This is a genomic window from Lysobacter cavernae (assembly GCF_042648505.1).
Taxonomy (GTDB): Bacteria; Pseudomonadota; Gammaproteobacteria; order Xanthomonadales; family Xanthomonadaceae; genus Lysobacter_L; species Lysobacter_L cavernae.
Genome location: NZ_JBHRXK010000008.1, coordinates 57672 through 114447, shown reverse-complemented (window position 1 = coordinate 114447; position 56776 = coordinate 57672). Strand labels below are relative to the sequence as shown.

The following is a 56776-nucleotide window of genomic DNA, read 5'->3' as shown; positions in this document are numbered from 1 at the left end:
CGCCTCCAGCGACCCGACCTCGCCCTGGGCGATCGCCGACGGCTGGCGTCTCGGCCACGGCAGCCGCCGCAGTCTTGCTTTCGTGCAGGGCGAGCAGCGCCACGAACTGCACGCCCAGGGCAGTGCCGGCGACTACCGCATCGACGGCCTCGGCCAGCCCCATGTGATCGCCGGCGCCCGGCTGGCCGGTACCGACCTGAGCCTGCGCATTGACGGACGTGGCCGCCGCTTTACGTTGTCAGGAGATGAGCGGCGGGTGGTGGTGCACGATGGCGAGCGCCGGCTGCGCCTGCAGGCGGTCCCGATGTATCGTCACGAACTAGGCTCGACCGCCAGCGCCGGCCACCAGGTCGTCGCGCCGATGCCCGGGCGCGTGGTGCTGGTACGGGCCACCGCCGGGGACGCGGTCGAGGCAGGACAGGAGCTGATGGTGATCGAGGCCATGAAAATGGAATTGAGCCTGAAGGCGCCGCGCGCCGGCACCGTGGCCGAAGTCCGCGCGGTCACCGGCGATTTCGTCGAGGCCGATGCCGTGCTGGTGGCGCTGGCGTCATGAGCCTGCGCCCCGCCGCCACAATCTCGATCGCGGCCGCACTCGTAGTGGCGCTGGCCGGCTGCGTCGCGTTCGAGCAGCCGCCGAGCGCGCAGCTCGGCTGCGACACGAAGCTGGCCGGTCACTGGCTGCCCGAGGGCGAGAACAACGGCGTCGAAGTCAAGCTGGACCAACAGTGCCGCGCCCACTTCCCGCCACGCGACAACGGCCGCCTGCCCGCCTACGACACCACCGTGCGCAGCTTCACGCTGGACGGCCACGACTACCTGGTGCTTACCGCGCACGACGTCGAACAGATCCTCGGCCTGGCCACCAGCGACTTCGCCGCCACCGCACCGGCGGGCAGCGTGTTCGTGCTGCGCTACCGGATCGACGGCGACCGGCTGCAGGCGCTGCAGGTCGATGCGGACTTCGTGGCGAAGGCGATCGCCAGCCGCCGCATCCGCGGGCGCGAGGCCAGCAAGACCCTGTTGGTGATCGAAGGTGACGCGCCGGCAATGACCGCCCTGCTGCGCGCGCAACCGGCGCTGTTCGACACGGCCGATACCGACAAGGCGATGCGCCTGCGACGCAGCGGGGCCACGCCATGAAGCCGTCCGTGCGCATCGTCGAAGTCGGCCCGCGCGACGGGCTGCAGAACGAAAAGGCGACGATCGCCACCGCCGACAAGATCGCGCTGATCGACCGACTGTCGGCAACCGGCCTGCGCAGCATCGAGGCGACCAGCTTCGTCAGCCCGAAGTGGGTGCCGCAGCTGGCCGACGCCGCCGAGGTGTTCACCGGTATCCACAAGCAGCCGGGCGTGCGTTACCCGGTGCTGGTGCCGAACGAGCAGGGCTACGTGCGCGCGCGCGCGGTCGGGGTCGAGGAGATCGCAGTGTTCACCGCCGCCTCGGAAGCCTTCAACCGCAAGAACATCAACGCCTCGGTCGACGAATCGCTGCAGCGCTTCGCGCCGGTGCTCGAGCGCGCCCGCGCCGACGGCGTGGCGGTGCGTGGCTATGTCTCGACCGTGCTCGGCTGCCCCTACCAGGGCGAGGTGCCGCTGGCCGACGTGGTGCGCGTGGCCAAGGCGCTGCACGACATGGGCTGCTACGAGGTCTCGCTGGGCGACACGATAGGAATAGGCACCCCCGGCAAGGCGCGGGCGATGCTGGTCGCGGTCGCCGACGAAGTACCGATCGGCGCGCTGGCCGTGCACTTCCACGACACCTACGGCCAGGCGCTGGCCAACATCCTCGCCTGCCTGGAAGAAGGCGTGGCGGTGGTCGATGCGGCAGTGTCCGGCACCGGCGGCTGCCCGTACGCGAAGGGCGCCAGTGGCAACGTCGCCACCGAGGACGTGGTGTACATGCTGCACGGGCTCGGCATCGACACCGGCGTCGACCTGTCACGCCTGGCCGAGACCGGCCGCTGGCTCGCCGCCCTGCTCGGTCGCGAGACCGGCAGCCGGGTCGGCAAGGCGCTGGCGGCGTCATGAGCTGCCACCCCAAGAGGACGCTCCCATGAAGCGCAAGCCGCCGGCCTCCGCCCCGTCCACGCCACCCGCTGCGGTGGATGCGGCGGCGACGCTGGCGGCGCTCGAACAGGCCGCGCTCGACACCGCCCTGCCTGCAGCCACACGTGACCTGCTGCGCTGCGCACACGACCTGCTGCGGCACAGCCACGACGCCGCCGAGTCCGATCGCCTGCGCTATCGCGCCCTGTTCGACGCCCTGCCCGATCCGGTCAGCATCATCGCCTGGGACGACAGCACGGTGCTCGACCTCAACCAGGCCGGTACGACCGCGTACCGGCGTCCGCGCGAGGAGATCGTCGGGCAGTCGATCGAAATCCTGAACCCGGACCTGCCCCGGGACCACATGATCCCGGTACACGAGACCCTCGGCCGCGGCCAGAGCTACCTGGTCGAAGTCACCAACATGCGCGGCGACGGCACGCGCTTCCCGGTCGAAGTGCACACCGCCCCGATCAATTACGAGGGCCGCAAGGCCATGGTCGCGGTCGCCCGCGACCTCAGCAGCCGCCACGCCGCCGAGCTGCGCTACCGCGAACTGATGGAAGCCATCGACCGCGGCGTCATCGTGCAGGACGCCGAGCTGCGCACGGTCTACGCCAATGTCGCTGCGATGGAGATATTGGCCATCAGCCCGGGGCAATCGATCGCCGAGGCGTTGAACCCGGAACAGTGGATGGTGGTCGATGAGCACGGCCGCCTGCTGCCGCCCGAGCAGTACCCGTCGCACCGCGCGCTGCGCAGCGGGCGCATGTGCGGCAACACCGTGCTCGGCCTGTACCACCGCACCCGCCAGCAGCTGACCTGGCTGTCGGTGACGGCGATGCCGCAGTTTCCGCCCGGCGGCGACAAGCCGACCCAGGTGCTGTCGCTGTTTTCCGACATCACTTCGCTCAAGCGCGACAGCAGCCTGTTCGACCGCGCCCAGGCGCTCGCGCACATCGGCGGCTGGGAATGGGAGGTCGGCCCCGACCGGCTTTACCTGACTCACGAGGCGCAACACGTCCTCGGCCATCGCCCGCCGCCGGAGACCATCGACGGCCTGCTCGCCTGCCTGCGTGCCGGTGACCGCGAACGCCTGCGCACCGCGATCGAACAGGCGGTCTCGTTCAGCCGCAGATTCGATCTGGAACTGCAGGGACAGCGCGCCGACGGTCGCAGCCTGTGGCTGCGCGTGATCGGCGAGGCCGAGGCCAGCGACCCGCTCAACTCGCGCATCACCGGCGCCCTGCAGGACATCACCGAGCGCAAGCACGACGAGGAGATGCTGCGCGTGCAAGCCCGCAGCGACCCGCTCACCGGCCTGCTCAACCGCGACGCGGTGCTGGCGGAACTGGAAAGCCGGCTCGACGACCCGCTGCGCGCCGCACTGGCGGTGCTGTACATCGATCTCGACCGTTTCAAGGTGGTCAATGACGTGCTCGGCCATGCCGCCGGCGACCGCCTGCTGGCCTCGGCGGCACGGCGCATCCAGCGCGCGGTCGGCAGCGAGGCGCAGATCGCCCGCTTCGGCGGCGACGAGTTCCTGGTGATCTGCGACACCGGCAGCGATCCGTCGCGACCGGAGCGGCTGGCCGACGCGATCCTGGAGATCTTCGGCGACAGCTTCCGCCTCGACGGCGAGGAATTCAGCATCACCGCCAGCATCGGCATCGCCCAGGCCCCGCTCGACGGCGTGCGCTCGCAGCAGCTGATCCAGAGCGCCGACGTGGCGATGTACGACAGCAAACGCCGCGGCCGCAACGGCTGGCAGGCATTCACGCCGGAACTGGCCGAGCAGCAGTTGCATCGCCTGCAGCTCGAGACGCACCTGCGCCGCGCGGTCAACAACGACGAGTTCCACCTGGTCTACCAGCCGCAGGTCGAGATGGCGACCGGCGCGGTGGTTGCGGTCGAGGCGCTGATCCGCTGGCGCAACCACTCGCTCGGCGAGATGCGTCCGGACCGTTTCATCGACCACGCCGAGACCACCGGCGACATCGTCGGCATCGGCGGCTGGGTGCTGCAGGAGGCCTGCCGGCAGCTGCACCGCTGGCGCGAGCGTGGCCTGCAGGTGCAGCGCGTCGCAGTCAACGTGTCCTACCGCCAGTTCCTCGGCGAAGACCTGGCCAGCAGCGTCAACGCGGCACTGAGCGAGTTCGGCCTGCCCGGCAGCGCGCTCGAACTGGAATTCACCGAGCGCGTGCTGATCGAGGACGTGCCCGACACGCTGCGCACCTTCGCCGCGCTGCGCGACATGGGCGTGATCCTGACCATCGACGATTTCGGCGAAGGCTACAGCGCCCTCAACTACCTGCGCCGGCTGCCGATCCACGGCCTCAAGCTGAGCCAGTTGTTCGTGCAGGGCGTGCCCGACAACCAGTCCGACGTCGCCGTCTGCCAGGCCGTCACCGGCATCGCCCGCAGCCTCGGCCTGGGCCTGGTCGCCGAGGGTGTGGAGACCGAGCAGCAACGCGCGTTCCTGCTGCAGCTCGGCGTGACCGTCGGCCAAGGCTTCCTGTTCGCGCCGGGTCTGCTGCCCGACGAGCTGCAGCAGTACTACCGCTCGCCGCTGGTCGCCACCGGCTGAGCCGCTGCACGGAAGCTGCCCCCGGGGCAAGGCCGTCGCGGCTCCGGTAAAATCGCGTCCTTTCCGCGTTCGGGACCTCCCATGCAACTCGATACTGTCCGCGCCATCGTCACCGGCGGCGTCTCCGGCCTCGGCCTCGCGGTCGCCCAGCACCTGGTCGCCCAGGGCGGCAAGGTCGCCCTGTTCGACGTCAACGACGACAAGGGCGCCGCCGCGGTCGCCGAACTCGGCGCGGCCCATGCGCATTACTTCAAGACCGACGTCACCGACGAGGCCGGCGTGGCCACCAACGTCGCCGCCGCCCAGCAGTTCCTCGGCGGGCTGAACGTCGCGATCAACTGCGCCGGCATCCTCGGCGCCGGCCGCGTGCTCGGCAAGGACGGCGCGATGCCGCTGGCGCAGTTCCAGTCCACGGTGATGGTCAACCTGGTCGGCAGCTTCAACGTCGCCAAGGCCGCCGCCGCGTTGATGCAGCACAACGAGGCCGGCGTCGACGGCGAGCGCGGCGTGATCGTCAACACCGCCTCGGTAGCCGCGTACGAGGGCCAGATCGGCCAAGCCGCGTACTCGGCCAGCAAGGGCGGCGTGGTCGGCATGACCCTGCCGATGGCACGCGAGCTGGCGCGCTTCGGCATCCGCGTGATGACAGTGGCGCCGGGCATCTTCTGGACGCCGATGGTCGACGGCATGCCCGAATCGGTGCAGCAGTCGCTGAGCGCCTCGATCCCGTTCCCGTCGCGCCTGGGCCAACCGCAGGAGTTCGCCGACCTGGTCGCCTACATCCTGGGCAACACCTACCTCAACGGCGAAACCATCCGCCTCGATGGCGCCACGCGCCTCGCCCCGAAATAACCACAACCCGGTAGGAGCGGCTGCAGCCGCGAGCTCTGCCTTGGACAACATCGAAAAGGCTCGCGGCTGAAGCCGCTCCTACGAATAACCATGCACTGGAACCCGTATGAAAGCCTACGACGTCAAGAAAGGTAACGTGATCGAGCACAACAACACCGTCTACCAGGTGCGCGACATCGAACGCAGCTCGCCGCAGGGCCGCGGCGGCAACGTCAAGTTCCGCTTCACCATGTATTCGGTGCCCGGCGGCATCAAGTTCGACCTCAGCCTGGGCGGTGATGACGAGCTCAAGGAAGTCGAGCTGAGCCGTCGCCAGGCGACGTTCTCGTACAAGGACGGCGACGCGTTCGTGTTCCTCGACGACGAGGACTACACGCCGTACATGCTCGATGCCGACGTGGTCGGCGACGATGCCGGTTACATCGTCCCGGACCTGAGCGGCTGCTACGTGCAGATCATCGACGACGCGCCGGTGGCGCTGCAGTTGCCGCAAAGCGTGGCGATCGAGGTCATCGAGACGCCGCCGGAACTGAAGGGCGGCACCGCCACCAAGCGTCCGAAGCCGGCCAAGCTGTCGACCGGCATCGAGATCATGGTGCCGGAGTACATCGGCAATGGCGAGCGCGTGCTGGTCAACACCACCACCGGCGAATTCGCCGGCCGCGCAGACTGAGTCGGCGTACGTTGTCGGGCCCTCTCTCCTGAGGGGAGAGGGCTACTGGACGGCGGCGGGAATTTCTCGACCAAGCCGCCCTGCTCAGGGCAGGCTCAACCCGCCTTCGGCCTGATGCAGTGTGCGCAAGCGCTGCCCCAGCAGTGCGGAATTAACCTGGATGCCATCGAGGGTGACGCGCTGGTCGCTATCGAGCAGACGCTTCGCTTCGTCCCACAGCGCGGTTTTCGCTTGCTGCAGTTGCACCTGACGCAACCGGCTGCGCACCGCCAATTGCTGCCGCTCCTGCTGCTGCGGCAGGCCATAGCCGGGGCCATCGAGCAGTTCCGCCGGCCGACCGAGATAACCGCTGTCGCGCAGCAGCCGTTGCACGGCTTCGCCGGTCTTGCGCGCGTCCGCCGGCAACTCCTGCGCGGACCGCCCCAGATAGCGCCGTTTCAGCGCGTCCTGCACCTGCAACTGCTGCCGACGCAGTGCCGCCTGCTCCAGCAGCAGCAAGGCCGCGCTGGCGCGCAGGTCGGCGCGTTCCAGCCAGGGCCGACGGGCGGCGGGCGGCAGCGCCATCCAGTCCTCGACCCGCTGTTGCGGCAGATCGAGCCGCGCACGCGCCACCGCGAACATCCCCTGGAAGCGCTCGCGCAGCGAGTCGAAACGGTAACCGACCCGCAGCGCCTCGGCCGGATCGTCCAGCACCGTGGTGTCGGCGACATCGGCCTGCGCCAGCCGACGCAGCAGCCCGGTCGGGGTGATGCTGCCCAATGACGCGCCAGCCAGCCGTGGCACGCCATCGTGCAGCAGCTTGAACGTCTCCACCGCGCAGTTGTTGCTCAGGAAGTAATAGCGGCCGTCGTAACTCCAGTGCAGCTGCGCGGCGCGCTGCAGCAACCCGGCGATCTCCGCCTCGCTCAGGCGCAGCGGCAACGACTGCAAGCCGCGCAGCTCGACCTTGGTGTATTCCTCCACCACCTGCATCAGCGGCAGCACGAACAGCCGCGAGGGGTAGCGCCCGGTCAGCCCGCGCCAGCTCGACAGCTGCACGTCATCGACAAAGGCGCGGAACGACAGCACCCGATGATGCGCCAGATCGAGCCGGCAGTCCGGTCCGCGCGACCGCCCCGGCGCGCACACCACCAGCCGCAGCATGCTGTGGCCCCAGCGGCTCATCGGCTGCTCGTTGCCTTCGGCCAGCAGGTAATCCACCTGATAGACACGCGCCGGGTCGAGCACGGTCAACGCGTCACCCTCGCCCCCGGCATCGACGTAGACCAGGTCGTCCGTGCATGCAGCGGGCGGCAATGGCGCTCCGCCCAAGCGCGCGGCGAAATAACGCTGCAGCGCGGGCCGGCGGCAGGTGTATTCCGGGTCGAGCAGGAAATACTCCAGGTTGACCGCGACGAACTCCTCCGGATCGGTCAACTCGTAACGGTCCGGGCTGCGGTCGACGAAGCGGTTGTCGCGCTGGCGACCCGCCACGCTGGTGGCCAGCCGCGTCGCCCGCACCTGCCAACCGGCCAGGTCGAGCAGGCGCGGGTCACGCGACAACGGCCCCTCGGGGGCGGCGCGGTCGTAGAAGTGGGCCAACTCGTGCAGCACCGTGGCCAACAACTGCTCGCGTGCACTGCGTGGATCATCGCGGTCGACAGGGCGATCGTCCGTCAGTGCCGGCAGCAGGCGCCGGTTGAGCAGCAGTTCGTCATGACCGGCATGGCCGTGCACCGACTCGGTCAGGGTGTCGCTCCAGCGCACCGCGATATCGCCGGTCAACGCGGCCGCGAACGCAGGCGGCAACCGGGCCTGCGCCTGATCGAGCAATTGACGCGAGCCCTGGATCTCGGCCGGAGTCAGGCCACGTTCGTCGAGCCGCCACCGCAGCGCGGCGTGGGCCTGGCCGACGCACAGCACCAGGCCGAACACGGCCCAGCGCCAACGCCGGCCGCAGCCGAGGCTCACAACGCCAGGATGGCCTGCGCGAGCTCCAGATCGCTGGCCTGGCGTGCCTGCGGCGCGCGCTCGCGCAGATGACGCAGGGCTGCTTCCAGTTGCGCACCGCGGATCGTGCCATTGCTGGCGACGAAACTGGCGGCGTCGTCACGCGCGGCCAACACGACTTTGTCGTTGCCGGAGGTCGAGTTGGAACTGGCGCTGGAAGCAGAGCTGCCACCGGCAGAGGTGGCGCCGAAACTGGAGGCCCATGCCGCCGGGGCGACAGCGAGGAGCAAGACAAGGCTGAGCGGCAGACGGAAACGCTTCATTCGTGGTTCCTTGGTGGGAGGACGGCGTCCGGCGATCATGGCCACAAGACGCACGGCACGGCGCGGAAAATACCGCAGCCAGCCGCGCATGGATCACCTCACGGGTCGAACAGCTTGCCGGGGTTCAGGATGCCGTTGGGGTCGAGCACGTGCTTGATTCCGCGCATCAGCACCACCTCCTCGGCGCTGCGCGTGCCGATCAGGTACGGTTTCTTGACCAGGCCGATGCCGTGCTCGGCCGAGATGCTGCCGTCGTGCCGGGCTAACGCGTCGGCCAGCAGCTTGGTGACCTGTTCGCAATGGCCGACGAATTCGCCGTCGGCCATGGCCTCGGGCTTGAGCACGTTGATGTGCAGGTTGCCGTCGCCGATGTGGCCGAACCAGACCACGTCGAACTGCGGGTACTCGCGCGACAGCAGCGCCTGGGTTTCGGCGAGGAACGCCGGCATCGCCGAGATCCGCACCGAGACATCATTCTTGTAAGGCTTGTAGCCGGCCAGGCTTTCGGTGATGCCCTCGCGCAGACGCCACAGTTGCGCCGCCTGGGCGTCGCTCTGGCTGATCACGCCGTCGCTGACCAGGCCGTTCTCCAGACAATGCTCGAACGCGGCCATGGCCGCGGCCTCCTGCTTCTCGTCGCCGATGGCGAACTCGGTGACGACGTAGAACGGATGCAGCTCGTCAAACGGCTTCTGTGCGCCATGGGCGAGGACGTGGTGCAGCGCGCGGTCGGTGAAGAACTCGAACGCCTCCAGTACCAAGCGCTCGCGGAACGCGGCAAACACCTGCATCAGCGTCTCGAACGACGGCAGCGCCAGCAGCATTACGTTGGTCGGCGGCGGCGGGTCGGTCAGCCGCAGCGTCGCCTCGACGACGATACCGAGCGTGCCTTCCGAGCCGATCAGCAGCTGGCGCAGGTCGTAGCCGCTGGAGTTCTTGATCAGGCCGCGGTTGAGCTGCAGCACCTCGCCGGCGCCGGTGACCACGGTCAGCCCGGCGATCCATTCGCGGGTGTTGCCGTAGCGGATCACGCGGATGCCGCCGGCGTTGGTGGCGATGTTGCCGCCGATCGAGCAGGAGCCGCGCGCGGCGAAGTCGACCGGGTACGCCAGTCCGTGCTCACGTGCGGCGTTGTGCACGGCCTCCAACGGGATACCGGCCTGCACGGTCAGCGTGCGGTCGACCTCATCGAAGGCCAGCACGCGGTTCATGCGCTCCAGGCTCAACACCAGTTCGCCGTTGGCCGCCACTGCGCCGCCGGACAGGCCGGTGCGCCCTCCCGATGGAACCACCGCCACACCCTCCTCGTTGGCCCAGCACACGATGGCCTGCACCTCCTCGACGCTGGCTGGCAATGCGATCGCCAATGGCGTCGGTGTCCAGCGACGGGTCCAGTCGCGGCCGTAATGCTCCAGGTCGGCCGGTTCGATGGTCAGGCGCAGCGCAGGCGCACGGGCAAGCAGGCGATCGAGGCGTGGGTCGGTCATCGGGAGGGCCACTGGTGAGGCCCTAGCCTGCCAGTCCGGTGCCCGTAGCGTCCAGTGATGCAGCGCAGCAAATCGCCCCGATTTCTGACATAGTCCAAAGCCCTCTCCCAGCCGACTTGCCCGTGAGCGCGCAGACCTCGTACCCGAAGCCCGACATCCGCGTCCTGCTGCTGGAGGGCGTCAGCCCGACCGCCGTCGAGAGCTTCCGCAACGCCGGGTATTCGCAGGTGCAGTTGTACGACAAGTCATTGCCGCCGGAAAAGCTGCGCGAGGAGATCGCTGCTGCGCACATCGTCGGCATCCGCTCGCGCACCCAGCTCGACGCCGACGTGCTGTCGCACGCGCGCCGGCTGATCGCGGTCGGCTGCTTCTGCATCGGCACCAACCAGGTCGACCTCGATGCCGCCGAGCTGGCCGGCATCCCGGTCTTCAACGCGCCCTACTCCAACACCCGCAGCGTCGCCGAGCTGGTCGTGGCCGAGGCGATCATGCTGATGCGCGGCATTCCGCAGAAAAACGCGCAATGCCACCGCGGCGGCTGGTCGAAGTCGGCCGCCGGCAGCCACGAGGTCCGCGGCAAGACGCTCGGCATCGTCGGCTACGGCCACATTGGCACCCAGGTCGGCGTGATCGCCGAATCGCTGGGCATGCAGGTGATCTTCCACGACATCGAAACCAAGCTATCGCTCGGCAACGCGCGCACCGCCGGCGGGCTGGACGACCTGCTCGCACGCAGCGACGTGGTCACCCTGCACGTGCCGGAAACCACCGCCACGCAGGGCATGTTCGGCGCGGCGCAGATCGCGCGCATGAAGCGCGGCGCGCACCTGATCAACGCCTCGCGCGGCACCGTGGTCGACATCGACGCGTTGGCGGCAGCCTTGAAATCCGGCCAAATCGGCGGCGCCGCGGTCGACGTGTTCCCGGTCGAACCGCAGGGCAATGCCGATCCGTTCGTGTCGCCGCTGGTCGGCCTCGACAACGTGATCCTGACCCCGCACATCGGCGGCAGCACGCTGGAGGCGCAGGACAACATCGGCCTGGAAGTGGCGGCCAAGCTGATCCGTTACAGCGACAACGGCTCGACCCTGTCGGCGGTGAACTTCCCCGAAGTGACCCTGCCCGAGCACACCGGCAGCCTGCGTCTGCTGCACATCCACCGCAACATGCCGGGCGTGCTGTCGCAGGTCAACGACGTGTTCTCGCGGCTGGGCGTCAACATCGACGGCCAGTTCCTGCGCACGCATCCCAAGGTTGGTTACGTGGTGATCGACGTCACCGCGACGCACGAGCAGGCGACGCAGGTGCGCGATGAGCTCGCGCGTATCCCGGGCACTCTGCGCACGCGCATCCTGTATTGACCGGAAGGCTCCTCACGCCGTCATCCGGGCGATGGCCGCAGGCTCGGCACACCGCCAGCCCCGATGAGGGCCGCAGGCCGCCCTGTCCACGCCATAAGGAGATCGCCGTGAACACGAAGACTGTCCAGGGAATTCTGTCCGTTGCACTGCTGCTGTCGCTTGGCCCGATGGCCCATGCGCAATACACCGGGCCCAATGCAAAGCCGGTGGTGACCACGGCGGCCGCTGCGGCCAAGGCAGCCGATGACACGCCGGTGGTGCTGGAAGGCACGCTGGAACGGCAACTGACGTCCGATACCTACGAGTTCCGCGACGCGTCCGGCACGGTCAAGGCGGAGATCGACGAGGAGGACTTCCCGCAGAAAATCGGGGCCACCACCCGGGTGCGTCTGCACGGTGAAGTCGACCGCGACTGGAAATCGGTCGAAATCGACGTCAAGCGGATCGAGATTCCCTGACCGTCCCGCCGGGCGGTGCAGTGCCGTCGCCCGGCTCAGCCGATGGCGCGCGAGTGCAGCCACTTGCGCGCCATGCGCTGCATCGACGCGTCGCTGGCGGGGTCGGCCAGGACGTCCGCGATGGGCCGCCACGCGAGATCAAGTGACTCCTCGCTGACCACGTAGTCCTCGCGCACCCCGGCCCGGACCACGTAGCGCACATCGTAATGCCAATGGCCGGGCACCTCGCCGCGCGCGGGAATCCAGTGCCGGTCGAGGTCGAACATCTCCGGTTCGACCGTCAATCCGTCCAGGCCCGACTCTTCTTCGGCCTCGCGCAACGCGACCCGGGCCAGGTCGCGATCGCCGTCGGCGTGGCCGCCCAGCTGCAGCCAGCGATCGAGCTTGCGGTGATGGGTCAGCAGCACACGCGTGCCGTCGCGGTCGACCAGCCAGGCCGAGGCGGTGAAATGGCCGGCCAGGCGCGCGCGTACGAACGGGTCCTCGCGGTCGCCGAGCAATTCCAGGAACGGTGACGCCTGTTCGGCCTCGTCGCCCCAGCGCCGCGCATAGGCGACGAAGCTTGAACGCAGTTCACTGATTGGGTCCAAGGGGCCGGCTGTCATGGTGTTGGCGCACTGCGGCTAATCAGGTGGACGGCGATTATGCGTGTCCAAACCGTGACTTTGTCGTGCTTGCCGCTGCTTTCCCGCGTGGGTTATGGTGGCCCGCCCCCCACGGCCATACGCTTCACCTGCCGCCTGAATGGGCGGTGATCATTTCATCCCCAGGGGAATTCGATGTTCAAAAACCTGTTCGTCACCAAGCCGGTGGAGCCCGCCGGGCACGTCGATGCCGGTGAGCCCGTCGAGGGCAGCCTCCAGGGTGAAGCCACCCTCAAGCGCACACTGACCGCGACCCAATTGGTGATGCTGGGCATCGGCGCGGTCATCGGCGCCGGCATCTTCGTCCTCTCCGGCCACGCCGCCGCGGAACACGCCGGCCCGGCCATCGTCCTGAGCTTCATCATCGCCGGCTTCGCCTGCGCCCTGGCAGGCCTGTGCTACGCCGAGTTCGCGGCGATGCTGCCGGTCTCGGGCAGCGCCTACTCCTATTCCTACGCGACCCTGGGCGAGTTCGTCGCCTGGTTCATCGGCTGGAATCTGGTGCTCGAGTACATGTTCGCCGCCTCGACCGTCGCGGTCGGCTGGTCGGGCTACCTCAACAGCTTCCTCGAACACTTCGGCATGGCCCTGCCGGCCTCGCTGGCAGCGGCGCCGCTGAACGTCGTCGACGGCAGCTTCGTCTACACCGGCGGCCTGATCAACCTGCCGGCGGTGTTCATCGTCGCCGCGCTCAGCGGCCTGTGCTACGTCGGCATCACCCAGTCGGCGATCGTCAACTCGATCATCGTCGCCATCAAGGTGGTCGTGATCGTGCTGTTCGTCGCCTTCGCCACGAGCTATATCAACCCGGACAACTGGGTGCCGTTCATTCCCGAGAACGAAGGCCCGGGCAAGTACGGCGCCTCCGGCATCGTCCGCGCCGCCGCCGTGGTGTTCTTCGCCTACATCGGCTTCGATGCGGTCTCCACCGCCGCCGGCGAAGCCAAGAACCCGCAGCGCGACATGCCGATCGGCATCCTCGGCTCGCTGGTGATCTGCACGATCATCTACATCATCGTCGCACTGGTGCTGACCGGCCTGCTGCCGTACCACATGCTGAGCACGCCCAAGCCGGTCGCCACCGCGCTGGAAGCCTATCCGGCGCTGGGCTGGCTGAAGATGCTGGTCGAGATCGGCGCCATCGCCGGCCTGAGCTCGGTGATCCTGGTGATGCTGATGGGCCAGCCGCGCATCTTCTACTCGATGGCGAAGGACGGCCTGCTGCCGCAGTTGTTCGCCAAGGTCCATCCGAAGTTCCAGACGCCGTACGTCGGCACCATCATCGTCGGCGTGTTCGCCTGCCTGCTGGCCGGCTTCCTGCCGATCGGCCTGCTCGGCGAACTGGTGTCGATGGGCACGCTGCTGGCCTTCGCCACCGTCTGCATCGGCGTGCTGGTGCTGCGTCGCAGCCGCCCGGATCTGGCGCGTCCGTTCCGCGTGCCGGCGGTGTGGATCATCTGCCCGCTCGGCGCCGCCGCCTGCCTGTACCTGTTCTGGCAGCCGTTCTCCGAGCACTGGCGCCTGATGACCGGCTGGACCGCGATCGGCATGCTGATCTACTTCATGTACGGCTATCGCAACAGCAAGGTCCGCAAGGCATTGCGCTGATCGCTGATCCACACGGCAAGGCCGGCGGCATCCCCGCCGGCCTTGTTTGTTGAAGTCGCCGCATTCAACGCCGGCCGCGCGCCGGCTTCGGGAATCGATTGATGTTCGGACAACTCTGGGCGACCAAGCACCCGCACGCCAGCCACGCCGATGCCGAAGGCCTGAGCCTGCACCGCACCCTCGGCCCGTGGGGCCTGACCGCGCTGGGCATCGGCGCGGTGATCGGCGGCGGCATCTTCGTCATCACCGGCCAAGCCGCGGCTGACCACGCCGGCCCGGCGATCATGCTGTCGTTCGTGCTGGCAGCGATCTGCTGCACGTTCTGCGCGCTGGCCTACGCCGAATTCGCAGCGATGGTGCCAGTCTCCGGCAGCGCCTACACCTACACCTACGCCACCCTCGGCGAGCTCGCCGCGTGGTTCATCGGCTGGATGCTGGTACTCGAATACGGCGTCTCGGCCTCGGCGGTGGCGGTCAGCTGGACCGGCTATTTCCTCAGCCTGCTCGACCACTTCGGCATCCACCTGCCCAAGGCCCTGGTCAGCGCGCCGCTGGACGCGCAGCTGCGCCCGACCGGGTCGATCGCCAACCTGCCGGCGGCCGCGATCGTGCTGTTGCTGACCTGGGTCTGCTACGTGGGCATCCGCAAGTCGTCGGCGATGAACATGGCGATGGTGGTGCTCAAGACCGGCCTGATCGTGCTGGTGATCTTCGCCGGCTGGAAATACATCGACCCGGCCAACTGGCAGCCGTTCATCCCGGCCAACGAGGGCCCGGGCAAGTACGGCTTCGAAGGCGTGCTGCGCGGCGCGGCGCTGGTGTTCTTCGCCTACATCGGTTTCGAGGCGGTGTCGGTGGCGGCGCAGGAGTCGCACAAGCCGCAGCGCGACCTGCCGATCGGCATGCTGCTGTCGCTGGCGATCTGCACCGTGCTGTACATCGCCATGGCCGCGGTCATGACCGGCCTGGTGCCCTACACCCAGCTCGGCACCGACGAGCCGGTGGTGACGGCCGTGGCCGCGCACCCGGAACTGGGCTGGCTGCGCGTGGTGGTCGAGATCGGCGCGTTGATCGGCCTGTCGTCGGTGGTGCTGGTGATGATCATCGGCCAGCCGCGCATCTTCATGATCATGGCCCGCGACGGCCTGCTGCCGCCGGTGTTCACCAAGATCCACCCCGAATACCGCACCCCGCACATCAACACGGTCATCACCGGCATCGGCATCGCCCTGCTGGCGGCGCTGTTCCCGCTGGACGTGCTCGGCGAGCTGACCTCGATGGGCACCCTGATCGCCTTCGCCGCGGTCTGCGCCGGTGTGCTGATCCTGCGCCGCACCCAGCCCGACCTGCCGCGGCCGTTCCGCATCCCGTTCGCCTGGGGCGTCTGCCTGGCCGGCATCTTCAGCTGCCTGGCGCTGCTGTCGACGATGACCGCCCACAACTGGCTGCTGATGGTGGTCTGGACCGCGGTCGGATTCGCGATCTACTTCCTGTACGGCTACCGCCACAGCAAGCTGCGACGCTAAGGCGTTCAGCCCCCGGAGACGGCGCGGGCGACCCGCGCCGTCTTTGTCTGCGCCATTGTTTTAAACTCGCGGCATGAACACCGCCCTGCCCTACGACCCCCAGCGCCTGGCGCATTGCGCCGGCGAGATCATCGTCAACGTGCGCGAGCTGTCGGCACTGGGCTGGACGCCCGCCACCAGCAGCAACTTCTCGCAGCGCCTGGACGGGCAGCACGTCGCCATCACCGTGTCCGGGCGCGACAAGGGCAAGCTGGTCGAGTCCGACATCATGGTCGTCGACCTCGACGGCGCCCCGGTCGCCACCGCCCAGAAATCCTCGGCCGAGACCCTGCTGCACACCCAGCTGTACAAGCGCTTCCCCGAGATCGGCTGCGTCCTGCACACCCACTCGCAGACCCAGACCGTGGCCTCGCGCCTGTACTCAGGCCAAGGCCACGTGCATCTGGAAGGCTACGAACTCTTGAAAGCCTTCGCCGACAACACCACCCACGAGATGAGCGTCGAGCTGCCGGTGCTGCCCAACAGCCAGGACATGCACACGCTGGCCGCCCAGGTCGATGCCCTGCTCGACCGCCAATGCATGTGGGGCTACCTGATCGACGGCCACGGCCTGTACGCCTGGGGCCGCGACATGGCCGAAGCACGACGCCACCTGGAAGCATTCGAATTCCTGCTCGCCTGCGAACTGGAATTGAGGAGGTTGCAGCGATGAGCCGCTTGCGCATTTTTGCCGAGAACGACACCACCACCCCACACCTGAGCACCACCGACCAGGCGCAGATCGCCCGCGAGCTCGCCAGGATCGGCGTTGCGTTCGAGCAGTGGCAGGCCAACGCACCGGTCGCCCCGGGTGACGCGCCCGAGAAGATCATGGACGCCTACCGCGCCGACATCGACCGCCTGGTCGCCGAGCGCGGCTTCAAGACCGTCGACGTGGTCAGCATCGCCCCGGACAACCCGCAGCGCGAGGCGATGCGGACCAAGTTCCTCGACGAGCACTTCCACAAGGAAGACGAGGTGCGCTTCTTCGTCGCCGGTTCCGGCCTGTTCACGCTGCATGTGGACGACCGCGTCTACGAGATCAAATGCGAACAGGGCGACCTGATCGCCGTGCCGGACAGCACCAGGCACTGGTTCGACATGGGCCCGGAGCCGAGCTTCGTCGCGATCCGCTTCTTCACCGAGCCGGACGGCTGGGTCGGCCACTTCACCGGCACCGACATCGCGCAGAAGTTTCCGCGCTACGAGAAAGGCCAGGCGGGCTGAGGCCTGGCTGCCCCAGTCCATCCCTCAACTTCCGTCATTCCCGCGAAGGCGGGAATCCAGCGACTTGGCTTTCGGCTTCAAATGCGCATGGAGCAGAGTCACTGGATCCCCGCCCTCGCGGGGATGACGAATCAGCAACGACAACGCAGATTCGACCATGACCATCCGCGCCATCCTCACCGACATCGAGGGCACCACCAGCAGCATTTCCTTCGTCAAGGACGTGCTGTTCCCGTACGCGCGCCGCGCCCTGCCCCGCTTCGTCGCCGCGCGTGGCAAGGAGCCGGCGGTGCGCAAGTGGCTGGACGCGGTCGCCACCGAGAACGGCGGCATGTGCGACGACCGCATGGTCGTGGAGGTGCTGCAGGGCTGGATCGACGAGGATCGCAAGCACACCGCGCTGAAAGCGCTGCAGGGCATGATCTGGGCCGACGGCTACAGGAGCGCCGACTTCAGCGCGCACATCTACCCCGACGCCGCCGCCGCGCTGCGGGCCTGGCACGGCGCTGGCCTGCCGCTGTACGTGTACTCGTCCGGCAGCGTGCCGGCGCAGCGGCTGTTCTTCGGCCACAGCGACGACGGCGACCTGACGTCGCTGTTCTCCGGATGGTTCGACACCGAGATCGGCGGCAAGCGCGACGCCGACAGCTACCGCCGCATCGCCGAGGCGATCGGCCTGGCGCCCTCGGAGATCGTGTTCCTCTCCGACGTGGTCGAGGAACTCGATGCCGCCCGCACCGCCGGCATGGGCACCGCCCTGATCGATCGCCTGCAGGACTACCCGCAGCCGCGCCACGGCAATGCGACCAGCGGGCATGCCCGCGTCGAGTCGTTCTCCGAACTGACTCCGTAATCCGCCGCCGGCCTTACAGGCGATTGAGGCTGCGGATCCGCACCTCGTCGCTGGCGACGCCGTGGCTGTCGGCCGCCTGCTCGCGGATCTTCTGCAGCAGGTCGGCCGGATCGAAGGTCTGCGGGTCGTCCACGGCATAGGCCAGCGTCGCCTGCCCCCAGACCTTGAACTTGCCACCGAGCAGGATCTCGTAGTCGGCAAAATAGAAGATGTGACTCATCGCCTGCGTACCTGCACTCAGGTACCGACGTGAAACTCGCTTTCGCAGGCGGAACAACCCAGGTGTTCGAGCGCGATCGACAGCGCCAGCGTGTAACTCTGCGCGCCATAGCCGCTGACCCAGGTCAGCCGCGGCCCACACACCGGGCTGATCAGGCGCTCCGGCACGTCCGGTGCGTCGTCATGTACTTCGATATACGGCACGGCGAGATCGTCAAGCACATCGCGCACGGCAGCGCTGGCGCGCACGCAGGTACCCGGGTCGAGCAGCACGAATTCGGCCTGATCGCCGCGCGTGCGGCGCAGGCATTCGACCAGTTCCGCTTCGGAACGGCAGATGCGCAACTCCACGGTCTTGCCCGCTGCTGCGGCACGCTCGGTCAGCGACCGACGCACGACATCGGGAACCAGCGGCAGCGCATTGCCGTGGGCGCTGTGCTCGGGGCCACGGATGATGACGATCGACACGGTGTTTCTCGCTCCGCGTGGGAGGGCGCGGATGCTGCGCACTGTAGGCGCGGCTCGCGTAAACACTCCATTGCCGCAGGCATCGACGGACGTAACTTTGACGTAAAGACGACGGATCACCTCAACGAGAAGCCGCGCTCAGTGGATCTTCTCGCCTTTGGCCAGCATCTCGACGAACTTGGCCGCGCGCGCCAGTCGCGTTTCCGGTTTCTTGGCCGTGTGCACGCGCCAGCAGAATGCGTAACGGTTGGTCCTGTCGAGTTGCTCGAAGAACGCGCGCGCCGTGGGGTTGCCGGCCAGGGCATCGGCCAGTTCGACCGGCACGTCCATGCTGCTGGCGGCGTGGTAGGCGGCCTGCCAGCGACCATCGGTTCGGGCCGCCTCGACCTCGCGCAGGCCCGCCGGCTGCATGCGTCCGGCCGCGAGCAATTGCTCGATCTTGCCGACATTGATCTTCGACCACAGGCTCTTCGGCCGCCGCGGCGTGAAACGTTGCAGGAAATAGCGCTCGTCGCAGGCACGCTTGAGGCCGTCGATCCAGCCGTGACACAACGCCACGTCCAGCGCTTCGGCGTAAGTGACCGAGACGATGTCCCTGCCGTTCTCGGACGCGCCCTTCTTGGCGATCTTCAGCCACACCCCCGCTGCGACGCCGTGCCTGGCCAGCCATTTTTCCCAGGCCGCGGCGTCGTGAAACAGCTGGATCGGCAAGTCGGTCGGCAACGTGCTGGTCATGGCACTACTCCTGGGCCTGGTCGAGCCGGTATCGGGTCTGCGCACGCTGCTCGCCCTGCCACGGGTCGAAGGCGCGGACCTCGATGCGGTGCTCTCCGAGGGCGAGATCGGTCGGCAAGGCGCCGCGCCACAGGTGCGTGGACGGGTCGGCTTCGGGCGAACGGTCGTAACCGCGCAGGCGAGCGGCGTTGTCGTCGGCGAGGTTTTCGGCCAGCAAGCGCGGATCGGGTTGCGCGACGCGACGCATCGGCTTCCACTCGCCGCCGTCGACTCGGTATTCGACGCGGCTGCCCGCCTCGCCCATGTACACGTTGGCGTAGACACCCCAGGCCGGGTACGCACCCCGGCGCAGCACCTTCGGCGCGTGCAGCGCGATGGTCTGCTCCGCTGGCGCACGCGCGACCTGGTAACGCAGCGCATAGTCGCCGTCGTGCTTGAGCGTCAGCCAAGCGTAGCCGTTGGGCGTACCGTCGCTCATCATCGTGTCGGGGATGCCCTGTGCGTCCTTGACGCCCGACCAGAACGCGCCACAGGAAGCACCGACGTTGTACTCGTGCAACGGCTGCGCGCCGTGCCAGCCGGTCTGCGCGTCATGGCGGTAGTGGCGCTGGTTGTGGGTGTGCGCGCTGAGCAGCAGCACACGGCGGTGGTCCTTGAGCAGGGCGAACAGGCGCTCGCGGTCGCCACGACGGAACGTCTCCACGCCCGGCAGCGGCTCGAACAACGGAATGTGCACGGAAATCACCACGCGCCGATCCTTGGGCAGCGTGGCCAGATAGGCCTCGATAAAGGCGATCTGGTCATCGCGCAGGCCGCCGATGTAGGACGGCTTCTGTCCCGGCCGGTAGACCACGTCGTCGAGCACGATGAAGCTGGCCTGCGCTTCCTCCCAGGCATAGGTGTCCGGTCCGTAGACATTGCGGAAGCTCAGCAGCGAGTCCTCGTCGCGGCCGGCATCAAAATCGAGATCGTGATTGCCGGGCACGTGCAGCCACGGGACTCCCAACTGCGCGGTGACTCGGTTCATCGCCGGGTACAACGTCAGATCGTCGTTGACGATGTCGCCCAGGCTCACGCCGAGCCGCGCCGAGTGCTGGCCGAGCAACGGTGCGACGATGTCGCGCTCGTAATAGCCGACATCAGCCAGGCTCTTGGGTTGCGGGTCGCCGAATACCAGCAGTTCCAGGTCGCGTTGCGCGCGTGGCGCCCGCTGCAGGGCGAAATCGAAGCCGGTCGCTGGTATGGCCCGGGCGCTGATACCGTCGTAGCGCAACCGCGGCGGATCTTGCCGGTACAGGTGATACCAGAAATGCGGCAGGCCGTTGTCACCGGTGGCCGTGGCGTAATCCGGTGGCTTGATCACGAACAGCGTGCTTCCTTCGATCGACGGCAATGCGTAGCGGCCCTGTGCATCGGTGCGGACGATGTCGCGCCCATTGGACACCTTGATGCCGGCGATGCCGCGCTCACTGCCGTCGCGTCGGGCGTTGCCGTTACTGTCCTGGTAAACCGTGCCCGTGACCTGGGCTGGAAGCTGCGCATACGCAGCAAACGGGAAGACCAGGAGGACGCATGAAAAGACTAGAGGCAGCAGTCGTGACATCGAGGTCCGCACAGACATGGGATGCGCCGATTATCAGCCCGATTCGTGACCACTGGAAAGCAGGCGCGCAATGCAAAACACCCGGGACGGTGCCCGGGTGTGGCTAGACAATTGATGCCCTTACTGTGAGCCTGCGTCGCCGTGACGTTGGCGCAGCAAGGCATCCACATCGCCCAGCCCCAGTCCGCGCGCGCGCAGCAGCACCAGCAAGTGGTAGAGCAGGTCGCCTGCTTCACCGAGCAGTGCGGCGTCATCCTGTGCCACCGCCGCCAGTGCCGTCTCCACGCCCTCCTCGCCGACCTTCTGCGCGATGCCACGCACGCCGCCTTCAAACAGCCGCGTGGTGTAGCTTCCGGCCGGGCGCGCGTGTTCGCGCGTAGCGATCAGCGCGTCCAGCTGGGGCAGGAATGCCGGGGCCACCCCGGTTCGCACCGATGCCGCCTCCCACCCCGGTGCATGCTCGAAACAACTGACACGATCAAGATGACAGGTCGGCCCCTGCGGACGCGCCTGCACCAGCAGGGTGTCGCTGTCGCAATCCGCCTCGATGCTGACCAGGTCGAGAGTGTGGCCGGAGCTTTCGCCCTTGGTCCACAAGCGCTGCTTGCTGCGGCTGTAGAAGGTCACCCGGCCACTGTCCAAGGTGGCCTGCAATGCAGCGCGGTCCATGTAGCCAAGCATCAGCACGCGCAGCGAATCGGCGTCCTGCACCACGGCTGGCAGCAGCCCGCCCTGCTTGTCCCAGGCCAGGTGGTCGAACGAAAACTCCGCAGGTTGGATGCCGGCCTCACTGCCCATTGCGCACCTCGATGCCCTGTCCGTGCAGGTGCCGCTTGAGTTCGGGAATGCGCACGCTGCCGGAATGGAACACGCTGGCGGCAAGTGCGGCGTCGACGTCGGCTTCGCGGAACACCGTGGCGAAGTGCGCGGCCGTTCCCGCACCGCCAGAAGCCACCAGCGGCACTCCGCAGCGCGCGCGCACCGATTGCAGTTGCTCGATGTCGTAGCCGTCGCGCACGCCATCGCTGCCCATGCAATTGAGCACGATTTCGCCGGCGCCGCGCTGTTGTGCCTCGTCCACCCAGTCCAGCGTGCGCCGGGCCAGGGCTATGGTGCGCGTTGGATCGCCGGTGTACTGGCGCACGCGCCACTGCCCGTCGTCGTCGCGCAAACTGTCGATGCCGACCACCACGCACTGCACGCCGAATGCATCGGCCAGCTCACCGATCAACGCCGGTCGCTCCAGTGCCGGCGTGTTGACCGATATCTTGTCGGCACCGGCATGCAGCACCGCGCGGGCGTCGTCGACGTCACGGATGCCGCCGGCGACGCAGAACGGGATGTCGATCATCCGCGCCACCCGTTCGACCCAGGCACGGTCGACACTGCGGCCCTGTGGGCTGGCGGTGATGTCGTAGAACACCAGTTCGTCGGCGCCGTCGTCGCGATAACGCAGCGCAAGCTCGACGATGTCGCCCATGTCGACATGATCGCGAAAGCGTACGCCCTTGACCACGCGTCCATCGCGCACATCCAGGCAGGGGACGATGCGCCGGCTCAGCATCGTCGTACCTTGTTCAAGGCATCGCCCAGGGCGAAGCGCCCTTCGAGCAGGGCCTTGCCAAGTACGACGCCGCCGCAACCGGCCGCATGCGCGGCCACGATGTCATCGGTGTCACGGATGCCCCCGGAGGCTTGCACGCTAAGCTGCGGCGCCAGCGTGCGCAGATACCGGTACAGGTCGAGGTTGGGACCGCTGAGCATTCCGTCGCGGGTGATGTCCGTGCACAGCAGGTGGCGCACGCCGATATCGGCAAATCGCCTTACCAATGGCTCGATCTGCATACCGCTGTCCTGGGTCCAACCGGCGACCGGCAGACACCATTGCCCGTCCCCGGACTGACGCGCGTCGAGTGCGATCGTGATGTGCTCGGCACCGAAGCGCCGGACCCAGCCGATCACGCTTTCGGGATCACGCACTGCAAGCGAACCGATCACGACGCGATCGGCGCCGGCATCGAGGATTGCCTCGACGTCGGCCTCGCTGCGCACGCCGCCGCCGGTCTGCACGCGTAACCAGGTCGATGTGGTGATCGCATGCAGCAGCGGCGCCAACGTGTAGCCGCCGTAGCGTGCCGCATCGAGATCTACCAGGTGCAGCCAGCGCACGCCCGTCTCGGAGTAGCGGCGCGCCAATGCGATCGGTTCGTCGTCGTAGCGTGTCTCCTGCGCGTAATCGCCCTGACGCAGGCGCACCACGTGGCCATCGCGCACATCGATCGCGGGATAGACCTGGAAATCCGTGCATGGCGACACGGACGATTGCGGAAGAATCGGCGGCGCAATGCTCATGCCGCCTCCATCGCCAGGAAATTGGCGAGCAGGCGGCTGCCGGCCGCGGCCGAACGCTCCGGGTGGAACTGCGCGCCAAAGCAGCTGCCGCGCCCGACCACGGCAGCGAACGTGTCACCGTGGGTCGCGGTGGCCAGCGTGTCCGCGCTCACCGGCGCGGCATAGCCGTGCACGAAGTAGGCATGGGCACCGTCATCGATGCCGTCCAGCAAGTCGGCTGCTCCACGATGCTGCAGTCGGTTCCATCCCATGTGTGGCACACGTATCTCCGGTGCTGGCTGAAGTCTGGCGATGCGGCCGGGTAGCAGGCCCAGGCATTCGACGTCGCCCTCCGCCGAGGACTCGTACAGCAACTGCATGCCCAGGCAGATCCCGAGCAGCGGCTGTTGCAGCCGACGGATCGGCTCGACCAGCCCGAGCGAGCGCAACCGCGCCATCGCCGGTGCCGCCGCGCCGACCCCGGGCAGGATCACGCGCTTGGCGGCCGCGATCATGTCCGGATCGGCACTCAGCACAGCGCGCGCGCCCAACCTCTCGAGTGCGTAACGCACCGAGCCGATGTTTCCCCCACCCCAGTCGATCAGCACGACGTCGCTCACGGCCGCCACCTACAACTGCCCCTTGGTGCTGGGCAAATCGCGGCCGTCGCGGCGGATCGCCTGGCGCAGCGCACGCGCGACGGCCTTGAAGCAGGCCTCGACCTGATGGTGGTCGTTGTCGCCTTGCACCTGCAGGTTGAGGTTGAGCCCGGCGCTTTCGCACAGCGAACGGAAGAAATGCGGCACCAGCTCGGTCGGCAGGTCGCCGACGCGCTCGCGGGTGAAACCGCCGGAGAACACGAAATACGGTCGCCCCGAGAAATCCAGCGCAGCACTGGCCAGGCTCTCGTCCATCGGCAGGGTGAACCCGTAACGACCGATGCCGCGCTTGTCGCCCAGCGCCTCGCGCAGCGCCTGGCCCAGTGCCAGGGCACTGTCCTCGACGGTGTGATGCTCGTCGATGTGCAGGTCGCCGTCGCAACGCAGTTCCAGGGCGAAGCCGCCGTGCTTGCCGATCTGTTCGAGCATGTGATCGAAGAAACCCAGCCCGGTTGTGATCCGCGGTTCGGCGGTGCGATCAAGATCGACGCGCACGCTGATGCGGGTCTCGCGGGTGTCGCGGCGCACGCTGGCGGTGCGCGGTGCATCGACCAGGGCATGGGCAATGCCCGGCCAGTCCCAGTCGCCGCCGAACTGCTCGGTGCGCAGTTGAAAAGCACGAACACCGAGGTTGCGGGCAAAGCCGTTGTCGGTCTCGCGGTCGCCGACCATCGCCGAGCGCGCCCAGTCGACACCGCGGTCCTTGAGATACGGCAAGGCCAGGCCGATGCCCGGCTTGCGTGTCGGCGCGTTGTCGGCCGGCAGGCTGGTGTCGATCAGCACGTCGCGAAAGACGATGCCCTGGCTGGCGAACACCTGCAGCATCAACTGGTGCGGTCCGTCGAAGTCGGCCTGGGGGAACACGCTGGTACCCAACCCGTCCTGGTTGGTGATCATCACGAACTGGTAGCCGGCATCGCGCAACTGCAGCAACGCCGGGATCACCCCCGGCACGAAGCGCAGCTTGTCGAAGCGGTCGATCTGGAAGCCGGCCGGCTCCTCGATCAGGGTGCCGTCGCGATCGACAAACAGGATGGGCATCGTGCTCATGCCGCGCCCTGTCCGCTGGCCAACACGTCGATCACCGCCGCGTTCTGCTCCGGCGTGCCGATGCTGATACGCAAGGCATCGTCAAGCCGCGCGGCTGCGCGCAGATCCCTCACCACCACGCCGGCCGCAAGCAGGCGGTCGAACACGCACTGGGCATCGTCAAAACGCACCAGCAGGAAGTTTGCCTGCGAGGGATAGACCGTGCGCACGCCCGACAGGCCTTGTAATCGACGGTACAACGTATCGCGCTGTTGGCACGCGTCGGCGACGTGCGCGGCCGTTGCCGCGCGCGCCGGCACCGACAATGCCTGCACGGCAAGCTCGACGCACGGTGCCGGCAGCGGATACGGCGCCTGGCAACGTCGCAGCAGGGCGATCAATTCCGCGTCGGCGATCACGCTGCCAAGTCGCGCAGCGGCCAGCGCATGCGCCTTCGACAATGTGTGCAGCACGACGATGTTGCGCTGCTGCGCAATCAGGCCGACCACCGATTCGGCATCGGCATAGTCGAGGTAGGCCTCGTCCACCACCACCAGCGCGCGGCCTTCAACCTGCCGCGCCAATGCGGCGATGGCCTCTCTCGGCAACGGCTCGCCAGTTGGATTGCCGGGCGAGCACAGGAACACGATCTTCACGTCCTGCGTTGCCACCGTTGCAGCAATCGCAGCGAAGTCGCAGTACCAGCCCCAAGCTTCATCGCGCAATGGCACGTCGACCACGCGACTACCGTGCAGGCGCGCGCTGACCGCGTACATGCCGAACGTCGGCGACGTCACCAGCACCGCATCGGCGCCCGGACGACACACGGCACGCACCAGCAGGTCGATGCCCTCGTCGCTGCCGCGTCCGGCCAGCAACTGCTCCGGGGCGCAGCCGTAAAGATCGGCCAATGCCGCACGCAGGCGCGGCGGCTGCGGATCGGGATAACGGCGCAGGTCGCCATCGCGGTCGGCCGGATTGAGCCACGCCGACTCGTTGGCATTGAGCCAGATGCGGCCATCGAGCTTGTCGCTGCGCGCGGAGCGGTAACCGGCGAAATCACGCAGATCCTCGCGCACCAACGCCAGTGGGCTGGGAGAAAGCGGCGCAGCTGCGCTCGTGCGGGTCGCGATGACCGTGCTCATGCCGCCACCGCCTGCAGGCGCAGCGCCACCGCCAGGCGGTGCGCGTCGAGTCCTTCGGCCGTTGCCAGCTCGACCGCGCACGGCCCGATGGCGGCGATGCCTTGCGGCTGCACCTCCTGCACGGTGATCGCGACCTGGAAGCTGGCAACGTTGAGGCCGCCGCTGTAACGCGCCGCGCCGCTGGTCGGCAGCACGTGGTTGGTGCCGCTGCAGTAGTCGCCGAGTGCCTCCGGCGCCCAATCGCCGAGGAACACCGAGCCAGCGGCCTGCACCTGCGGCAGCCACGCGCGTGCGTCGCGCACGGCCAGGATCAGGTGTTCGGGGGCGTAACGGTTGCTGATCTCCAGCGCCTGCGCGATCGTGGCGACGCGGATCGCGCGCGAGGACTGCAGTGCCTGCCGAGCGATCGCCGCACGCGGCAAGGCCGCGAGTTGCTCGGCCAGGTGTTCGCTGACGGCGGCGATCAGTGTGTCGTCGTTGCTGAGCAGGATCGCCTGCGAATCCGGGCCGTGCTCGGCCTGCGACAGCAGGTCGGCGGCGACGAAGGCCGGGTTGGCGCCGGTGTCGGCAATCACCAGCACCTCCGACGGGCCGGCCGGCATGTCGATCGCGGCGCCGTCGTCGGCCAGTGCGACCTGGCGTTTGGCCTCGGTGACGTAGGCATTGCCCGGGCCGAACAGCTTGTCACACCGGGGCACGCGTTGCGTGCCGAAGGCCATCGCCGCGATCGCCTGGGCGCCACCGATCTTGAAGACCCGGGTGATGCCGCAACGCTGCGCCGCGTACAAAACCGAGGGATCGGCACTGCCGTCGCGACGCGGCGGCGTGCACAGCACCACGTCCGGGCAGCCGGCCAGTTGCGCCGGCACACCAAGCATCAATGCCGTCGACGGCAGCGGCGCCGAGCCGGCCGGCACATACAGGCCGACGCGCCGGATCGGCCGCAGCACGCGCTCGCAGTACACGCCCGGCGCGGTGTCGATGCCGTACGGCGCGGTCATGCCGGCCTGGTGGAAACCGGCGATACGGTCAGCCGCCTCGTCGATGGCGTTGCGCAGGGCCTCGGGCAAACCGGTGACCGCCGCGCAGAATTCGTCGGCAGCCACGGCGAAGTCGTCCAGCGCGACACCGTCGAAGCGTGCGCCGAGCGCACGCACTGCGGCATCGCCGTCGCTGCGCACGTCATCCAGGATCGCCCGCACCGCTGTCGACGTAGTCGCCAGCGTCTGCTGTGCAGGGCGTCGCAGCAACTGCTCGCGCTGCTGCGCATCGAGCAGGCTCCAGTCTTCACGCTGGAGTATTGCAACCGTCGTCATGCCAGCATGCCCTCCACCGGCAGCACCATCAGCCCGCGTGCACCGGCGCGCTTGAGGTCTTCCAGCCGCTGCCAAGTCACCGCGCCGTGGCACAGGGCCTGCAGTGCAAGATCGTCGGCACCGTCCAGTTGCATCACCGTCGGCGCCTCGGCGTCGGGCAGCAACGGCAGCAGGTCCGGCAGCACCCGCCGCGAGGCCTGGAACAACAGCAGCTTGCTGTGACGGATGCGCAGGGCGCCATCGAGGCGACGCAGCAGCAACTCGGCGAGCTCGCCGCGCGCGGCGTCGAGGGTCTCGACCGGGCCGGCCAGCACCGCCTCGCTTTCGAGCAGGGTCATCACCGGCTTGAGCTGGTTGGCGGTCAACGTGGCGCCGCTCGACACCAGGTCGCAGATCGCTTCGGCCTGGCCCAGCCGCGGCGCGATCTCGACCGAACCCGACAACAGCACGACCTCGGCGGCGATGCCCTGCCCGGCCAACCACTGCGACAGCAACGCCGGGTAGCTGGTGGCGATGCGCTTGCCGGTCAGTTGTTCCGGCCCTTGCCAGTCCCAGGCATCGGGCACCGCCAGGGCCAGTCGGCAACCGCCGAAACCCAACGCCCGCCATTCGCGGAATGCCGGCGCGGCGCCGTTGCCGACGCGCCCGCCGCCCTGCTCCAGAAGCACGTTGCGGCCGACCACGCCGAGGTCGCAGACGCCGTCGGCGATCAGGCCGGGAATGTCGTCGTCGCGCACCAGCAGCAGGTCGACCGGCAGGCTCTCGCCATAGCAGAACAGGCGGTCGCGGCTCTCGCGCCAGCTCAGACCGCACGAGGCCAGCAGCGCGCGCGCCGGCTCGGCCAGACGGCCGGATTTCTGGATGGCGATACGCAGGCGGTCGCGGACCGGCGTGCTGGCGGGAGGACTCATGGCGGGGATCTCTGGTTACTCGGTGCGAGCCGGCACGTGCCGACTGCTGATGGCGGCGGCATATCCGCCGGCGCCGCGTTCGAGCGTGCGCGCGACGCGGCCGATGGTGGTGACGCTGACCTGGGTACGGTCATGGATCTCACGGTACGGCACGCCCTCGACCAGCAGCGGCACGACGCGCCAGCGGTCGGTCATGGCCTCCAGCTCGGCCGGGGTGCACAGGTCCTCGAGGAAGGCACAGACCTCGTCAACCCCGCGCAGGCCCAGCAGGGCCTCGGCCAGGCCCACGATCGCCCCCTCCTGGCCATCGCTGTCTACGGAACGGCGCTTCATTTCATATATCCAATGTATTAATGCGTTAATACATTATTCGAAACGCAGACAGGGCGTCAACCCGGTACAACGGCGGCCTCATCCACCCATCCCTGCCGTTAAGGAAAGCAGACCGACCGGTCGCCCTCCGGCGACGCGCCACTCACGCAATCCGTGGCAAACATGTGCCGCAGGCGTGGAGCACTCACGGCCTGACGCCCTGGCGACAGGGCCGAGTCGGCCGGCGACCGGAAGGGGAAGGCATGGAGCGGGGAGTTGGCGGGTTCTGTCTGTGCTGTGCATTGAGCCTGTGGCTGCTCGTCACCGGGCCGGCACAGGCACAGTCGACGTTGCAACTCGACCGCGACGCCACACAGCAGTCGCTGGCGCAGTACACCCGTTACTACCACGACGTGTCCGCCACGGCCGATCTCGACACGGCGCTCCAGTGGCAAAAGCATGATCGCTTCGCCCCTCTGCCCGCCGGCCGTAACGAATTCGGCTTCCAGCCCGGCGCGTTCTGGTTCCACACGCGGATCATCAACCACAACGACGCCGAGCCGCGCTGGCTGCTGGTGCAGAACTTCGCCCTCAGCGATCGTATTGACCTCTACATCCGCTATCCCGACGGCCACGTCGTGCACCAGACCGGCGGCGACAGCCTGCCGTTCCGCACCCGCAGCGTGCCCTACCGGCATCCGAACTTCTGGCTCGACCTGCCGGCCGCGCACCCGGTCGATGTGTTCATGCGCGTGCACAGCCAGAATTCGATGCAGGTGCCGCTGACGCTGTACACCCCGATCGCATTCGCCGAAATGCTGCGCGACGCACAGCTCGGCATCGGCCTGTATTACGGCATCCTGGTGGCACTGTTTTTCTACAACCTGGCGCTGTGGCTGATCCTGCGCGACGCCAGCTACGCCTGGTACCTGTTCCACCTGTCGGCATTCGGGCTGGTGCTGTTCACGCTCAACGGCCTGGGCTTCCAGTACCTGTGGCCGGACCTGCCATGGCTGGCCGACAAGTCGGTGCCGCTGTCGATCTGCCTGTCGCAGATCGGCGTGCAGCAGTTCACCCGGGTGTTCCTCGGACTGCGCGAACGCTGGCCCATGGGCGACCGCACCAGCCTGGCACTGATCGTCTTCTTCATCCTGCTTGCATTGGCCTCGGCCGCATTGCCCTACCGCGTCATCTCGCCGGTGACGACGACCTCGGTGCTGCTCAGCGTCGCCTGGATCGTGGCGGTCTCGATCGTCGTGCTGCGCCGCGGCTACGCGCCGGCGCGGCTGTTCCTGCTGGCTTGGGCGATGTTCCTGCTCGGCACTGCGATGTTCGCCGCGATTGCGTTCGGCGTGCTGCCGAAAAACTTCTTCACCGAGTACGGCGTGCAGATCGGCTCGGCGCTGGAGATGCTGCTGCTGTCGGTCGCGCTGGGACAGCGCTATGCGGCGCTGCGCAGCGAAAACGACCGGATCGTGCGCGAGTCCCGGGACCTGCTGGAGCACAAGGTGGAGCAGCGCACCGCCGAGCTGCGCAGCGCGCTCGGCCAACTCGAGGACGCGCACGCGCGCCTGCGCGAATCCAGCCAGCGTGACGGCCTGACCGGCCTGCACAACCGCAGTTACTTCCGCGACGGCTTCGAGACCCTGCTGCGACAAGCGCGCGAGCACGGGCGGCCGCTGTCGCTGCTGATGATCGACCTCGACAACTTCAAGCAGATCAACGACCGCCATGGCCACCTGATCGGTGACGACTGCCTGCGCTGGACCGCGCGCACGCTCGGCCAGGCGCTGCGTGCGCACGAAGCGCTGCTGGCGCGCTTCGGCGGTGAGGAATTCGTGGTCGCACTGCCTGGCCTGGACATGAAAGCAGCGACGCGGGTGGCCGAGGACCTGCGCCAGCACCTGCGCGACCTGCCCTGCCGCAGCGGCGAACTCAGCATCGTGATCACCGCCAGCATCGGCGTGCACGCCATCACCACCGTCACCCGCAGCGGCATCGACCCGCTGCTGCAGCTCGCCGACCAGGCGCTGTACCGCGCCAAGGCCGACGGCCGCGACTGCGTGCGCACCTCCGAGGCGGAGCCGGCCTGACGCCAGCCCGGCTCAGCTCAACTGCGCGCCGCTGCCAGCACCACGCCGTCGCGGACCAGTCGCACTGCGGTGGCGACTTCGCCATCGAGCGCGCGATCACGGTCGAGAAACGGAATCTCGGCACGAATCGCCGCATGCGCGGCGGCGACCGCGCGGCCGGGATGGAACTCCTCGGCCGCCGACAACTCGGCGCGCAGGCCCTCCACCTCGGCGATGAAGGTCTCGTAGTCGGCATCGGCAACCGGCCCGCCCTGCACCTTCGTCGCCAGCGCGCGCGCATCGGCGCGGTCGGCCAGGTCGCGCGCGGCATTGATCATGTCGCGACGCAGGTCCAGTGCCTGCGCGGCGGTGTACAGCTCCAGCGCCAACACCTTGCCGAGGTCATCAGCCATCGCCAGCACGTGGCGCGCCTCGTTGGCGCCCATCGAGACATGATCCTCGGCGTTGGCGCTGGTCGGTATCGAGTACACCGAGGCCGGATGCGCGCGGCTGGCCAGATCATTGACGATGGCGGCGGCGGTGTACTGCACGATCATGTGGCCGGACTCGGTCGCGTCCTCGTTACCGATCAGGAAGCCGGGCAAACCGTCGTTGGTGGCCGGGTCGACCAGCTTGTTGAGGCGGCGCTCGGAGATGCTGGCCAGCACCGGGATCGCCGCCTTGACATAGCTCATCGCCAGCGCCAGCGGCATGCCGTGGAAGTGGCCGGCCGAGATCACCTGCTGCTCGACGAAATCGGCCTTGGCATCGGGGAACACGATCGGGTTGTCGGTCAGCGCGTTGAGCTCGATCTCGAGCACGCGCGCGGCCTGTGCCACGGCATCGCGCACCGCACCGTGCACCTGTGGGATGCAACGCAGCGAGTAGCTGTCCTGCGGCTGGTGCTTCTTGCCGCCGCGGAACGGACGGAAGCGCGTATAGAACTTCTCGCGGCCGTGGCGCTGGCTGAGCGGCACCCAGTCCCAGCCGATGTCGAAGCGCAGTGCCTGCGATTGCGGGGTGTCCCAGCTCTGCGGCTGCCAAGCGCGGAACTTCGGCACCAGGTGGTAGGGAATGTCGGCCAGCGTCGAGCCGTCGAGCAGGCGGCGCAGGTTGGTGGCCGTCTGCACCTGGCCCGGGTGCGGACGCAGCGCGTGCACCTCCTCGGCAAAGGCACCGAGACGGCCGGCGAAGGCGTCGATGGTCATCGCCGCGGCGAGGTCGGCGGTATCGAGCAGTTCCTCCAGCCGCGCCAGTGCCAACACGCCGCACGCCAGCATCTGCGCGGTGCCGTTGTTCAGCGCCAGGCCTTCCTTGTAGGACAACGTCACCGGCGCCAGGCCGGCGCGCTGCAACGCCTCGCCACCGGCGATGCGCTCACCGCCATAGAACGCTTCACCGCCGCCCAGCAGAACGATCGCCAGGTGCGACAACGGCGCCAGGTCGCCGGAGGCTCCGACCGAACCCAACTGCGGCACCACCGGCACGATGCCGGCGTTGAGCATCGCCGTCAGCGCCTGCAGGGTCTCGACACGGATGCCGGAATGGCCACGCATCAGCGTGTTGATACGGATGCACAGCATCGCGCGCACGATCTCCGGTGCGAACGGCTCGCCGACGCACACGGCGTGGGTGACGATCAGGTTGCGCTGCAGCTCTTCGTGCAGGGTTTCCGACGACGGCCGGGCGCCGGGCAGCTGATCGCGCAGGTGATGCGCGCCGAGCAGGCGATCGGCGTTGCTGCCGAAGCCGGTGGAGACGCCGTAGATGGGCTCCTCGCGGCGGACCTGCTCAGCCAGGAAATCGGCCGCGCGCGCAACTGCCGGCAATTGCGCGGTGGAGAGCCCGACCTGCGCGCCGTAGGCCACGTCCACCAACTGCGCCCGCGTCAGCGAGCGGCCATCGAGTTGGATCGGTTTCATTGCTTTCGATTCCTCATAACTGCATACCACCTGGGCCTGCAACGCGGCGGCGCGCAGGCACTCCCCTGACGGTCTGATCACGACGGCGGCGCGTCAGCGCCCTGCCAAGGCGCGCGACTGCTCCAGCTCGACCCGCAACGTGCTGGCCAGCTCTTCGCGCGGCACGTCGAACTGCTCCTCGCGGGCCAGGTCCTTGACCGCGACCACGCCGCGCGCCTTCTCGTCGTCGCCGGCCAGCAACACGAAGCGGATGCCGGCACGCGAGGCGTACTGGAACTGCTTCCCGATCTTGCGTGCCTCCATCTGCACTTCGGTATTGATACCGGCAGCGCGCAGCCGTCGTGCGATTTCCAGCGCATCGGGCAGCGACTGCTCGTCCATCAACGCAACCATGGCCTGCACCGTGCTGCCCACCGCACCGCCGAGCAATCCGGCCTCGCGCAACTGCCAGAACAGCCGGGTCAGGCCGATCGAGATGCCGACGCCAGGCAGCCTGGACTTGGTGTAGTGGCTGGCCAGGTTCTCGTAGCGCCCGCCCGAGCAGATCGAGCCGATCTGCGGGAAGTCGTTCAGCGTGGTCTCGTAGACGGTGCCGGTGTAGTAGTCCAGGCCGCGCGCGATCGAGAAATTCAAGGCGTAGGCGCTCTCCGGCACGCCCAGCGCGCGCACCAGCTCCAGCACCTCGCGCAACTCGGCCACGCCTTCGCGCAGGGCGTCGTTGCCGCCACCAAGCGCATCGAGTTTGGCCAACGCATCGTCATGCGAGGTCGAGCGAATCTTGACGAAGTCGAGGATGGTCGCAACCGCCTCGGCGGACAGGTTGAAGCCCTCGCCGGTCAGCGTCTCGCGCACGTGCTCCTCGCCGCGCTTGTCGAGCTTGTCGACCTCGCGCAGCACCAACGCCTGCAGCTCGCCTTCGGCCACGCCCTGGGCCTCGAAGAAGCCGCGCATCAGCTTGCGGTTGTTGAGCTGGATGGTGAAGGCACCGATGTCCAACTCGGAGAACACCGCGTGGATCACCGCCGGCAGTTCGGCATCGAAGCGCACACTCAGCGCATCCTTGCCGATCACGTCGATGTCGCACTGGTAAAACTCGCGGAAGCGGCCGCGCTGGGCGCGCTCGCCGCGGTAGACACGCTGCATCTGGTAGCGACGGAACGGAAACGCCAGCTCGTGTTCGTGCTCGGCGACGTAGCGCGCCAGCGGCACGGTCAGGTCGAAGCGCAGGGCCAGTTCCGGCGTGCTGTCGCCGCCTTGCGACGCTTTTTCCAGGGCGCCGGTGGACTGGACGAAATAGACCTGGCGCTCGGTCTCGCCGCCGGACTTGGTCAGCAGCACCTCCGACAGCTCCATCACCGGCGTTTCCACCGGCAGGAAGCCGAAACGTTCGAAATTGCGGCGGATCGTGTCCAGCATGCGCTGGAAGGCGATCTGGTCAGGGGGCAGCAGCTCCATGACCCCGGGTGGGGTGCGCGGCTTGATCAAGCGGGACTCCAATGACGGCGGGGCGCGAGGCGGCCCGCAACAGGTGGAAAACCGTCCCAGTTTAGCGGTTGCGGCCGTCGCGACCCCAGCGGCATGAAGAAATTGCATTGCACCCCTTGCTCGGACCCGGGCGACTGGCTAGAATTTGCGGCCCAGCAGTCGGGGTGTAGCTCAGTCTGGTAGAGCGCTACGTTCGGGACGTAGAGGTCGCAGGTTCGAATCCTGTCTCCCCGACCATTTGCTGGAACCGATAAGGCCTTGAAAGCGCGACGCGTGCTTTCAGGGCCTTTTTCGTTGGCCTGGCCTATGGTTTGCCTTCCCGCGCTGCTTTCAGCCGAGCCACCAGGTCAGGCCACCATTGGCGAAGTACATAAGCACGCCGACCGCCATCACTTCATGCCAACTGCGCGAGACACGGATGCCAGTCCGTGCCGCTCGAGGCATGATGCGGCACTGTGCCGTACCCCAGTCGCACGCACCATCGACCCAATCCGCATGCCATTGACCGCCCAGCCCCTCCCGCACCACGGCCGCGACAGCCTGCTCCTGCTCACCTCCGACGGCGCCCGCGCTCAGGTCGGCCTCTACGGCGCGCAGGTCACGTCGTGGCAGCCAGTACCGGGGCGCGAGCGCCTGTACCTCAGTCCAAACGCCACGTGGACGACGGGCACCGCGATTCGTGGCGGCATCCCGGTGGTGTTTCCGCAATTCGGCGGACGCGGGCCACTTGCCAAACACGGGTTCGCACGCCTGAGCGATTGGCGCTTCCTCGGCATCGATGCCACCGCACTGGGCCAGCCCGCTGCCGTGCTTGAATTGAGCGACAGCGCCGATACCCGACGCCATTGGCCAACCCGTTTCCGCGCCAGACTGCACGTTGCACTGTCGGCCTCGGCGTTGCGCGTGGGCCTGGAAGTGCGCAACGAGGACACCGCTGCCGCCACGTTCACCACAGCCTTGCACACGTACCTGCGCGTGGACTCACTGGAGGGCACGGTGCTGGAAGGGCTGGAGCGCGCGCCCTATCTCGACAGCACCCGTGGTGACACACCCATGCCGGCGCAGGGCGAAGGCATCCGGTTCAACACGGAGACCGATCGCATCTACCCCGACAGCCCGCACGAAACGGTGCTGCATGGCCGCAACGGTCGCGTACGCGTACGCATGAGTGGCTTCAAAGACACCGTCGTCTGGAATCCCGGCGCGTCCCTGGCCGCCTCGATGGCGGATCTGGGCCCTGGCGAGCACGAACACTTTGTCTGCGTGGAAGCGGCCACGGTGATCGAGCCGGTGACACTGGCCTCCGGCGAATCCTGGTTGGGCTGGCAACAACTGGTCGACGAAAGCGACTGAGCTCCTGCCTCAATCGCGCATGTGCGACTCGGCGTGACGCACCTGCCCTTCGCCACGCACCACAAACCGCTCGATGGTCAGCGATTCCACGCCCATCGGCCCATAGGCGTGCAATCGCGTGGTCGAGATGCCGATCTCCGCCCCCAGCCCCAGCTGCCCGCCATCGTTGAAGCGCGAGGAGGCGTTGACCATCACCGCCGAGCTGCGGGTGCCGCGCACGAAGGCTTCGGCCGCCGCCGCGTCCTCGCTGGCGATCACTTCGGTGTGGTCGGAACCGTAGCGCGCGATGTGCGCCAACGCCTCATCGAGGCTGTCGACCACGCGTGCGGCCAGGATCAGGTCGAGGTATTCGGCAGCGTAATCGGCGTCGGTGACCGGCTTGACGTCAGCGGAGAGGACGCGGGTGCGTTCGCAGCCGCGCACCTCGACGCCACGCTGCGCCAGTCGCGCCAGCGCCATCGGCAGGAAGGTTGCGGCGATATCGCGGTGCACCAGCAGCGTCTCCAATGCGTTGCACACACCCGGGCGCGAAGCCTTGCCGTCGATCAGCAGATCCAGCGCCTTGGCTGGATCGGCGGCGCGGTCGACGTAAAGGTGGCACACACCCTTGTAGTGCTTGATCACCGGCACGCGCGCGTGTTCGGCGACGAAGCGGATCAGGCTCTCGCCGCCGCGCGGGATCGCCAGGTCGATCAGGTCGGACAGTTGCAACAGTTCCAGCACGTGCTCGCGTGCCGGGTCGGCCACGAGTGACACGGCCGCATCTGGCAACCCCTGCTCGCGCAAGGCCTGATGCAGGCATGCAGCGATGGCGGCATTGCTGGCGCGCGCCTCGGAGCCGCCGCGCAGCAGCACTGCGTTGCCGGCCTTCAGGCACAGGGCCGCGGCATCGGCGGTGACGTTGGGGCGGGCCTCGTAGATCATCGCGATCAGGCCGAGCGGCACGCGCTGGCGTTCGATCACGACGCCGTTCGGGCGTACTTCGCGGCGGGTCACCTGTCCCAGCGGATCGGTCTGTGCGGCGACTTCGCGCAGGCCCGTGGCCATTGCCGCGATACGCGCCTCGTCGAGCTTGAGCCGGTCGAGCATGGCAGCACCCAGGCCAGCGGCGCGGCCGCGCTCCAAGTCTTCGCTGTTCGCCGCGATCAATGCAGCGGCGTGGTGTTCCAGCAGTTGTGCCATGCGTTCGATCAGCCGCCGGCGGGAATCGCCATCGAGTGCCGCCATCACCAGCGATGCGTCGCGCGCACGCTCGGCAAGACTTCGGACGTAACCGCTCATGCCTTCACCTCTGGATCGACGACCAGCAATACCAGGTCGTCGCGATGGATCACCGACTCGCCGTAACGGAAGCCGAGCACGGATTCGATGTCGTTGCTGTGCCTGCGCGCGATCCGACCGATCTCCATGGCGCTGTACTGGGCCAGTCCGCGAGCGAATGGTGCGGCGTCGGCCCCGGTCGACACCACTTCGATCACATCACCGCGACGGAAGTCGCCTTCGACCGCCACCACGCCCCCCGGCAGCAGCGAGGCCCCCTGCCGATGCAGCGCCGCGGCGGCGCCGTCGTCGACCTGCAGTCGTCCCGACGAGGGGGCATGCCGCAACCACTGCTTGCGCGCGCGCAGGCGGTCGCCCTGGGGAAGCACCAGCGTGCCGTGCAAGCGGCCGTCGCCCAGCGCCTGCACGACGGCAGGATCGCGACCGCAGAACAACGCGGTCGGGATGCCGGCCGCGGTCGCTTTCGCTGCCGCTTCCAGCTTGGTACGCATGCCGCCGGTGCCCAGCTTGCCGGCGCCGCCGCTGGCGGCCAGCAGAAGCTCGGGCGTGATGCGCTCGACGCGGGCGATCGGGCGAGCATCGGGATCGCGCTGCGGGTGGGCGCTGTAGAGTCCGCCGATGTCGGTGGCGATCAGCAGCAGGTCGGCATCGACCAGCGATGCGACCGCCGCGGCAAGATTGTCGTTGTCGCCGAGCTTCAGCTCATCGACGGCGACGGCATCGTTCTCGTTGATGATCGGCAACGTGCCCAGGCGCAGAAGCTCGCGCAGCGTGGCGCGGGCATTGAGATAACGTCGGCGATTGCGCAGGTCGTCGTGGGTCAGCAGCACCTGCGCGACCGGGCGGTCGGAGAGCTGCTGCCAGAACCCCATCAGCGATGCCTGCCCGAGCGAGGCCAGGGCTTGCCGCAGCACCAGACTGTCGCCACCGGCGCCGATGCGGCCACGCCCGGCGGCCACGGCGCCCGACGACACCAGCACCACTTCGCGCTGCTGCGCGCGGGCTTCTTCGATGAAACGGGCAAGCCCCGCGGCGTAGCGTGGATCCAGTCCCGCTGCATCAGGCTGATCGCCAAAGCCGGCCAGCAGGCTGCTGCCGACCTTGAGCACGGCACGGCGCCAGTTCGGCAGCGATTGCGGGGAGAAGTCGGAAACGCTCATGGGCTCGGATCGGTAGCCCGGGTAAGGCCCTAGGCCGCATCCGGGTCGGCGGTAACTTGTCCGGGTGCGCTGCGCTTACCCGGGCTACTCATTGTGGATGGCGTGACCACGCCCGGCGATGAGGAAACCTCATGCCCTCATGCCGCAGCGAGCGCATCGAGCCGCTGCCGCAGCTCGCCCAAACGTAGGTCGGCAGCGGCGCCCGGCGACACGCGCGCGACCAGACTGGCTTCGGGATCGCCCTGCGCCCATCGCGCAGGATCGGCAGCCTGCTTGTAGGCCTCGCGGAACGGAAGCCCCGCGCGGGCCAGGTCCACGGCCAGATCGGTGGCGTACATCGACGGGTCGAGCGCTTCGCGCATGCGATCTGTCTTCCATTCCAGATTGCGCAGCAGATCTGGCAGCAGCTCCAGCGCCCCCAGGCCACGGCCGAAGGCATGGAAGATCGCCCCCTTGGAGAACTGCAGGTCACGGTGGTAGCCCGACGGCAGCGACAGCAGCTGCTCGATCTCGGTGCGCGCAGCGGCGGCGGCCGAATAGCTCGCGCGCATCAATTCAATGACATCGGGGTTGCGCTTGTTCGGCATGATCGAGCTGCCGGTGGTGTATTGCGCCGGCAGCGCGACGAAACCGAACTCGGCGCTGGTGAACAGGCTCAGGTCCCAGGCCAGGCGGCGCAGATCGAGCAGCGCCGACGACAGCGCCTCGATCGCCGCCATCTCGAATTTGCCACGCGAGATCTGCGCGTAGGTCGCCGCGACCTGCATGCGGCCAAAACCGAGTGCCGTGGTGGTGTGATCGCGCGCCAAGGGTAGGTTGACGCCATAACCGGCCGCACTGCCCAGCGGATTGGCGTCGACCCATTGCAGCGTCTGCAATGCACGTTGCGCGTTGTCGATGAAGCCCTCGGCCCAGGCCGCCCACCACATGCCGAGCGAAGACACCATCGCACGTTGCAGATGGGTGTAGCCCGGGAGCGGCACGCCCTGCTCGGCTACGGCGCGGGCCAGAGCGACCTGCGCAGTTTCGCGGCAGGTCGCCGCCACGCGCGCCAGGCGGTCCTTCAGCCACAGGCGCGTGGCGACCAGGATCTGGTCGTTGCGGCTGCGCCCAGTGTGGATCTTCTTGCCAGCGTCGCCGAGGCGTTCGACCAGGCGCGACTCGATCGCCGAATGGCAGTCCTCGTACTGCTCGTCGAGCACGAAACGGCCTGTGCTGAAGTCCTCGGCGAGCGTGCTCAGTTCGGTTTCGAGTCCGGCCAGTTCGTCGGTATCGAGGATGCCGATCTGCTGCAGGCCCTGCGCATGCGCGCGGCTGGCCTCGATGTCGAACAGGAAGAACTCGCGATCGAGGATCACGTCCTCGCCGGCGAGGAACTGCTGGATGCGGGCGTCGACCTTGACACCGGGTTTTTGCCACAACAGATCGGACATGACGACCTCTGACCTCGGAAACTGAATGTCACTCCCGCGTAGGCGGGAAGGACGGTTGAACATAACCTGCTCGTCTACTTCGGAATCCCGGCCATCTCGTCCAGACCGAACGCCAGGTTGAGATTCTGCAGCGCCTGCGTAGCTGCGCCCTTGAGCAGGTTGTCCTCGGTGGCGACCACGACCAGGCGCCGGCCCTCTGGCGACAACGTGAAGCCACCGAGCTCGACGTGATGGCGCCCGGCGATTCGGCTGACCCAGGGCGCTTCATCGCCAACCTCGACCAGCGGCTCGTCCGCGTAGCGATCAACATAGCGCGCCACGGCCTCATCGCGTGCGAAGGCGCGCGACAGCGGCAGGTTGGCAGTAATGGTCAGGCCGCGGAAATGCGGCGCCACGTGCGGAAGAAACTGCACCTCGTGGCCGAGCTGGCGCGTGACCTCGCGCTCGTGCACATGATTGGTCAACGCGTACGGCATCAGGTTGTCGCGCAGCTTGTCGGGGTCGTTCTTGTCCGACGGCGAAGTACCGGCACCGGAGTAGCCGGACACGCCGAAGCATTGTACCGGCCCAGCCAGCGCATCGAGCATCGGCACCACTGCCAGCTGCATCGCCGTGGCGTAGCAGCCAGGGTTGCTGATGCGACGCTGCCCGGTGTACTTCGCCCGCGTCAGTTCCGGCAGGCCGTAGTACCAGCCGTCATCGAAACGATAGTCGGCTGACAGGTCGACGATGACGGGGTCGACACCGGCCGCATCGAACGCCGCCACGCAGGCCGCGGCCTTGCCGTTGGGCAGCGCCAGCACGACGGCATCAGCGCCAAGCGACGGCAGCTCCTCATGCGCGGGCGAGCTGTAGCGCAGCTCGTTGCCGATGCGATCGGCATGATCAGGAAAGTAATCGGCCACGCGCTGGCCCATCAGTTCGCGCGAGGACACGAACGCGAGTGTGAAATCCGGATGCCCGGCGATCAGCCGGATCAGCTCCGCGCCGACATGACCGCGCGCACCGACGATGCCTACGGACTTAGTCACGCCCGCGTTCTCCCTTGTTTGACTGCAATTTGTGCATGAGGTTGCGCTTCACCGCCGGCCATTCGGATCCGATGATCGAGAACACCACGGTGTCGCGCACACTGCCATCGGCATGCCGGCGGTGGCTGCGCAGCACGCCATCCTGCTTCGCCCCGAGCCGCGCGATGGCGGTGCGCGAGGCGTGGTTGAACCAGCTGGTCTCGAATCCCACGCAGATACAGCCCAGCGCCTCGAAGGCATGCGTGAGCAACAACAGCTTGGCCTCGGTGTTGAGGCCGCTGCGCTGCACGCGCGGCGCGTACCAGGTGTAGCCGATCTGCACCCGCGGCACCGTGGCGTCGAGGTCGTAAAAGCGGGTGCTGCCGACGATCGTGCCGTCGCCGTCTCGCACGACGAACGACTGCGCCGTGCCCTGCGCCTGCATGTCGAGCGCGGCGGCGATGTAGTCATCGACCTGCGTCGGCGCCGGCACGTTGGTGTACCACAGGCGCGACAGCTCGCCGTCGTCCAGCGCCGCGCGCAGGCCGTCGGCGTGCGCGGGCTGCAGCGGCTCCAGCGCAACGTGGTCGCCGCTCAGGGTCGGCGTGGCGGTCCAGTTGGAAGCGTCGTTCGTCATCAGCAATTACCGGGGTCTGGGTTCCGTCATTCCCGCGCAGGCGGGGATGACGATTAGTCCTTCAACGTCGCCGTCCGCTCCGAGCAATGCTCGACGCAGCGGGCGATGTCGCCAAAGCCGTCCAGGCCGTACCAGAACACCTTCCACTTCTCCTGCTTGAGGCAGCCGTCGGACTCTGCGTAGTAGAACGGGTTGACCGCGTTGCCGTGGCGCGAACGCCAGAACAGGCGCGGGTTCTGCTCGCGCATCACCTGCCACACGGCGCGCCCCAGGCCCTCGCCCTGCGCTTCGTCGAGCACGGCGAACTTGTCGAGGTAGATGCCGGGATCCTCGGCTGTCAGGATCACCGCCGCGCGGTAGTTCTCGCTGACATAAGCACGGTGCAGCGTGGTGCGCTCGAAGTAATCCGGCATCAGCCTGCGACCGAAGGCGGACTCGATGAGACCACGCAGGCGCTCCAGGTCGAGCTCGTCCCATCGAGTCACCTGCAGCACGCGCTCGCCGCGCCGCACCAGCGTGCCCGAACCCTTGTGGGTGAACAGCTCCTTGGCAAGTTCCGCTGGCTTGGTGATCGATACCGACGAGGTCAACGGCAGCTTGTCGAGCAGATCCTTGATCTGCTCGATCTTCACCCGCATGCCGCCATTGATCCACGGTTGTGCCATCAGGTGCTCGTACTCGGTCGACAGGTTGATCGAATCGATCACCTTGCCGGCGTCATCGAGCAGACCTCCGGTGCCTGTCAGGAACACGATCTTGTACGGCTGCAGCACCTGCACCAGCTCGTTGGCGGCGAAGTCGGCATTGACGTTGAGGATCTGCCCGCTGGCGGTTTCGCCCAGGCTGGCAATCACCGGGATCGAGCCGGCGCGCAGGCTGGCCTCGATCGGCGCCAGGTTGACGCGCTTGACCTCGCCCACCAGGCCGTAGGTGTCACGGTCGAGGTATTCCGACTCGAACACACCCGACACGATCGAGGTCGCACGTGCGTCGAATGCCTGCAACGCTTCGACCAGCTTGAGGTTCTGCGACTGGAACACACGCCGCACGATCGCCAGCGCTTCCGGCGAGGTCACGCGCAGGCCGTTGACGGTCTGCTTCTGGATGCCGGCGGCGGACAGTTCCTCGTCAAGCTGCGGGCCGGCGCCGTGGATCACGATCGGGGTCAGGCCGACGTCCTGCAGGAAGGCGAGCGAGGAGGTCAGCGCATCCAGGTCGTCGCGCAGCACCGCGCCGCCGACCTTGACCACGGCGAAGCGCTTGGCGTCGAGCTGGGAGAAACGCTTGAGGTACTGCGAGATTTCCTTCGCGCTGGCCATGCTCGAGAGCAGGCGCACGATAGTCTGGCGGGTCTGGATGTCGCGTTGATCGTTCATGTTTAAACGTAATCGGTGTTTTTGTTGTATCGGCTTCGGATCGGCGGGCTTCAAAAGCTCACGTCGGTTCGAGGATGCGGACGATGGAGTCGGTGTAACGCTGCAGTTGCTCCAGCGACACCCATTCATCGGCCGTGTGGGCCTGGGCGATATCGCCGGGTCCGTAGACGATCGCGGTGAGGCCAGCGGCGGAGAACAGCGAGGCCTCGGTCCAGAAATCGACCGCGTTGCCGATCGGCAGGTGCAGCCCGTCGGCCAAGTCGCGTGCTTCCAAACGGCGCTGCTCGGCATCGGCGATGTCGCCCGACGGCAGCGACGGGCCGCGGAAGGTCTCCTCGTAGCGTTCGATCGCGCCGGCCTCGACCAGCGTGCCGAAGTGTTCGTGCAGCGCGTCGATCGACATCGACGGCAGCGGCCGGAAGCCGAAGCGAAGCTCCGCGCTCGGCGCGATCATGTTGGCCTTGATCCCACCTTCGATCTTGCCGATATTGAAGCGCAGCCCAGTGAGTCCACCAAAACGCTGATGCGCCTGGCTCTCGACGAAATCGAGCGCGCCACCGCCCCAGCGGATGGCCTGGTGCAAGGCGCTGGCCTGCATCGCATTGGCACCAGACGCGTGGCCGGCAACGCCTCGGAAGCGCAACAGCACCGAGCTGATGCCACGGTGTGCGAGCACGGCCTCGCATTGAGTCGGCTCGGCGACAATCACCTCCTCGAAACCATGTCCGCTGGTGAGAAAACCCGCGATGCAGCGCGGATCGTTGGCCTCCTCGTCGGTGGAGAACAGGAACGCGGCATCGCCCTGCGTCACTGACGCGGCGGTCAGCAGGCCGGCGGCAGCGCCCTTGATGTCGCAGGCGCCCAGGCCGATCGCGCGGTCGCCGGTCACGCGCAGCGTGTGCGGATTGGCGCTCCAGGCCTCCGACGACGGCACCGTGTCCAGATGCACGTTGAACAGCCGGCGCGGATGGCCGCGCACGGCCAGCATCGACACCGCGCCGTCGCCGTGGTCGGTCACTTCGATGCGGAAACCGTCGAGCTGCGAACGAAGGTAGTCGAAGATGCCGCCGGTGCCGATCGCACGCGGCGGATTGCGGGTATCGAACGACACCAGCGTTTCCAGATGCTTGAGGGTTTTTGCGAGCATGTCTTGCCATTCTTGAAGGGAAGTCCCCCTCTCCCGCTTGCGGGAGAGGGGCTCTGCATCATTTGCGGTTCACTTCAGCCCATAGCGTGCTGCTCATGCCGAACAGCTTGATGAAGCCCTCGGCCTCGGCCACGCCCCAATCCGCTGACTGCGCGTAGGTCGCGCCCTTGGCATTGAGGATGTGTGGCGATTCCACCGCCACCGCGCCCACGCTGCCGCCGTGGGTTTCCAGCACCACGTCGCCGTTCACCGTGGACTGGCTGGATGCCAGGAACGCCTCCAGATCGGTCTTGAGTGGATCGTGGAAGAAACCCTCGTACACCAGTTCCACCCACTTGCGCGCGACCTCCGGCTTGAAGCGGTTCTGCTGCTTGCTCAGCACCGCCTCCTCCAGCGCGCGGTGCGCCGTCAACAGCGCGGCCAGGCCCGGCGCCTCGAAGATGATGCGGCCCTTGAGGCCGATCGTGGTGTCGCCGGTGTACAGGCCACGCCCCACGCCGTACTGCGCGAACAGGCCGTTGAGCTTGGCCAGTATCCTGTGGCCGTCCATCTTCTCGCCGTCGAGCGCAACCGCTTCGCCGTTGGCGAAAGTGATCTTCACGCGCAGCGGCTGCGTCGGCCATTCGCTACGCGGCTTGCACCAGCCCGCCGCGCCCTCGCCCGGCGCCTGCCACTTGTCGATCTCACCACCCGACATGGTCAGGCCCAGCAGGTTCTCGTTGATGGTGTAGGCCTGCTGCTTGGCGCGCACGCCGAAGCCGCGTTCCTCCAGGTACTTCTGCTCGTAGGCGCGGGTCTGGGTGTGTTCCTTCTGGATCTCGCGGATCGGCGCCACGATCTCGTAATCGCCCGACGCCTTCACCGCCAGGTCAAAACGCACCTGGTCGTTGCCCATGCCGGTGCAGCCGTGCGCGATCGCCCTGGTGCCGAGCTCGGCACAACGCTGCAGTGCGGCATCGACGATCAGGTACCGGTCGGACACCAGCAATGGATACTGGCCCTGGTAGCCCTCGCCGGCCCAGACGAACGGCTTGACGAAACCGTCCCAGATAGCCGGACCGCCGTCGACGGTGACGTGGCTGCTGACGCCCAGTTCGGCGGCGCGCTGCTCGATGAAGGCGCGCTCCTCGGCGTCGACGCCGCCGGTGTCGGCGAACACGGTGTGCACGTTCCAGCCGCGCTCCTGCAGGTAGGGCACACAGAAGCTGGTGTCGAGGCCGCCGGAGAAGGCGAGGACGATGTCTTGTGAGCGGTGATTCGTGATTCGTGATTCGTGATTCGTGGAGGCGGAGTGCTGCGACATGGGGGTTTTCCCTTTGGATATGGGGTATGGGAACGTGCTTTTACGAATCACGAATCCCTAATCACGAATCACGGATTGCGAAGCAAGCTGCGCCATGATGGCCTTCTGCACGTGCAGGCGGTTTTCGGCCTCGTTGATGGCGATGCACTGCGGCGAGTCCATCACCGCATCGGTGGCTTTCACATTGCGGCGCAGCGGCAGGCAGTGACTGAACACACCATGATTGGTCAGCGCCATCTTGGCCTCGTCGACGATGAAGTGCTGGTACTGGTCGCGGATGGGCTTTTCCGGCCCCCAGTTGCCGAAGAACGGCAGCGCGCCCCAGCTCTTGGCGTAGACGACGTCGGCGCCGGCGTAGGCGCTGTCGATGTCGTGACTGACGGTCAGCGAGCCGCCGCTTTCGGCGACGTTCTGCGCGGCCCAGCCCATGTAGCGCTCATCTAGGATGTACTGCGGCGTCGGGCACAGCAGGGTCACGTCCATGCCCATGCGCGTGGCGATGGTCAATGCCGAATTGGCCACGGCGGTGTTGAGCGGCTTGGGGTGGTAGGTCCAGGTCAGCACGTACTTCTTGCCGCGCAGGTCGGTGGTGCCGAAGTGCTCATGCAGCGCCAGGATGTGCGCCAGCTCCTGGCACGGATGGGTGATCGTCTCCATGTTGATGACGGGCACCGGCGAGTACTTGGCGAAGCTCTTGAGGACGATGTCCTCGCGGTCGTAGGCCCAGTCGATGAACTTCGGGAACGCACGCACGCCGATCAGGTCGACGTAGCGGCCCAGCACCTGGGCGACTTCGGCGATGTGCTCCTCGGTGTCGCCATCCATGACCGTGCCGAGGTTGAACTCGATCGGCCACGCGTCCTTGCCTGGCTGCAGCACCACGGCATGACCACCCAACTGGAACGCGCCCAGCTCGAAGCTGGTGCGGGTGCGCATCGACGGATTGAAGAACACCAGCGCGATCGACTTGCCCTTCAGCTGGTCGCCGAGCTTGCTGCGCTTGAACGCCGCCGCCTGCGCCAGCAGCGCATCGAGGTCGGCGCGCGACCAGTCCTGGGTGTTGAGGAAGTGCCTGGTGTTCGCAGTTGCAGTCATCGAGTGCGGTCCGGTGGTCAAGTCTGGTGGGTGGGTCGGGGGCTGCGCGGGCCGAAAAGCAAAAAAGCCCAGCGCGTAGGCTGGGCTTTTCGTATGTCACTTCGCGTGTTGCGAAAGCGTATGCGACCGTTACCCAGCGGGATGGCAGGGAAACGGTCGGCGCGCGCGCGAGGTCATGCCCGCCGCCATGTAGGCAGAGGTCAGCACGTCGGCGTCGGCGCGGTTGGGGTTCATGAGGGTGCGAATGCTCGCATGCACCCGCGGCGGGTGCAAGCATGGCGGGATCAACGGCTGCGCGGTGTCGGCACCACCGGGGTCACCGCGACCTTGATGCGCAGGCGGTTGCCGGGGTCCTCGGGCAGGCGCGAGCGGTATTTGGCGCCCTTGTAGACGTAGTCGACGTCGTAGGCGATCGGCCGGCGGAACTCGCGCTCGATGGTGACCGGGCGGCAATCGGCCGCCTCCCCGCCTTCCTTTTCCTGGCGGGTCAACGCCTCCTTGACCGCCCCGACCACCCGCGACAGGCGGGAATCCTCGGGGCGCGGCGTCTCTTCGCACTGCTGTTCGACGGCACTGGCCTTCAGCGTCTGGTAGACCGGCGTGACCCGCAACACCTGGGCGTAGTCGAAACGGACGTTCTCGGCCTGGATCACTGTGTTCTGCGCCAACGCCGTTCCTGCCCACAGGGCGAATATCAGGGTTGGCAGCAACAGGACAGAACGGTTCATCACGCTCGCGCAGTCAGATTTGTTCACAAATTGTAAGTGCTGCCGGTGCCGATGGCCTGAATCCCGCCTTAGGCTGGCCCGCGCCATGCCCAGACGACTGCCGCAGGCAAGGCCGCCGACGTGCCAGCGGCCACGGTCGGCCGCTAGAATGGCCGCAATCCCAGCGGTAACCCCATGAGCCTGCACCTTTTCAACAGCCTGACGCGGCGGGTCGAACCGTTCGTGCCGCTCGATCCCGCCCGCCCGACCATGTACGTGTGCGGGCCCACGGTCTACAACTACGTCCATATCGGCAACGCCCGTGGCCCGGTGGTGTTCGGGGTCCTGGCCGACCTGCTGCGGCGGCGCTTCGGCGGCCTCGCCTACGCCCGCAACATCACCGACGTCGACGACAAGATCAACGACGCCGCCCGCGGCCAGGGCGTGCCGATCTCGACGATCACCGACCGCTTCGCCGCCGCCTACCGCGAGGACATGGCGGCGCTCGGCGTGCGGGCACCGGACATCGAGCCGGCGGCCACCGCCCACATCGGCGAGATCATCGCCATGATCGAGCGCCTGATCGCGTCCGGTCACGCCTACGCGGCGCAGGGCCACGCCCTGTTCTCGGTGGCCAGCTTTGCTGACTACGGCAAGCTCTCGCGCCGCGACACCGAGGACCTGCTGGCCGGCGCCCGCGTCGACGTGGCGCCGTACAAGCGCGACCCGGGCGATTTCGTGCTGTGGAAGCCCTCCAGCGACGACCTCCCCGGCTGGGACTCGCCCTGGGGCCGCGGCCGTCCGGGCTGGCACATCGAATGCTCGGCGATGGCCGCTGCCCACCTGGGCGAAACCATCGACATCCACGCCGGCGGCGTCGACCTGCAGTTCCCGCACCACGAGAACGAAATCGCACAGAGCGAATGCGCCCACGGCGGCAAGGTCTTCGCCCGCTACTGGCTGCACAACGGCATGCTCAACTTCGGCGGCGCCAAGATGGCCAAGTCGGTGGGCAACATCCAGCGCGTACACGACCTGGTGCGCACGCACTCGCCCGAGGCCTTGCGCTACGCCCTGCTCTCGGCCCACTACCGGCAGCCGCTGGACTGGTCCGATGGGCTGATCGAGCAGAGCGTGCGCACGCTGGACCGGCTGTACGGAACGCTGCGCGACCTGGCCGATGTCGACGCCGCGGCGGTGATCCCGGCCTCGATCGAGGCCGCACTCGACGACGACCTCAACACACCGCAGGTGCTGGCCGAGATCGCCCGTATCGCCGGCGAGGCACGCAAGGCCGAGGCCCGCGCCGACAGGACCCGGCTCAAGCGCGACCTGCTCGGTGCCGGCCTGGCGCTGGGTCTGCTGCAGCAGACACCGACGGCGTGGTTCGGCCGCGGCGCCTCCAACGACGACGACGGCCGCATCCAGGCGTTGATCGACGAGCGCATCACCGCCAAGCAGGCGCGCGATTTCACTCGCGCCGACGCCATCCGCGACCAGCTTGCCGGTGAAGGCATCCTGCTGGAGGACACGCCGCAGGGCGTGCGCTGGAAAAGGGCCTGAGGGTCAGTCAATCCGCCGACCTCCTGGATCGTCATCCCCGCGCAGGCGGGAATGACGAGCAGATGACCCCACGCCAACTGCCGGCACGGCGTAAAATCCCATTGCAATGAACGCCATCGCCGCCCCTGTCAGCCCCTTCCCGATCGAGCCCAGCACCGCGCAGGCGCAGGCCGCGATCAAGGACGAGTTCGCCTTCTTCGGCGACTGGTCCGAGCGTTACCAGTACCTGATCGACCTCGGCCGCAAGCTGCCGGACCTGCCCGCGGAGTGGAAGACCGAGACGCACCGCCTGCACGGCTGCCAGTCGATGGTCTGGATCGTCGCAGAGGGAGACGCCGACCGGCTCGACTTCCACGCCATCAGCGACTCGGCGATCGTTTCCGGGCTGATCTACCTGGCGTTGCGCGTGTACTCCGGCCGCAGCGCCGCCGAGATCGCCGGCACGCAGGCCGATTACATCGCCGACATCGGCCTGGCCAAGCACCTCTCGCCGACCCGCAGCAACGGCCTGGCCGCGCTGCTGGGCTTCATCCGCGACCGCGCCCGCGAACACCTGTGAGCGCGCCAGCATGAGCCGGCCCGCATGAGCGTGCACCGGTGAGTGCCGAAGCCGCGGCCGGGCCTCCGGCGGGCGTCGCCATCCTGCTGCGCAACCGCGGCTTCACCGGGCTGCTGACCTATCGCCTGCTGGCGATGCTGTCCTACCAGATCGTCGCGGTCACGGTCGGCTGGCACGTCTACGAACTCACCCGCGACACCCTCGCGCTGGGCCTGATCGGCCTGGCCGAGGTGATTCCATATTTCTGTTTCGCGCTGTTCGCCGGCTATGCGGTCGACCACCTGCCGCGGCGCAAGCTCGGCATGTTCGCCTGCGTGGGCCTGCTGCTGACCACGCTGGTGCTGGCTGGCGTCGCCAGCGGCCGCCTTCCGGCCGGCGTGTCCGGCTTCGGCACGTTGACCATCTACGCCGCGATCGCGGTCAACGGTGTGGTTCGTGCGTTCCTCGCGCCGGTGTACATGTCGCTGTTCGCGCGCGTGCTCAAGCGCGAGCAGTACGCGCGCGGCGCTGGCGTCAGCAGCGTGGTCATGCAGAGCGGCCTGGTGCTCGGCCCGGCGCTGGGCGGCATATTGGTGGCCTGGGGTGGCAAGACCTCGGCCTACCTGGTCGCTGCGGCCTTCGCCGCCGCCGCTGCGATCGCTGTGATCAGCCTGCGCGTGACCGAGCCGCCGATGCCGGCCGAGCGCGCGCCGGTGTTCAAGAGCATCGGCGAGGGCCTGCGCTTCGTCTTCAACACCCAGGTCGTGCTCGGTGCGCAGGCATTGGACATGTTCTCGGTGTTGTTCGGCGGCGCGGTCGCGCTGCTGCCGGCTTTCATCAGCGACATCCTGCACTACGGCCCGGAGGCACTGGGCCTGCTGCGCGCCTCGCCGGCGGCCGGCGCGGTGCTGGTCGGGCTGTACCTGGCACGCAAACCGCTGCAACGCCACGCCGGACGGGTGCTGCTGATCGCGGTGGCAGGCTTCGGGCTGTGCATCATCGGCTTCGCGCTGTCGCGGCAGCTGTGGCTGTCGGCGCTGATGCTGATGCTGTCGGGCATGTGCGACGGCGTGTCGGTGGTGCTGCGCTCGACCATCCTGCAACTGGCCACGCCCGACCACATGCGCGGGCGGGTGTCATCGATCAACGGCATCTTCATCGGCTCGTCGAACGAGCTGGGGGCGTTCGAGTCCGGCCTGGCCGCCCGCCTGCTGGGGCTGGTGCCGTCGGTGATCTTCGGCGGCTGCATGACACTGGCGGTGGTCGGCGCGACCGCGAAGCTGGCGCCGAAACTGCGCCGGCTCGACCTGCGCGAGCTGCACTGATTCGTTCAGCCGCGTTGCCGGGCCCACTGCGCATACAGGTCGGCCTCGCCCTGCGGACACTCCTGCTGCACCGGTAACGATTGCTCGCCCGGCGGCAAGGCCATCTGCGCGTACACCGGTGCGGTCGACAGCCCGTACGGCGCGCCGTCTTCGTTGGAATAGGCGTAGTGCACCGCGCTGATGCCGCACAGGTGCATCGCCGCCAGGCACATCGGGCACGGGTAGCCGCTGGCGTAGATCACGCAGCCGTCCAGGCGTGGGCTGCGCAGCCTCTGTCCAGCCTCGCGGATCGCCAGCAGTTCGGCGTGCGCGGTCGGGTCGAAGCTGTCGTGGATGCGGTTGCTGGCGCGCGCGATGATCTCCCCGTCACGCACCAGCACGGCGCCGAACGGACGGCCGCCGGCGGCGATGTTGGCTCGGGCCAGGGCGATGGCCTCGCGCATGAAGCCGGTGTGTGCGGTCGTGGCGGTCGGGTCGGAATTCATCGGTCTGGCGGCAACAAGGGCGGGATGCCCAGCATGCCCAATCCACGTCAAATCGGCGTGGACCGACCTTGGCCGCTGGCCAGACAAACAAGGTGACCGCGGCACTGGCGCGCTGCGCACACCACACAACGCAAAAGCCCGGCCGGAGCCGGGCTTTGCGAGCGTTGCCGTACGCGGAGCGCACGACCGGCGGAACCGGTGGCCGGGGCTCAGTCGCCCATCTGCTTCTGCAGATGCTCCCAGCGCTCCTGCGCATCGATCGTGCGCTCGGCGGTGAGGCGCGCCTCCAGGCGCTCCAGGCCGATTTCCTCGCCGGTATCGACGCAGAAGCCGTAATCACCCGAGTCGACGCGCTTGAGCGTGCTGTCGATCTTGCTGATCAGCTTGCGGTAGCGGTCACGGGTGCGCAGCTCCAGCGAGTTTTCGGTCTCGCGGGTGGCGCGCTCGGCCTCGTCGCCGACGTCACGGACTTCGTCCTTGAGGTTCTCGATGGTCTGCTTGGATTCCTCGACCAGATCCGTGCGCCAATGCAGCAGGCGCTGGCGGAAGTATTCGAGCTGAAGCGGGCTCATGTACTCCTCGTCGGCGGACGGCTTGTAGCCGTTCGGGACGATCGGACGCCCGCTGGCATCATCGGTTTTGTACGGCACGACTTTGGCCTTGCCTTTCGGCGCGGGCGCCTGGGGCTTGGCGGTGACGGCGACGGCAACTTTGCCGGTCGGCCGCTGGGCAGGTTTGGACACGGGGGTGCTGACGGCCGCGGCTTTCTGCGCTGGCGCCTTGTTGGATGCGGTTTGGGTCACTGGACTCTTGGCAACTTCTGGCTTGCTGACGGCCTGCGCCACCGGTGCGGTCTTGGTGGCCGGGCGGGCTGCGGGTTTCTTGACGATGGTCGGCTTGCTGGCCGGCTTGGCGGCAACAGGCTTTCCTTTGGCTGGGCTCGCGACGGGTTTCGCGGGCACGGCCTTCTTGGCGGGGACTGCTTTCTTGGGAGCGGCTTTCTTGGCGACCGGCTTCTTGGCCGCAATCACCTTCTTGGCGGCCGGCTTGGCCGGCTTCTTTACTGCGGGCTTCTTGGCGACGACCTTCTTGGTCATGGCCTTTCTGGCCGGGGCGGCCTTCTTGGCCACGGGCTTTTTCACCGCCACCTTCTTGGCGACCGGCTTCTTGGCCGTGGATGTCTTCGCTGCGGGTTTGCTGGACACGGCCTTCTTGGCGGCCGGCTTGACGGTCTTCTTGGCGGCCTTGGCGGCCTTCTTCGCGGTTTTTTTCACTGCCACGAGCGACTTGTCCTTGTGTTCCCTGAGGACCTTTGAACGGGGTTCAAAGGTTGCGTGGGCCAAGCATGCCCCACTCGGTGAGCTTGCATGCAAGTGCCGGATCGCCACTGCGGGGCCGAACCTGCAGACCGGTCTCGCGGTGTCCGACCCAGCCCATGCTGCACCGGTCGAACCATACATCTTGTGACGGGAAAGCGCGCTGTTATACCCTGCCCCGGCACCTGCGGCAACCGCACCTCAAGTGTTTGACCGCATTAAGGAATCGTGATCGACCGTCTGTTCATTGCCCTGCTGCGCGGCTACAAGCGGTGGCTCAGTCCGCTGCTCGGGCCGCGCTGTCGCTTCCACCCGACCTGCTCGGAATACGCGATGCAGGCGATTGCCCGATTCGGCACGATCAAGGGCAGTTGGCTCGCCGTGCGGCGGGTACTGCGCTGCCATCCCCTGCACCCCGGCGGGCACGATCCCGTGCCCGAACCGCCCCACGGAAACTCCTCATGTCATCGACATTGATCGTCAACGCCCGCCTGGTCAACGAAGGTCGCGAGTTCGACGGCGACCTGCGCATCGACGCCGGCCGCATCTCCCAGATCGGCAGCGGCCTGAGCGCGCGCAGCGGCGAAACCGTGGTCGACGCCGCCGGTCGGCGCCTGCTGCCGGGCATGATCGACGACCAGGTCCACTTCCGCGAGCCCGGCCTGGAGTACAAGGCCGACATGGCGACCGAGTCGGCCGCTGCCGTGGCCGGTGGCTTGACCACGTTCATGGACATGCCCAACACCACCCCGCCGACGCTCGACGCCGCCGCGCTGGAGGACAAGTACCGCCGCGCCGCCGGTCGAGCCTGGGGCAATTACGGTTTTTACCTGGGCGCCAGCAACGACAATATCGCCGCGATCCAGACCCTGGACCCGCGCACGGCGCCCGGGGTGAAGGTGTTCATGGGCGCTTCCACCGGCAACATGCTGGTCGACGACCCGGCCGTGCTCGATGCGATCTTCCGCGACGTGCCGACGCCGATCATCACCCACTGCGAAGACACCCCGATGATCGACGCCGAACTGGCCCGCTACAAGGCCAAGTACGGCGACGACATCCCGGCCGCGTGCCACCCCGACATCCGCTCGCGCGAGGCCTGCAAGAAGTCGACCGAGCTGGCGATCTCGCTGGCGCGCCGGCACGGCACGCGCCTGCACGTGCTGCATATCAGCACCGCCGACGAGTTGGCCCTGTTCGAGGCCGGCCCACTGGTCCGCGCCGACGGCAGCCGCAAGCAGATCACCGCCGAGACCTGCATCCACTTCCTGCGCTTCGACCGCGCCGACTACGCGCGCCTGGGCCACCTGATCAAGTGCAACCCGGCGATCAAGGACCCGGCCGACCGCGAGGCGTTGATCCGCGCCGTCGCCACCGACGTGATCGACGTGCTCGCCACCGACCACGCCCCGCACACGCTGGAAGAAAAGGCGCGGCCCTATACCTCGGCGCCGAGCGGGCTACCACTGGTGCAGTACGCGCTCAACGCCGCCCTGGAGCTGGTCCATGAAGGCCGCCTCACCACCGCCCAGGTCGTGCAGAAGTTCGCGCACGCGCCGGCGCAGCTGTTCGATGTCGAGGGCCGCGGTTTCCTGCGCGAGGGCTACGCGGCCGACCTGGTGCTGATCGACGACACGCCTTTCACCGTGCAACGCGAGGACGTGCTGTCCAAGTGCGGCTGGTCGCCATTCGAAGGCACCACGTTCCATTCGCGCATCGCCTCGACCTGGGTCAACGGCACGCTGGCCTGGGACGGCCGTCAACTGATCGGCACACCGCAGGGGCAGCGCCTGGCGTTCACGCGATGAGGGCACCGGCAACGTGGGTGTTGCTGCTGTTGATCGTGGGGATGGGCGTGACGATGGCGGCGGCGCCCGACCCGGCACCTGCGGCGATGGCCGATGCGCGGGTCGTCTTCCCGGCCGCGGTGCCGCAGGGCGCGCTGGTGATCGGCAAGGTACCCGCCGGCAGCACCGCACGCTACGGCGAGCGCGTGCTGCGCCCGACACCGTACGGCTCGGTGGTGTTTGGCATCGGCCGTGACGAGCGTGGCCCGGTCCGCGTCGACGTGCAAGGCCCCGACGGCCGCAGCCAGACGATCAGCATCGCCGTCACCCCGCGCGACTGGCCAGTCGAGAACATCCAGGGCGTGCCGCCCAAGACCGTCAATCCGCCGCCGGCCATCGCCGAGCGCATCCGTCGCGAGCAGGCGCAAGTCGTCGCCGCACGTGCCCGCGACGACGACCGCGCTGATTTCGCGCAGGCCTTCATCTGGCCGCTGCAAGGCCGCATCAGCGGACGCTTCGGCAACCAGCGCATCTACAACGGCACGCCGAAGTCGCCGCACTCGGGCATGGACATCGCCGCGCCGAACGGCACCCCAGTCAAGGCGCCGGCGGCGGGCGTGGTCACTTTTGCCGGCCCCGACCTCTACCTGACCGGCGGCACCTTGCTGATCGACCACGGCCACGGCGTCAGTTCCAACTTCCTGCACCTGTCGCGGATCGACGTGAAAGTCGGCGAGCGCATCGCCCAGGGCCAGGTGGTCGGAGCGGTCGGGGCCACCGGCCGCGCCACCGGCCCGCACCTGCATTGGGGCATGAACTGGTTCGACGTGCGCATTGATCCGCTGCTGGTGCTCGAACGCGGGCAGTAACGTTTCCGCAGCCGTTCACCCGTGCCACGCGCGGCGGCGCGTTCGTCATCCGATAGCTGTATTTCCATACGGCGCGGTGCTCGAACGCGGGCAGTAACGTTTCCGCAGCCGTTCACCCGTACCACGCGCGGCGGCGCGTTCGTCATCCGATAGCTGTATTTCCATACAGCGCGGTGCTGGAGCGCAGTACCCACACCCGCCACCTCACCTTAGGGCGCCAACGACGCCTGCGGTTTGACCCGCCCCAGCACGAAGTGGCTCGGGGTCATTTCCAGGTCGTGCGGCGTGACCATCTTCGGGTTCGGGTTGGGGAAAGGCACCCACGCGAGCACGCTGCCGCCTTGCGCCGTCGCGACCGGTTCGGGCAGCCCCAACGTCGCGCGTGCGGTAGCTTTCTGCGTGGCGAAATCGTCGTCCGTCAGTGCCTGCGCCTGCAACAGGCCCGGTGGGAACGCGGCTTCTGGCTGTACGCCGGCTGCGGCCAACGCCGCCTGGCGCCCGGGGCGCAGCAACGGCCACAGCTCCTTGAGCAAGGCCAACCAGTCGACCTTCGGAAACGGCGCGTCATTCGGCGGCGACAGCACGATCTGCGGCGCCAGCATGCCGGTCGGAATCGCGGCATTCTCGGAAAAACAGCGGAAGACAAATTCGCTGCAGATCATTTTTGAGGCATTGTCGTTGATGACATGGTCCAGCGCCTCGTGCAACAGCCAGCGCAGGCGCACGTCATCGACCGGCAGGCTCTTGTCGCGCACCGCCACCAGCACGCCGACCATGAACAGATCATCCATCGCGTACGGTGTACCGACCAGCCCCTCACCGTGTTCGACTACGAGTTGCCGGTCCTCATTGGTCAGCGGCAGCAGGTCGTAACGAAGCGGCCGGCAGGCATCGATGAACAGGACCTGGTCGTTGTCGAAACGCGCACTCAGCGGATTTTTCTGCACCCCGTGGGTGGTTGCATCGAGCACGGTGCCGTCGTTGCCGACCATGCCGGCATGGCTGTAGATGCTGTCGCCGAACCAGGCAATCAGCGAAGACAACTGGCCCTGACTGCGCATCAGCAGGATGTCGCCGGGCATCAGCCCGGAACGGTCGAAGGCGGCGGTCTTTGGCACGACTGGCTGTTCAAGACTCATGTCAGGGCTCCCTGTGCTCTAGCGGTGGTAGTTGTGACTCGATGACTGGTGACGCGGTCGCGCCCAGCCGATTTGCTGGCGTACAGCGCGGTGTCGGCCCGCTCAAGCAATTGCTCGGCGCTCTCGCCGTCGGCCAGCTCGGCAACCCCCAGGCTCATGCTGACCCGCAGCAGCACGCCGTCGATCGACAACGGTCGGCAGTTGAGTGCATCGCGCAGGTGCTCGGCGACGACCGTTGCCTGCTCCAGATAGGTATCGGGAAGCAGCACGACCATTTCGTCGCCGCCGTAACGGCCAAGCAGGTCACCGGTGCGCAACCGGTTGCGGGCACGCAGAACGACGATGCGCAGGGTCTGGTCACCCATGCGGTGGCCGTGGGCGTCGTTGATGCGTTTGAAGTGGTCGATGTCGAAGAACACCAGCGACAGTGACGAGTGAGCCTGCCGTGCACGCTCGACTGCCGCACGCAGCCGTTCCTCGAATGCCGTCCTCGTCAACGCACCGGTTAGGGTATCGAAGGTGGCCAGTTCGCTGGCGCGGTCACGGTCCTGGCGCAATTGCTGGATCTTGTAGGTCACGCCCGTCATCAGCACCAGTCCGGACAGCACGCAGCAGACCGGCACCGCGTACTCCGTCCACGCCCAATGCGCCCACAGGCCTTCGATCTCGCCAACGCGCAGCACTGCCAGCATCACCATCGGCGTCCACGACAGCAGCACGAAATAAGCCTCGCGCTGCCGCCGCCATGCGCCGACCACGGCCGCCACCAGCATGCCGACCAGGATCACCAGCAACACCACGTTGCCGAAACGAGCGATCCAGCCTGCCGCACTGAACAGCGAGACCACCATCAAGGCCAGCATGACCAGGTTGGCGGTTGCCAGGATCCGCATCAGTCCCGGTTGCCGCACCGACAGGTTCAGGTAATACGCGACAAAACCGCTGCTGGCGATGACCGCCACCATGGTCACCAGCCGGATCATGCGCAGGTCCGCACTGAACCAGTGCGCCAGCCACGGCAGCGCACGCACCTCGCCGCCGATGCAGACCAGATACAGCATCTGCGCCGCCAACGTGAGGAACAGGAACAGGTAGCTGCGATCGCCGATGCCGATCCACAACCCCACCGCGAGCAAGGACAGCATCACCATCATGCTGAGCACGAACATGCGCCAGCCGACGTGGGCCAGGTCCTGACGATGCACTTCCGCCAGCGGTTCGATACTCACCGGGACCGGCGTCGACGCCAGCGCTTCCACCCGCAGATAAAGCGACTGACCGGCCGCCAGTCCCTGTACCAGCGGCACGACCACGGCACGCGTCGAAAACCCGGTGTCCCGATCCATGCCGGTCAGGCTGTGGCGCAGCGGTGCAGACGCCCGCGCCGTTGGCCAGACTTCGATGCGATGCAGATACGGTGAGCGCAG

At 67.6% G+C, this 56776-nt stretch carries 54 protein-coding genes and 1 tRNA gene (2 of these 55 only partly in view); 22 read left to right on the top strand and 33 right to left on the bottom strand.

The features are described 5' to 3' along the window. The 6 genes from ACFOLC_RS14620 to yeiP all read left to right on the top strand — a co-directional run. Window positions 1-556: the final stretch of an acetyl/propionyl/methylcrotonyl-CoA carboxylase subunit alpha gene (locus ACFOLC_RS14620; RefSeq protein WP_386759991.1), read on the top strand. 1466 nt of this gene lie to the left of the window's left edge; only the last 556 of its 2022 coding nucleotides appear in the window; its start codon lies beyond the left edge, outside the window; its stop codon occupies window positions 554-556. Beyond that, window positions 553-1143 (top strand): hypothetical protein, encoded by a 591-nt coding sequence (locus ACFOLC_RS14615; protein ID WP_386759990.1) that lies wholly within the window; start codon window positions 553-555, stop codon window positions 1141-1143. The genes ACFOLC_RS14620 and ACFOLC_RS14615 overlap by 4 nt, the downstream gene beginning before the upstream one ends. Next, window positions 1140-2033, top strand: a complete 894-nt coding sequence (locus tag ACFOLC_RS14610) for a hydroxymethylglutaryl-CoA lyase (protein WP_386759989.1) — start codon at window positions 1140-1142, stop codon at window positions 2031-2033. Before ACFOLC_RS14615 ends, ACFOLC_RS14610 begins: the two co-directional genes overlap by 4 nt. A 25-nt stretch (window positions 2034-2058) precedes the next feature. Next, window positions 2059-4638, top strand: a complete 2580-nt coding sequence (locus ACFOLC_RS14605; RefSeq protein WP_386759988.1) for a sensor domain-containing protein — start codon at window positions 2059-2061, stop codon at window positions 4636-4638. Window positions 4639-4719: 81 nt separating this feature from the next. Beyond that, complete coding sequence (locus ACFOLC_RS14600; RefSeq protein WP_386759987.1) at window positions 4720-5490, top strand: SDR family NAD(P)-dependent oxidoreductase; 771 nt, start codon at window positions 4720-4722, stop codon at window positions 5488-5490. Between the two features lie 106 nt (window positions 5491-5596). Continuing rightward, window positions 5597-6163, top strand: coding sequence for an elongation factor P-like protein YeiP (gene yeiP, locus ACFOLC_RS14595; RefSeq protein WP_386759986.1), 567 nt, complete (start codon window positions 5597-5599; stop codon window positions 6161-6163). 84 nt (window positions 6164-6247) lie between these two features. On the opposite strand, the gene ACFOLC_RS14590 is transcribed toward yeiP, so the two are convergent. From ACFOLC_RS14590 to ACFOLC_RS14580, 3 genes are all read right to left on the bottom strand, one after another. Beyond that, window positions 6248-8113 carry a DUF7844 domain-containing protein gene (locus ACFOLC_RS14590; RefSeq protein ID WP_386759985.1) on the bottom strand — a complete coding sequence of 622 codons (1866 nt, stop codon included), beginning with the start codon at window positions 8111-8113 and terminating at the stop codon, window positions 6248-6250. Continuing rightward, window positions 8110-8415: a DUF2388 domain-containing protein gene (locus ACFOLC_RS14585; RefSeq protein ID WP_386759984.1), complete on the bottom strand. Its 306-nt coding sequence runs from the start codon at window positions 8413-8415 to the stop codon at window positions 8110-8112. Before ACFOLC_RS14585 ends, ACFOLC_RS14590 begins: the two co-directional genes overlap by 4 nt. A gap of 98 nt (window positions 8416-8513) precedes the next feature. Beyond that, window positions 8514-9902: an FAD-binding oxidoreductase gene (locus tag ACFOLC_RS14580; protein ID WP_386759983.1), complete on the bottom strand. Its 1389-nt coding sequence runs from the start codon at window positions 9900-9902 to the stop codon at window positions 8514-8516. A 122-nt stretch (window positions 9903-10024) separates the two neighbouring features. On the opposite strand from ACFOLC_RS14580, the gene serA reads away from it, so the two are divergent. Next, on the top strand, window positions 10025-11263 hold the full coding sequence (gene serA, locus ACFOLC_RS14575) for a phosphoglycerate dehydrogenase (RefSeq protein ID WP_386759982.1): 1239 nt from the start codon (window positions 10025-10027) through the stop codon (window positions 11261-11263). Between the two features lie 107 nt (window positions 11264-11370). Further along, window positions 11371-11721: a NirD/YgiW/YdeI family stress tolerance protein gene (locus tag ACFOLC_RS14570; protein ID WP_386759981.1), complete on the top strand. Its 351-nt coding sequence runs from the start codon at window positions 11371-11373 to the stop codon at window positions 11719-11721. Between the two features lie 35 nt (window positions 11722-11756). On the opposite strand, the gene ACFOLC_RS14565 is transcribed toward ACFOLC_RS14570, so the two are convergent. After that, complete coding sequence (locus ACFOLC_RS14565) at window positions 11757-12311, bottom strand: NUDIX hydrolase (protein WP_386759980.1); 555 nt, start codon at window positions 12309-12311, stop codon at window positions 11757-11759. Between the two features lie 189 nt (window positions 12312-12500). Between ACFOLC_RS14565 and ACFOLC_RS14560 the strand changes: the two genes are divergently transcribed. From ACFOLC_RS14560 to mtnC, 5 genes are all read left to right on the top strand, one after another. Continuing rightward, entirely contained in the window at window positions 12501-13973 is a 1473-nt protein-coding gene (locus ACFOLC_RS14560; protein ID WP_386759979.1) for an amino acid permease, read from the top strand. Window positions 13974-14074: 101 nt separating this feature from the next. Beyond that, window positions 14075-15499, top strand: a complete 1425-nt coding sequence (locus ACFOLC_RS14555; RefSeq protein ID WP_386759978.1) for an amino acid permease — start codon at window positions 14075-14077, stop codon at window positions 15497-15499. Window positions 15500-15572: 73 nt separating this feature from the next. After that, the gene (locus ACFOLC_RS14550; protein ID WP_386759977.1) at window positions 15573-16211 is read left to right on the top strand and encodes a methylthioribulose 1-phosphate dehydratase; all 639 of its coding nucleotides are present in this window, start codon (window positions 15573-15575) and stop codon (window positions 16209-16211) included. Beyond that, window positions 16208-16765, top strand: coding sequence for a 1,2-dihydroxy-3-keto-5-methylthiopentene dioxygenase (locus tag ACFOLC_RS14545; RefSeq protein WP_386759976.1), 558 nt, complete (start codon window positions 16208-16210; stop codon window positions 16763-16765). The genes ACFOLC_RS14550 and ACFOLC_RS14545 overlap by 4 nt, the downstream gene beginning before the upstream one ends. Before the next feature lie 157 nt (window positions 16766-16922). Beyond that, entirely contained in the window at window positions 16923-17618 is a 696-nt protein-coding gene (gene mtnC / locus ACFOLC_RS14540; protein WP_386759975.1) for an acireductone synthase, read from the top strand. Between the two features lie 13 nt (window positions 17619-17631). Here mtnC and ACFOLC_RS14535 read toward each other — a convergent pair whose 3' ends face one another. The 13 genes from ACFOLC_RS14535 to ACFOLC_RS14475 form a co-directional block, all read right to left on the bottom strand. Then, a complete protein-coding gene (locus ACFOLC_RS14535) occupies window positions 17632-17838 on the bottom strand; it encodes a hypothetical protein (RefSeq protein ID WP_386759974.1) in 207 nt (68 codons plus the stop codon). A 17-nt stretch (window positions 17839-17855) separates the two neighbouring features. Then, window positions 17856-18305 (bottom strand): type II 3-dehydroquinate dehydratase, encoded by a 450-nt coding sequence (locus ACFOLC_RS14530; RefSeq protein WP_386759973.1) that lies wholly within the window; start codon window positions 18303-18305, stop codon window positions 17856-17858. 138 nt (window positions 18306-18443) lie between these two features. After that, complete coding sequence (locus ACFOLC_RS14525) at window positions 18444-19040, bottom strand: YdeI/OmpD-associated family protein (RefSeq protein ID WP_386759972.1); 597 nt, start codon at window positions 19038-19040, stop codon at window positions 18444-18446. A 4-nt stretch (window positions 19041-19044) separates the two neighbouring features. Beyond that, on the bottom strand, window positions 19045-20661 hold the full coding sequence (locus tag ACFOLC_RS14520) for a calcineurin-like phosphoesterase C-terminal domain-containing protein (RefSeq protein ID WP_386759971.1): 1617 nt from the start codon (window positions 20659-20661) through the stop codon (window positions 19045-19047). Window positions 20662-20763: 102 nt separating this feature from the next. After that, the gene (hisIE, locus tag ACFOLC_RS14515; RefSeq protein ID WP_386759970.1) at window positions 20764-21441 is read right to left on the bottom strand and encodes a bifunctional phosphoribosyl-AMP cyclohydrolase/phosphoribosyl-ATP diphosphatase HisIE; all 678 of its coding nucleotides are present in this window, start codon (window positions 21439-21441) and stop codon (window positions 20764-20766) included. Beyond that, a complete protein-coding gene (gene hisF / locus ACFOLC_RS14510; RefSeq protein ID WP_386759969.1) occupies window positions 21431-22207 on the bottom strand; it encodes an imidazole glycerol phosphate synthase subunit HisF in 777 nt (258 codons plus the stop codon). Before hisF ends, hisIE begins: the two co-directional genes overlap by 11 nt. Beyond that, complete coding sequence (hisA, locus tag ACFOLC_RS14505; protein WP_386759968.1) at window positions 22201-22995, bottom strand: 1-(5-phosphoribosyl)-5-[(5-phosphoribosylamino)methylideneamino]imidazole-4-carboxamide isomerase; 795 nt, start codon at window positions 22993-22995, stop codon at window positions 22201-22203. Before hisA ends, hisF begins: the two co-directional genes overlap by 7 nt. Further along, the gene (gene hisH, locus ACFOLC_RS14500; RefSeq protein ID WP_386759967.1) at window positions 22992-23594 is read right to left on the bottom strand and encodes an imidazole glycerol phosphate synthase subunit HisH; all 603 of its coding nucleotides are present in this window, start codon (window positions 23592-23594) and stop codon (window positions 22992-22994) included. Before hisH ends, hisA begins: the two co-directional genes overlap by 4 nt. 9 nt (window positions 23595-23603) lie before the next feature. Then, window positions 23604-24674: a bifunctional histidinol-phosphatase/imidazoleglycerol-phosphate dehydratase HisB gene (hisB, locus tag ACFOLC_RS14495; RefSeq protein ID WP_386760022.1), complete on the bottom strand. Its 1071-nt coding sequence runs from the start codon at window positions 24672-24674 to the stop codon at window positions 23604-23606. Between the two features lie 5 nt (window positions 24675-24679). Next, complete coding sequence (gene hisC, locus ACFOLC_RS14490) at window positions 24680-25807, bottom strand: histidinol-phosphate transaminase (RefSeq protein ID WP_386759966.1); 1128 nt, start codon at window positions 25805-25807, stop codon at window positions 24680-24682. Further along, entirely contained in the window at window positions 25804-27123 is a 1320-nt protein-coding gene (gene hisD / locus ACFOLC_RS14485; RefSeq protein WP_386759965.1) for a histidinol dehydrogenase, read from the bottom strand. Before hisD ends, hisC begins: the two co-directional genes overlap by 4 nt. Continuing rightward, window positions 27120-28034 (bottom strand): ATP phosphoribosyltransferase, encoded by a 915-nt coding sequence (gene hisG / locus ACFOLC_RS14480; protein ID WP_386759964.1) that lies wholly within the window; start codon window positions 28032-28034, stop codon window positions 27120-27122. Before hisG ends, hisD begins: the two co-directional genes overlap by 4 nt. Window positions 28035-28049: 15 nt before the next feature. Next, entirely contained in the window at window positions 28050-28367 is a 318-nt protein-coding gene (locus ACFOLC_RS14475; protein ID WP_386759963.1) for a YerC/YecD family TrpR-related protein, read from the bottom strand. Window positions 28368-28648: 281 nt separating this feature from the next. On the opposite strand from ACFOLC_RS14475, the gene ACFOLC_RS14470 reads away from it, so the two are divergent. Beyond that, window positions 28649-30439 (top strand): sensor domain-containing diguanylate cyclase, encoded by a 1791-nt coding sequence (locus tag ACFOLC_RS14470; protein ID WP_386759962.1) that lies wholly within the window; start codon window positions 28649-28651, stop codon window positions 30437-30439. 17 nt (window positions 30440-30456) lie between these two features. Here ACFOLC_RS14470 and ACFOLC_RS14465 read toward each other — a convergent pair whose 3' ends face one another. Together ACFOLC_RS14465 and hisS are read right to left on the bottom strand one after the other, a co-directional pair. Further along, window positions 30457-32340, bottom strand: coding sequence for an HAL/PAL/TAL family ammonia-lyase (locus tag ACFOLC_RS14465; RefSeq protein WP_386759961.1), 1884 nt, complete (start codon window positions 32338-32340; stop codon window positions 30457-30459). Window positions 32341-32433: 93 nt separating this feature from the next. After that, complete coding sequence (gene hisS / locus ACFOLC_RS14460; RefSeq protein WP_386759960.1) at window positions 32434-33825, bottom strand: histidine--tRNA ligase; 1392 nt, start codon at window positions 33823-33825, stop codon at window positions 32434-32436. Between the two features lie 160 nt (window positions 33826-33985). Between hisS and ACFOLC_RS14455 the strand changes: the two genes are divergently transcribed. Together ACFOLC_RS14455 and ACFOLC_RS14450 are read left to right on the top strand one after the other, a co-directional pair. Further along, window positions 33986-34062, top strand: a tRNA-Pro gene (locus ACFOLC_RS14455). Between the two features lie 258 nt (window positions 34063-34320). Beyond that, on the top strand, window positions 34321-35178 hold the full coding sequence (locus ACFOLC_RS14450; RefSeq protein ID WP_386759959.1) for a D-hexose-6-phosphate mutarotase: 858 nt from the start codon (window positions 34321-34323) through the stop codon (window positions 35176-35178). Window positions 35179-35187: 9 nt separating this feature from the next. On the opposite strand, the gene ACFOLC_RS14445 is transcribed toward ACFOLC_RS14450, so the two are convergent. From ACFOLC_RS14445 to ACFOLC_RS14400, 10 genes are all read right to left on the bottom strand, one after another. After that, complete coding sequence (locus ACFOLC_RS14445; RefSeq protein WP_386759958.1) at window positions 35188-36459, bottom strand: glutamate-5-semialdehyde dehydrogenase; 1272 nt, start codon at window positions 36457-36459, stop codon at window positions 35188-35190. After that, complete coding sequence (proB, locus tag ACFOLC_RS14440) at window positions 36456-37619, bottom strand: glutamate 5-kinase (RefSeq protein ID WP_386759957.1); 1164 nt, start codon at window positions 37617-37619, stop codon at window positions 36456-36458. The genes ACFOLC_RS14445 and proB overlap by 4 nt, the downstream gene beginning before the upstream one ends. Window positions 37620-37756: 137 nt before the next feature. Further along, on the bottom strand, window positions 37757-39052 hold the full coding sequence (argH, locus tag ACFOLC_RS14435; protein ID WP_386759956.1) for an argininosuccinate lyase: 1296 nt from the start codon (window positions 39050-39052) through the stop codon (window positions 37757-37759). 74 nt (window positions 39053-39126) lie between these two features. Then, window positions 39127-40083: an N-acetyl-gamma-glutamyl-phosphate reductase gene (argC, locus tag ACFOLC_RS14430; protein ID WP_386759955.1), complete on the bottom strand. Its 957-nt coding sequence runs from the start codon at window positions 40081-40083 to the stop codon at window positions 39127-39129. After that, window positions 40076-40699, bottom strand: a complete 624-nt coding sequence (locus ACFOLC_RS14425) for a GNAT family N-acetyltransferase (protein ID WP_386759954.1) — start codon at window positions 40697-40699, stop codon at window positions 40076-40078. The genes argC and ACFOLC_RS14425 overlap by 8 nt, the downstream gene beginning before the upstream one ends. Before the next feature lie 53 nt (window positions 40700-40752). Next, a complete protein-coding gene (locus tag ACFOLC_RS14420) occupies window positions 40753-42075 on the bottom strand; it encodes an acetylglutamate kinase (RefSeq protein ID WP_386759953.1) in 1323 nt (440 codons plus the stop codon). 58 nt (window positions 42076-42133) lie between these two features. After that, a complete protein-coding gene (locus ACFOLC_RS14415) occupies window positions 42134-43222 on the bottom strand; it encodes an acetylornithine deacetylase (protein WP_386759952.1) in 1089 nt (362 codons plus the stop codon). Between the two features lie 58 nt (window positions 43223-43280). Next, entirely contained in the window at window positions 43281-44525 is a 1245-nt protein-coding gene (locus ACFOLC_RS14410; RefSeq protein ID WP_386759951.1) for an argininosuccinate synthase, read from the bottom strand. Window positions 44526-44582: 57 nt separating this feature from the next. After that, window positions 44583-45620 (bottom strand): N-acetylornithine carbamoyltransferase, encoded by a 1038-nt coding sequence (locus tag ACFOLC_RS14405; protein WP_386759950.1) that lies wholly within the window; start codon window positions 45618-45620, stop codon window positions 44583-44585. Window positions 45621-45904: 284 nt separating this feature from the next. After that, window positions 45905-46348: a hypothetical protein gene (locus tag ACFOLC_RS14400; protein ID WP_386759949.1), complete on the bottom strand. Its 444-nt coding sequence runs from the start codon at window positions 46346-46348 to the stop codon at window positions 45905-45907. A 174-nt stretch (window positions 46349-46522) separates the two neighbouring features. Between ACFOLC_RS14400 and cysS the strand changes: the two genes are divergently transcribed. The 3 genes from cysS (at window position 46523) to ACFOLC_RS14385 (ending at window position 49753) form a co-directional block, all read left to right on the top strand. Next, complete coding sequence (cysS, locus tag ACFOLC_RS14395) at window positions 46523-47890, top strand: cysteine--tRNA ligase (RefSeq protein WP_386759948.1); 1368 nt, start codon at window positions 46523-46525, stop codon at window positions 47888-47890. Window positions 47891-47996: 106 nt separating this feature from the next. Beyond that, window positions 47997-48449: a SufE family protein gene (locus ACFOLC_RS14390; RefSeq protein WP_386759947.1), complete on the top strand. Its 453-nt coding sequence runs from the start codon at window positions 47997-47999 to the stop codon at window positions 48447-48449. A gap of 38 nt (window positions 48450-48487) precedes the next feature. After that, window positions 48488-49753 (top strand): MFS transporter, encoded by a 1266-nt coding sequence (locus ACFOLC_RS14385; protein ID WP_386759946.1) that lies wholly within the window; start codon window positions 48488-48490, stop codon window positions 49751-49753. Window positions 49754-49758: 5 nt separating this feature from the next. Here the strand turns inward: ACFOLC_RS14385 and ACFOLC_RS14380 are convergent, their stop codons facing one another. Next, on the bottom strand, window positions 49759-50238 hold the full coding sequence (locus tag ACFOLC_RS14380; protein ID WP_386759945.1) for a nucleoside deaminase: 480 nt from the start codon (window positions 50236-50238) through the stop codon (window positions 49759-49761). Between the two features lie 209 nt (window positions 50239-50447). Then, window positions 50448-51518, bottom strand: coding sequence for an RNA polymerase-binding protein DksA (gene dksA / locus ACFOLC_RS14375; protein ID WP_386760021.1), 1071 nt, complete (start codon window positions 51516-51518; stop codon window positions 50448-50450). A 264-nt stretch (window positions 51519-51782) separates the two neighbouring features. Here dksA and yidD point away from each other — a divergent pair, with 264 nt between their 5' ends. The 3 genes from yidD to ACFOLC_RS14360 are packed head-to-tail and all read left to right on the top strand — an operon-like array spanning window position 51783 to window position 54210. Continuing rightward, window positions 51783-52031, top strand: coding sequence for a membrane protein insertion efficiency factor YidD (gene yidD, locus ACFOLC_RS14370; protein WP_386759944.1), 249 nt, complete (start codon window positions 51783-51785; stop codon window positions 52029-52031). Next, window positions 52016-53362 (top strand): dihydroorotase, encoded by a 1347-nt coding sequence (locus ACFOLC_RS14365; RefSeq protein ID WP_386759943.1) that lies wholly within the window; start codon window positions 52016-52018, stop codon window positions 53360-53362. Before yidD ends, ACFOLC_RS14365 begins: the two co-directional genes overlap by 16 nt. Before the next feature lie 41 nt (window positions 53363-53403). Further along, entirely contained in the window at window positions 53404-54210 is an 807-nt protein-coding gene (locus ACFOLC_RS14360; RefSeq protein ID WP_386760020.1) for a M23 family metallopeptidase, read from the top strand. A gap of 209 nt (window positions 54211-54419) precedes the next feature. Here ACFOLC_RS14360 and ACFOLC_RS14355 read toward each other — a convergent pair whose 3' ends face one another. Both ACFOLC_RS14355 and ACFOLC_RS14350 read right to left on the bottom strand, forming a co-directional pair. Next, window positions 54420-55349, bottom strand: a complete 930-nt coding sequence (locus ACFOLC_RS14355; RefSeq protein ID WP_386759942.1) for a hypothetical protein — start codon at window positions 55347-55349, stop codon at window positions 54420-54422. Continuing rightward, window positions 55346-56776 carry the 3' portion of a sensor domain-containing diguanylate cyclase gene (locus ACFOLC_RS14350; RefSeq protein ID WP_386759941.1) on the bottom strand. Its footprint extends 249 nt past the window's final position, so only the last 1431 of its 1680 coding nucleotides appear in the window; its start codon lies off the right edge, out of view; the stop codon is at window positions 55346-55348. Before ACFOLC_RS14350 ends, ACFOLC_RS14355 begins: the two co-directional genes overlap by 4 nt.

What these genes read in the sequence shown, in the direction of transcription:
- ACFOLC_RS14615 (WP_386759990.1), top strand. Translation starts at nt 553, where the DNA reads ATGAGCCTGCGCCCCGCCGCCACAATCTCGATCGCGGCCGCACTCGTA.
- ACFOLC_RS14610 (WP_386759989.1), top strand. Translation starts at nt 1,140, where the DNA reads ATGAAGCCGTCCGTGCGCATCGTCGAAGTCGGCCCGCGCGACGGGCTG.
- ACFOLC_RS14605 (WP_386759988.1), top strand. Translation starts at nt 2,059, where the DNA reads ATGAAGCGCAAGCCGCCGGCCTCCGCCCCGTCCACGCCACCCGCTGCG.
- ACFOLC_RS14600 (WP_386759987.1), top strand. Translation starts at nt 4,720, where the DNA reads ATGCAACTCGATACTGTCCGCGCCATCGTCACCGGCGGCGTCTCCGGC.
- yeiP (WP_386759986.1), top strand. Translation starts at nt 5,597, where the DNA reads ATGAAAGCCTACGACGTCAAGAAAGGTAACGTGATCGAGCACAACAAC.
- ACFOLC_RS14585 (WP_386759984.1), bottom strand. Translation starts at nt 8,415, where the DNA reads ATGAAGCGTTTCCGTCTGCCGCTCAGCCTTGTCTTGCTCCTCGCTGTC.
- ACFOLC_RS14580 (WP_386759983.1), bottom strand. Translation starts at nt 9,902, where the DNA reads ATGACCGACCCACGCCTCGATCGCCTGCTTGCCCGTGCGCCTGCGCTG.
- ACFOLC_RS14560 (WP_386759979.1), top strand. Translation starts at nt 12,501, where the DNA reads ATGTTCAAAAACCTGTTCGTCACCAAGCCGGTGGAGCCCGCCGGGCAC.
- ACFOLC_RS14555 (WP_386759978.1), top strand. Translation starts at nt 14,075, where the DNA reads ATGTTCGGACAACTCTGGGCGACCAAGCACCCGCACGCCAGCCACGCC.
- ACFOLC_RS14550 (WP_386759977.1), top strand. Translation starts at nt 15,573, where the DNA reads ATGAACACCGCCCTGCCCTACGACCCCCAGCGCCTGGCGCATTGCGCC.
- ACFOLC_RS14545 (WP_386759976.1), top strand. Translation starts at nt 16,208, where the DNA reads ATGAGCCGCTTGCGCATTTTTGCCGAGAACGACACCACCACCCCACAC.
- mtnC (WP_386759975.1), top strand. Translation starts at nt 16,923, where the DNA reads ATGACCATCCGCGCCATCCTCACCGACATCGAGGGCACCACCAGCAGC.
- ACFOLC_RS14535 (WP_386759974.1), bottom strand. Translation starts at nt 17,838, where the DNA reads ATGAGTCACATCTTCTATTTTGCCGACTACGAGATCCTGCTCGGTGGC.
- ACFOLC_RS14525 (WP_386759972.1), bottom strand. Translation starts at nt 19,040, where the DNA reads ATGACCAGCACGTTGCCGACCGACTTGCCGATCCAGCTGTTTCACGAC.
- ACFOLC_RS14520 (WP_386759971.1), bottom strand. Translation starts at nt 20,661, where the DNA reads ATGTCTGTGCGGACCTCGATGTCACGACTGCTGCCTCTAGTCTTTTCA.
- hisIE (WP_386759970.1), bottom strand. Translation starts at nt 21,441, where the DNA reads ATGGGCAGTGAGGCCGGCATCCAACCTGCGGAGTTTTCGTTCGACCAC.
- hisF (WP_386759969.1), bottom strand. Translation starts at nt 22,207, where the DNA reads ATGCTGAGCCGGCGCATCGTCCCCTGCCTGGATGTGCGCGATGGACGC.
- hisA (WP_386759968.1), bottom strand. Translation starts at nt 22,995, where the DNA reads ATGAGCATTGCGCCGCCGATTCTTCCGCAATCGTCCGTGTCGCCATGC.
- hisB (WP_386760022.1), bottom strand. Translation starts at nt 24,674, where the DNA reads ATGCCCATCCTGTTTGTCGATCGCGACGGCACCCTGATCGAGGAGCCG.
- hisC (WP_386759966.1), bottom strand. Translation starts at nt 25,807, where the DNA reads ATGAGCACGGTCATCGCGACCCGCACGAGCGCAGCTGCGCCGCTTTCT.
- hisD (WP_386759965.1), bottom strand. Translation starts at nt 27,123, where the DNA reads ATGACGACGGTTGCAATACTCCAGCGTGAAGACTGGAGCCTGCTCGAT.
- hisG (WP_386759964.1), bottom strand. Translation starts at nt 28,034, where the DNA reads ATGAGTCCTCCCGCCAGCACGCCGGTCCGCGACCGCCTGCGTATCGCC.
- ACFOLC_RS14475 (WP_386759963.1), bottom strand. Translation starts at nt 28,367, where the DNA reads ATGAAGCGCCGTTCCGTAGACAGCGATGGCCAGGAGGGGGCGATCGTG.
- ACFOLC_RS14465 (WP_386759961.1), bottom strand. Translation starts at nt 32,340, where the DNA reads ATGAAACCGATCCAACTCGATGGCCGCTCGCTGACGCGGGCGCAGTTG.
- ACFOLC_RS14450 (WP_386759959.1), top strand. Translation starts at nt 34,321, where the DNA reads ATGCCATTGACCGCCCAGCCCCTCCCGCACCACGGCCGCGACAGCCTG.
- ACFOLC_RS14445 (WP_386759958.1), bottom strand. Translation starts at nt 36,459, where the DNA reads ATGAGCGGTTACGTCCGAAGTCTTGCCGAGCGTGCGCGCGACGCATCG.
- proB (WP_386759957.1), bottom strand. Translation starts at nt 37,619, where the DNA reads ATGAGCGTTTCCGACTTCTCCCCGCAATCGCTGCCGAACTGGCGCCGT.
- argH (WP_386759956.1), bottom strand. Translation starts at nt 39,052, where the DNA reads ATGTCCGATCTGTTGTGGCAAAAACCCGGTGTCAAGGTCGACGCCCGC.
- ACFOLC_RS14425 (WP_386759954.1), bottom strand. Translation starts at nt 40,699, where the DNA reads ATGACGAACGACGCTTCCAACTGGACCGCCACGCCGACCCTGAGCGGC.
- ACFOLC_RS14420 (WP_386759953.1), bottom strand. Translation starts at nt 42,075, where the DNA reads ATGAACGATCAACGCGACATCCAGACCCGCCAGACTATCGTGCGCCTG.
- ACFOLC_RS14415 (WP_386759952.1), bottom strand. Translation starts at nt 43,222, where the DNA reads ATGCTCGCAAAAACCCTCAAGCATCTGGAAACGCTGGTGTCGTTCGAT.
- ACFOLC_RS14410 (WP_386759951.1), bottom strand. Translation starts at nt 44,525, where the DNA reads ATGTCGCAGCACTCCGCCTCCACGAATCACGAATCACGAATCACGAAT.
- ACFOLC_RS14405 (WP_386759950.1), bottom strand. Translation starts at nt 45,620, where the DNA reads ATGACTGCAACTGCGAACACCAGGCACTTCCTCAACACCCAGGACTGG.
- ACFOLC_RS14400 (WP_386759949.1), bottom strand. Translation starts at nt 46,348, where the DNA reads ATGAACCGTTCTGTCCTGTTGCTGCCAACCCTGATATTCGCCCTGTGG.
- cysS (WP_386759948.1), top strand. Translation starts at nt 46,523, where the DNA reads ATGAGCCTGCACCTTTTCAACAGCCTGACGCGGCGGGTCGAACCGTTC.
- ACFOLC_RS14390 (WP_386759947.1), top strand. Translation starts at nt 47,997, where the DNA reads ATGAACGCCATCGCCGCCCCTGTCAGCCCCTTCCCGATCGAGCCCAGC.
- ACFOLC_RS14380 (WP_386759945.1), bottom strand. Translation starts at nt 50,238, where the DNA reads ATGAATTCCGACCCGACCGCCACGACCGCACACACCGGCTTCATGCGC.
- ACFOLC_RS14365 (WP_386759943.1), top strand. Translation starts at nt 52,016, where the DNA reads ATGTCATCGACATTGATCGTCAACGCCCGCCTGGTCAACGAAGGTCGC.
- ACFOLC_RS14360 (WP_386760020.1), top strand. Translation starts at nt 53,404, where the DNA reads ATGGGCGTGACGATGGCGGCGGCGCCCGACCCGGCACCTGCGGCGATG.
- ACFOLC_RS14355 (WP_386759942.1), bottom strand. Translation starts at nt 55,349, where the DNA reads ATGAGTCTTGAACAGCCAGTCGTGCCAAAGACCGCCGCCTTCGACCGT.